Source organism: Rhodobacter aestuarii (assembly GCF_900156655.1).
Lineage (GTDB): Bacteria > Pseudomonadota > Alphaproteobacteria > Rhodobacterales > Rhodobacteraceae > Rhodobacter > Rhodobacter aestuarii.
Genome location: NZ_FTOG01000013.1, coordinates 1 through 56332, shown reverse-complemented (window position 1 = coordinate 56332; position 56332 = coordinate 1). Strand labels below are relative to the sequence as shown.

At 61.4% G+C, this 56332-nt stretch carries 52 protein-coding genes (1 of these 52 cut by a window edge); 17 read left to right on the top strand and 35 right to left on the bottom strand.

Going from position 1 to position 56332, the window contains the following annotated elements:
* Positions 1–1566, bottom strand: partial view of a hypothetical protein gene (locus tag BW967_RS16455; protein WP_076486190.1) — the 5' portion only. Its footprint begins 93 nt before the window's first position; only the first 1566 of its 1659 coding nucleotides appear in the window; it begins with the start codon at positions 1564–1566; its stop codon lies beyond the left edge, outside the window.
* 91 nt (positions 1567–1657) lie between these two features.
* On the opposite strand from BW967_RS16455, the gene BW967_RS16450 reads away from it, so the two are divergent.
* Positions 1658–2968, top strand: a complete 1311-nt coding sequence (locus tag BW967_RS16450; protein ID WP_076486189.1) for an ATPase — start codon at positions 1658–1660, stop codon at positions 2966–2968.
* Positions 2969–2974: 6 nt separating this feature from the next.
* On the opposite strand, the gene BW967_RS16445 is transcribed toward BW967_RS16450, so the two are convergent.
* The 17 genes from BW967_RS16445 to glpD all read right to left on the bottom strand — a co-directional run bounded on the left by BW967_RS16445 (position 2975) and on the right by glpD (position 19784).
* Entirely contained in the window at positions 2975–3802 is an 828-nt protein-coding gene (locus BW967_RS16445) for a LytTR family transcriptional regulator DNA-binding domain-containing protein (protein WP_076486188.1), read from the bottom strand.
* A gap of 122 nt (positions 3803–3924) precedes the next feature.
* The gene (gene folD / locus BW967_RS16440; RefSeq protein ID WP_076486187.1) at positions 3925–4815 is read right to left on the bottom strand and encodes a bifunctional methylenetetrahydrofolate dehydrogenase/methenyltetrahydrofolate cyclohydrolase FolD; all 891 of its coding nucleotides are present in this window, start codon (positions 4813–4815) and stop codon (positions 3925–3927) included.
* An 11-nt stretch (positions 4816–4826) separates the two neighbouring features.
* The gene (locus BW967_RS16435) at positions 4827–5705 is read right to left on the bottom strand and encodes a bifunctional 5,10-methylenetetrahydrofolate dehydrogenase/5,10-methenyltetrahydrofolate cyclohydrolase (protein ID WP_245826590.1); all 879 of its coding nucleotides are present in this window, start codon (positions 5703–5705) and stop codon (positions 4827–4829) included.
* Positions 5702–6007 (bottom strand): chorismate mutase, encoded by a 306-nt coding sequence (locus BW967_RS16430; RefSeq protein WP_076486185.1) that lies wholly within the window; start codon positions 6005–6007, stop codon positions 5702–5704. Before BW967_RS16430 ends, BW967_RS16435 begins: the two co-directional genes overlap by 4 nt.
* A 191-nt stretch (positions 6008–6198) precedes the next feature.
* Positions 6199–6975 (bottom strand): methyltransferase domain-containing protein, encoded by a 777-nt coding sequence (locus BW967_RS16425; protein ID WP_076486218.1) that lies wholly within the window; start codon positions 6973–6975, stop codon positions 6199–6201.
* A gap of 23 nt (positions 6976–6998) precedes the next feature.
* Positions 6999–8894, bottom strand: a complete 1896-nt coding sequence (ftsH, locus tag BW967_RS16420) for an ATP-dependent zinc metalloprotease FtsH (protein ID WP_076486184.1) — start codon at positions 8892–8894, stop codon at positions 6999–7001.
* Between the two features lie 80 nt (positions 8895–8974).
* Positions 8975–10279 (bottom strand): tRNA lysidine(34) synthetase TilS, encoded by a 1305-nt coding sequence (gene tilS / locus BW967_RS16415; RefSeq protein ID WP_245826589.1) that lies wholly within the window; start codon positions 10277–10279, stop codon positions 8975–8977.
* On the bottom strand, positions 10276–11115 hold the full coding sequence (gene ybgF / locus BW967_RS16410; RefSeq protein WP_245826587.1) for a tol-pal system protein YbgF: 840 nt from the start codon (positions 11113–11115) through the stop codon (positions 10276–10278). Before ybgF ends, tilS begins: the two co-directional genes overlap by 4 nt.
* A gap of 4 nt (positions 11116–11119) precedes the next feature.
* Positions 11120–11632 carry a peptidoglycan-associated lipoprotein Pal gene (pal, locus tag BW967_RS16405; RefSeq protein WP_076486183.1) on the bottom strand — a complete coding sequence of 171 codons (513 nt, stop codon included), beginning with the start codon at positions 11630–11632 and terminating at the stop codon, positions 11120–11122.
* 65 nt (positions 11633–11697) lie between these two features.
* Positions 11698–13011: a Tol-Pal system beta propeller repeat protein TolB gene (gene tolB, locus BW967_RS16400; protein WP_076486182.1), complete on the bottom strand. Its 1314-nt coding sequence runs from the start codon at positions 13009–13011 to the stop codon at positions 11698–11700.
* 88 nt (positions 13012–13099) lie between these two features.
* A complete protein-coding gene (locus tag BW967_RS16395; RefSeq protein ID WP_245826586.1) occupies positions 13100–14284 on the bottom strand; it encodes a hypothetical protein in 1185 nt (394 codons plus the stop codon).
* Between the two features lie 8 nt (positions 14285–14292).
* Positions 14293–14778, bottom strand: coding sequence for an ExbD/TolR family protein (locus BW967_RS16390; protein WP_076486181.1), 486 nt, complete (start codon positions 14776–14778; stop codon positions 14293–14295).
* 3 nt (positions 14779–14781) lie between these two features.
* Positions 14782–15477 (bottom strand): protein TolQ, encoded by a 696-nt coding sequence (gene tolQ, locus BW967_RS16385; RefSeq protein WP_076486180.1) that lies wholly within the window; start codon positions 15475–15477, stop codon positions 14782–14784.
* 122 nt (positions 15478–15599) lie between these two features.
* Positions 15600–16001 (bottom strand): tol-pal system-associated acyl-CoA thioesterase, encoded by a 402-nt coding sequence (ybgC, locus tag BW967_RS16380; RefSeq protein ID WP_076486179.1) that lies wholly within the window; start codon positions 15999–16001, stop codon positions 15600–15602.
* A complete protein-coding gene (locus tag BW967_RS16375; RefSeq protein ID WP_076486214.1) occupies positions 15998–16633 on the bottom strand; it encodes a hypothetical protein in 636 nt (211 codons plus the stop codon). The genes ybgC and BW967_RS16375 overlap by 4 nt, the downstream gene beginning before the upstream one ends.
* An 87-nt stretch (positions 16634–16720) precedes the next feature.
* Positions 16721–18205 (bottom strand): glycerol kinase GlpK, encoded by a 1485-nt coding sequence (gene glpK / locus BW967_RS16370; protein ID WP_076486178.1) that lies wholly within the window; start codon positions 18203–18205, stop codon positions 16721–16723.
* Between the two features lie 10 nt (positions 18206–18215).
* Positions 18216–19784: a glycerol-3-phosphate dehydrogenase gene (gene glpD / locus BW967_RS16365; protein ID WP_076486177.1), complete on the bottom strand. Its 1569-nt coding sequence runs from the start codon at positions 19782–19784 to the stop codon at positions 18216–18218.
* Between the two features lie 235 nt (positions 19785–20019).
* Here glpD and ileS point away from each other — a divergent pair, with 235 nt between their 5' ends.
* Positions 20020–22923 carry an isoleucine--tRNA ligase gene (gene ileS / locus BW967_RS16360; protein ID WP_076486213.1) on the top strand — a complete coding sequence of 968 codons (2904 nt, stop codon included), beginning with the start codon at positions 20020–20022 and terminating at the stop codon, positions 22921–22923.
* Positions 22924–22988: 65 nt separating this feature from the next.
* Here the strand turns inward: ileS and BW967_RS16355 are convergent, their stop codons facing one another.
* The 6 genes from BW967_RS16355 to fsa all read right to left on the bottom strand — a co-directional run bounded on the left by BW967_RS16355 (position 22989) and on the right by fsa (position 27717).
* Positions 22989–23687, bottom strand: a complete 699-nt coding sequence (locus BW967_RS16355; RefSeq protein ID WP_076486176.1) for a CDP-alcohol phosphatidyltransferase family protein — start codon at positions 23685–23687, stop codon at positions 22989–22991.
* A gap of 72 nt (positions 23688–23759) precedes the next feature.
* Positions 23760–24119, bottom strand: coding sequence for a hypothetical protein (locus BW967_RS16350; RefSeq protein ID WP_076486175.1), 360 nt, complete (start codon positions 24117–24119; stop codon positions 23760–23762).
* A gap of 151 nt (positions 24120–24270) precedes the next feature.
* Positions 24271–25167: an EF-hand domain-containing protein gene (locus tag BW967_RS16345; RefSeq protein WP_076486174.1), complete on the bottom strand. Its 897-nt coding sequence runs from the start codon at positions 25165–25167 to the stop codon at positions 24271–24273.
* A gap of 127 nt (positions 25168–25294) precedes the next feature.
* Entirely contained in the window at positions 25295–26218 is a 924-nt protein-coding gene (locus tag BW967_RS16340) for a tyrosine recombinase XerC (protein WP_076486173.1), read from the bottom strand.
* Positions 26219–26230: 12 nt separating this feature from the next.
* Positions 26231–26935: a DUF484 family protein gene (locus BW967_RS16335; RefSeq protein ID WP_076486172.1), complete on the bottom strand. Its 705-nt coding sequence runs from the start codon at positions 26933–26935 to the stop codon at positions 26231–26233.
* A 128-nt stretch (positions 26936–27063) separates the two neighbouring features.
* Positions 27064–27717: a fructose-6-phosphate aldolase gene (gene fsa, locus BW967_RS16330; RefSeq protein WP_076486171.1), complete on the bottom strand. Its 654-nt coding sequence runs from the start codon at positions 27715–27717 to the stop codon at positions 27064–27066.
* A 98-nt stretch (positions 27718–27815) separates the two neighbouring features.
* Here fsa and BW967_RS16325 point away from each other — a divergent pair, with 98 nt between their 5' ends.
* The 3 genes from BW967_RS16325 to BW967_RS18580 all read left to right on the top strand — a co-directional run bounded on the left by BW967_RS16325 (position 27816) and on the right by BW967_RS18580 (position 31385).
* Positions 27816–30005 carry a primosomal protein N' gene (locus tag BW967_RS16325; RefSeq protein ID WP_076486170.1) on the top strand — a complete coding sequence of 730 codons (2190 nt, stop codon included), beginning with the start codon at positions 27816–27818 and terminating at the stop codon, positions 30003–30005.
* A gap of 53 nt (positions 30006–30058) precedes the next feature.
* The gene (locus BW967_RS16320; protein WP_076486169.1) at positions 30059–30928 is read left to right on the top strand and encodes a 50S ribosomal protein L11 methyltransferase; all 870 of its coding nucleotides are present in this window, start codon (positions 30059–30061) and stop codon (positions 30926–30928) included.
* Between the two features lie 109 nt (positions 30929–31037).
* Positions 31038–31385 (top strand): hypothetical protein, encoded by a 348-nt coding sequence (locus tag BW967_RS18580; protein ID WP_076486168.1) that lies wholly within the window; start codon positions 31038–31040, stop codon positions 31383–31385.
* A gap of 66 nt (positions 31386–31451) precedes the next feature.
* Here BW967_RS18580 and BW967_RS16310 read toward each other — a convergent pair whose 3' ends face one another.
* Positions 31452–31640 (bottom strand): DUF1127 domain-containing protein, encoded by a 189-nt coding sequence (locus BW967_RS16310; protein WP_076486167.1) that lies wholly within the window; start codon positions 31638–31640, stop codon positions 31452–31454.
* A 118-nt stretch (positions 31641–31758) separates the two neighbouring features.
* Here BW967_RS16310 and BW967_RS16305 point away from each other — a divergent pair, with 118 nt between their 5' ends.
* From BW967_RS16305 to BW967_RS16285, 5 genes are all read left to right on the top strand, one after another.
* A complete protein-coding gene (locus tag BW967_RS16305; protein ID WP_076486166.1) occupies positions 31759–31953 on the top strand; it encodes a hypothetical protein in 195 nt (64 codons plus the stop codon).
* Positions 31954–31977: 24 nt separating this feature from the next.
* Positions 31978–32529 carry a crossover junction endodeoxyribonuclease RuvC gene (gene ruvC, locus BW967_RS16300; RefSeq protein ID WP_076486165.1) on the top strand — a complete coding sequence of 184 codons (552 nt, stop codon included), beginning with the start codon at positions 31978–31980 and terminating at the stop codon, positions 32527–32529.
* Positions 32526–33197: a Holliday junction branch migration protein RuvA gene (gene ruvA / locus BW967_RS16295; RefSeq protein ID WP_076486164.1), complete on the top strand. Its 672-nt coding sequence runs from the start codon at positions 32526–32528 to the stop codon at positions 33195–33197. Before ruvC ends, ruvA begins: the two co-directional genes overlap by 4 nt.
* A gap of 81 nt (positions 33198–33278) precedes the next feature.
* Positions 33279–34328 carry a Holliday junction branch migration DNA helicase RuvB gene (gene ruvB / locus BW967_RS16290; protein ID WP_076486163.1) on the top strand — a complete coding sequence of 350 codons (1050 nt, stop codon included), beginning with the start codon at positions 33279–33281 and terminating at the stop codon, positions 34326–34328.
* Between the two features lie 36 nt (positions 34329–34364).
* Complete coding sequence (locus BW967_RS16285) at positions 34365–34775, top strand: group III truncated hemoglobin (RefSeq protein ID WP_076486162.1); 411 nt, start codon at positions 34365–34367, stop codon at positions 34773–34775.
* A 1-nt stretch (position 34776) separates the two neighbouring features.
* Here the strand turns inward: BW967_RS16285 and BW967_RS16280 are convergent, their stop codons facing one another.
* A complete protein-coding gene (locus tag BW967_RS16280) occupies positions 34777–35778 on the bottom strand; it encodes a YcjF family protein (RefSeq protein WP_076486161.1) in 1002 nt (333 codons plus the stop codon).
* Positions 35775–37178, bottom strand: a complete 1404-nt coding sequence (locus BW967_RS16275) for a YcjX family GTP-binding protein (RefSeq protein ID WP_076486160.1) — start codon at positions 37176–37178, stop codon at positions 35775–35777. Before BW967_RS16275 ends, BW967_RS16280 begins: the two co-directional genes overlap by 4 nt.
* A 129-nt stretch (positions 37179–37307) precedes the next feature.
* Between BW967_RS16275 and truA the strand changes: the two genes are divergently transcribed.
* On the top strand, positions 37308–38075 hold the full coding sequence (truA, locus tag BW967_RS16270; protein ID WP_076486212.1) for a tRNA pseudouridine(38-40) synthase TruA: 768 nt from the start codon (positions 37308–37310) through the stop codon (positions 38073–38075).
* Here truA and BW967_RS16265 read toward each other — a convergent pair whose 3' ends face one another.
* The 3 genes from BW967_RS16265 to BW967_RS16255 all read right to left on the bottom strand — a co-directional run bounded on the left by BW967_RS16265 (position 38076) and on the right by BW967_RS16255 (position 41588).
* Entirely contained in the window at positions 38076–39992 is a 1917-nt protein-coding gene (locus BW967_RS16265) for a polysaccharide biosynthesis protein (protein ID WP_076486159.1), read from the bottom strand.
* Between the two features lie 115 nt (positions 39993–40107).
* On the bottom strand, positions 40108–40713 hold the full coding sequence (locus BW967_RS16260; RefSeq protein WP_076486158.1) for a sugar transferase: 606 nt from the start codon (positions 40711–40713) through the stop codon (positions 40108–40110).
* Entirely contained in the window at positions 40710–41588 is an 879-nt protein-coding gene (locus BW967_RS16255; RefSeq protein ID WP_076486157.1) for an NAD-dependent epimerase/dehydratase family protein, read from the bottom strand. Before BW967_RS16255 ends, BW967_RS16260 begins: the two co-directional genes overlap by 4 nt.
* A 147-nt stretch (positions 41589–41735) precedes the next feature.
* Between BW967_RS16255 and BW967_RS16250 the strand changes: the two genes are divergently transcribed.
* From BW967_RS16250 to BW967_RS16240, 3 genes are all read left to right on the top strand, one after another.
* The gene (locus BW967_RS16250; protein WP_076486156.1) at positions 41736–42602 is read left to right on the top strand and encodes a branched-chain amino acid aminotransferase; all 867 of its coding nucleotides are present in this window, start codon (positions 41736–41738) and stop codon (positions 42600–42602) included.
* A 68-nt stretch (positions 42603–42670) separates the two neighbouring features.
* Entirely contained in the window at positions 42671–43126 is a 456-nt protein-coding gene (locus tag BW967_RS16245; protein WP_076486155.1) for a universal stress protein, read from the top strand.
* A gap of 203 nt (positions 43127–43329) precedes the next feature.
* The gene (locus tag BW967_RS16240) at positions 43330–43752 is read left to right on the top strand and encodes a DoxX family protein (RefSeq protein ID WP_076486154.1); all 423 of its coding nucleotides are present in this window, start codon (positions 43330–43332) and stop codon (positions 43750–43752) included.
* 46 nt (positions 43753–43798) lie between these two features.
* On the opposite strand, the gene BW967_RS16235 is transcribed toward BW967_RS16240, so the two are convergent.
* Together BW967_RS16235 and BW967_RS16230 are read right to left on the bottom strand one after the other, a co-directional pair.
* A complete protein-coding gene (locus tag BW967_RS16235) occupies positions 43799–45421 on the bottom strand; it encodes an FUSC family protein (protein ID WP_076486153.1) in 1623 nt (540 codons plus the stop codon).
* Between the two features lie 57 nt (positions 45422–45478).
* A complete protein-coding gene (locus tag BW967_RS16230; RefSeq protein WP_076486152.1) occupies positions 45479–45928 on the bottom strand; it encodes a MarR family winged helix-turn-helix transcriptional regulator in 450 nt (149 codons plus the stop codon).
* A 267-nt stretch (positions 45929–46195) separates the two neighbouring features.
* On the opposite strand from BW967_RS16230, the gene BW967_RS16225 reads away from it, so the two are divergent.
* Together BW967_RS16225 and BW967_RS16220 are read left to right on the top strand one after the other, a co-directional pair.
* Positions 46196–47818 carry a GMC family oxidoreductase gene (locus BW967_RS16225; RefSeq protein WP_076486151.1) on the top strand — a complete coding sequence of 541 codons (1623 nt, stop codon included), beginning with the start codon at positions 46196–46198 and terminating at the stop codon, positions 47816–47818.
* A 17-nt stretch (positions 47819–47835) separates the two neighbouring features.
* The gene (locus BW967_RS16220; RefSeq protein WP_076486150.1) at positions 47836–49323 is read left to right on the top strand and encodes an aldehyde dehydrogenase family protein; all 1488 of its coding nucleotides are present in this window, start codon (positions 47836–47838) and stop codon (positions 49321–49323) included.
* Positions 49324–49514: 191 nt separating this feature from the next.
* Here the strand turns inward: BW967_RS16220 and BW967_RS16215 are convergent, their stop codons facing one another.
* Genes BW967_RS16215 through BW967_RS16205 form a run of 3 tightly spaced genes read right to left on the bottom strand, consistent with a single transcriptional unit; the run spans position 49515 to position 55241 of the window.
* Positions 49515–52643: an efflux RND transporter permease subunit gene (locus BW967_RS16215; protein ID WP_076486149.1), complete on the bottom strand. Its 3129-nt coding sequence runs from the start codon at positions 52641–52643 to the stop codon at positions 49515–49517.
* Positions 52643–53815: an efflux RND transporter periplasmic adaptor subunit gene (locus tag BW967_RS16210; protein ID WP_076486148.1), complete on the bottom strand. Its 1173-nt coding sequence runs from the start codon at positions 53813–53815 to the stop codon at positions 52643–52645. Before BW967_RS16210 ends, BW967_RS16215 begins: the two co-directional genes overlap by 1 nt.
* A gap of 43 nt (positions 53816–53858) precedes the next feature.
* Complete coding sequence (locus BW967_RS16205; protein WP_076486147.1) at positions 53859–55241, bottom strand: efflux transporter outer membrane subunit; 1383 nt, start codon at positions 55239–55241, stop codon at positions 53859–53861.
* Positions 55242–55386: 145 nt separating this feature from the next.
* Between BW967_RS16205 and BW967_RS16200 the strand changes: the two genes are divergently transcribed.
* Entirely contained in the window at positions 55387–55992 is a 606-nt protein-coding gene (locus BW967_RS16200) for a TetR family transcriptional regulator (protein WP_076486211.1), read from the top strand.
* Positions 55993–56332 lie beyond the last annotated feature (340 nt).

The following is a 56332-nucleotide window of genomic DNA, read 5'->3' as shown; positions in this document are numbered from 1 at the left end:
TGCCCGAGTAACCTTGTTGCTCGGGCACAGCGGCACAAGCAAATGGTCTGCATGGCTTAACCCGGGTGCCCCACCATAATACCAAGGTGCCGCCCCTTTGACGGGAGCGATGGGGCCATAGAGCCAGAGCGCAGTGAACAGATCGGCAGAAAGAATCGACTGCCCCGCATACCCTTCCGCCACAAGCTCCGACACTTCTTGTTCAAAAAGCGCGTTGAAGGATGCCATCTCGCAATCTGGCAAGATCTCTCCGTTCAGCACCGCGTCCTTTTGCGGCTTTTCACCCTCAACCGCCCCTTTGCCGAGTTCGGCAAAACGTTCAAAGGGCTGCCCCGGTCCATCCATCCGCACCGTCTGCTTCGCAGCATAGAGCCGCGGGCTGAGGATCTGCACATCGTCGTCGTGGGGGCGCGCGGAAAGCAAAGGCACCCGCCCCTCGGCTTCGGAAAATACATGCCGAACCGGGCTGATCACCAGATTGATCGCCGAACCCGCACCCAAAATCAGCGCGCCCGCGCCCGCCACCAAAACCGCATCGCGCAGCCGCCAGCCAAGCCCGTTGGTCATCATGCCGTCCGGCCGCAGGGCCAGCGCGACAAGGCCAAGGAACACCAGCCATTGCGGGTCATTGCCAAAGTTTTGGTAGGTGACATAGGCGAAGGCTGGGGTCAAAAGCAGCAATAGCAGCCCCGCCGACATCTCTCCCGCCTGCCGCAAAAAGATCACTGTCGCGAGCAACAGGAGTGTTCCGGCAATATGCGCCGGCGCCCCCAAAATTTCGCCGAAACTATCGCCCGGTGCCGAGCGGATTTCTGACCCCGCGACAAGGATCAAATCCTTCGCATAGGCGAGCCAAAACGGAACCCCAAGGATCAGTGTCAATACGGCGACCACGGCCAGCCCCGCCAGCACTGCCACCCCGAGCGTCTTGAAATCACGCCGCACCAAAAGCGCGACGACAATCACCGGCGCAAAGGCCAAGAAGTAGGTCACTTTGATCAGCGCCATACCGGACAGCATCAACCCGATCAGCCCCCCATCAAGCCAGGGTCGGCGGCGCACATCCAAGGGTTCGAGCATCGCCAAGGGCAGCGCAATGTAAGCCAGCGCCCAAGCCCAACGGTTATAATGCATCGAAAGCGAAGTACCGGTGCGCGCCTCGCCATGCACCAGCGCAAGGCAAAGCCCCAAAACATAGGCCACGAAAAGCCATGCCAGCGCACCGGGAAACCGCGACTGACCTGCCCGCAAGGCGGGGTAGAAGAGCAGCGCGGCCACCAGCGCCTGTCCCGCCATGAAAGCATGACCAAAGCCCAAGCCAGCCTTCACGAAAATCGCAATCGGCCAAAGCCCGCCAATGCCGAGAGGGGTCAAAAAATCCAGATGCGGTAACTGCCCATGCTCGCCCATACGCAGCACCAAATCGGCCAGATGCAGCGCGTCGCCCTCATGCTGGGCCAACCGCAACGCCCCGGCCCCAAACGGCGCCAGCGCCTGCACGAGACCATAGATCAGCGCCACAATCGCCAACGGCCAAAATGCCGTCGCCTGCCCCCTGCCCGTCATCTTTGCCTCTCCGCATCTTTTCCCATTTTTGGCCACAATAGCGGGCCAGTGTAACACTGTGAATCCCGTTGAGGTGCGAAGAGCAATCCCGATGAACATGATCGCCCAAAATGTGCTGGCCCCGCCAACACCCCGCTCGCTTGCCGAGACGGGGCTGTCGACCGTGCTGATGCGCGACATTCTGCTAAAAACCATGTTCCGCACGAATATGGATTCTGTCTCGGGGCTTTCAAAGCTGATCGCGCTACCGCTGACGCTGACCCAAGAACTGATCGACATGGGCCGCAGCCAACGGCTGATCGAGGCGATGGGCACGCTGCACGCCAATTCCGGCGGGGAGATGGGCTATCAACTCACCGATGGCGGCAAAGCGCGCGCCCTCGATGCGCTCAGCCAGTCTGAATATTACGGCGCGATGCCGATCCCGCTGGATGATTACGCCGCGCAAATGAAGCGCCAATCTATCCGCAATATCCAACTGACCCGCCCGCAGTTGACGGGTGCGATGGGGCATCTGGTTCTGCCGCCGGACCTCATCAACCAATTGGGGCCTGCGGTCTCTTCGGGCCGCTCGATCCTGATGTATGGTCCGCCGGGCAACGGGAAATCTTCGATCTCTAACGGGATTCGCGACGCGATTGGCGACCGGATTTATATTCCCCGTGCGGTGGAATATGCGGGCCAAGTGATCACCGTTTTCGACCCGATCGTGCATACCGCCGTGCCCGATACGCAAGATGATCCAAACAGCCTGCGTAAAACCGGCAATAAGTTTGACCAGCGCTATGTCTATTGCGACCGCCCGACGGTGATCACCGGGGGCGAACTGTCGCTGGATATGCTCGACCTCACCTATAACCCCACCGCACGCACCTATACCGCGCCGTTGCAGATGAAATCTTCGGGCGGGGTGTTCATCGTGGACGACCTTGGCCGCCAAGCCGAACCGCCGCAAAAGCTCGTCAACCGCTGGATCGTGCCGCTAGAAGAAAGCCGCGATATTTTGGCCCTGCAATCGGGCGAAAAGTTCGAGGTGCCATTCGACACGCTGGTGATTTTCTCCACCAACTTCCACCCGAACCAAATCTTCGACAAAGCGGCACTGCGGCGGATCTTCTTCAAGATCAAGATCGACGGGCCGAGCCAATCGGACTACCTGAAGATCTTCTCGATCATGGCGAAAAAGCGCGGCATGCCGCTCAATGAAAAGGCGCTCGTGCATCTGCTGAAGGTGAAATATCCCACCATCGACAATGTCTATGCGAACTATCAGCCGATCTTCCTGATCGACCAGATGATCGCGATTTGTGAGTTTGAGGGCATTCCCTACCAGATGACGCCCGAACTGATTGATCGCGCTTGGGCGAACATGTTCGTGCGCGAGGAAGAAATTCAGCACTAAATGGGCTCACGCACCGGAGGTCGCGTCCAAATCGCACTCGGGCAGACCGAGTTCCAGCACCACGGGCATCTGGCTGCGGGACACCGGGACTTGCGTGCCGTCTCGCAACACCAATGTGCATTTACCGCGTTCTCGCCGCACCGCCGTCATGGCTTTGCGGGCGACCCAATGCGAGCGGTGCACCTGCAGCCCTTCTATGCCCTCAGTCTCCGCAATCGCATCCGCAAGGCGCAAAAGAAGGCTGGTCTTTCCGGCCTCGGTCACCACGTCCACATAATGGTCGTTGACCTCCAGCCGCAAAAGCGGGGCCCGCAACTCTGGCTCCAGCCGCTCGAAAATCCGCGCTTTGATGGGGCGTGGCTTTGCGACCAGCACGGGCGCGGGCGGCGGCGTGGGTTTCGTCTCTGTTGATGAAATCACCGGGGTCGGATGAGAGGATAGAATGTGCCGAAAGGTTGAAATCACCAAAGAGACCACGAAGGCGTATCCAAAAAGGGCAAACAGGTTGGGGATCATTTGCGTCGTCTCGGACAAAGCCACCGCCAACCATTTGTAGCCAGGAGCCAGCAAACAGGCGGCAAAAAACGCGATCAGGGGCGCTTCGGGCCAAAAGCTGCGAAAACCCATATATTCGCGCACCAAGACCCGTAAGGCTGCGCCACATAAAATCGACAGACCGATGACCACCGGCCAAAACAAGAAGAGATTGAGCAAGCCCAAATGGCCAGACCCAAAAGGCGCGCCGATCACACCGATGATCGAAAGCATCGCCCAGACGACGGGCACGATGGGCAGAAACACCGCCCGCTTATAGGCCTTTAGAAACTTGATCATGGAAAAACGCTTCGGGAAGCCTCCGCGCCGCTAGAAAAATGCCTCTATAAACTAAACGCTTACGTCCGACAAAACAATGCGGCGGAGAGGCTGCCAAAACGGCAGCCTCCTATGAAAAAGGTTTACGCCGTCAGACCTTCGGGCTCGGGGAGGCCATGTGCGCGGCAGCAAGCGGTCAGCGTATTTGCCAGAAGACAAGCAATCGTCATCGGCCCAACGCCGCCCGGAACCGGGGTGATCGCCCCCGCCACTTCAGCCGCAGAGCCATATTCTACGTCGCCTACGAGCTTTTTCTTGCCGTCACGCTCAATGCGGTTGATGCCCACATCAATCACCGTCGCGCCCGGTTTCACCCAATCGCCGGGGATCATTTCGGGCCGACCAACAGCCGCCACCAGAATGTCTGCCCCCCGGCAAACAGAGGCCAAATCTTTGGTGCGGCTGTGCGCAATGGTCACAGTGCAGCTATCGGCCAAAAGCAGTTGCGCCATCGGCTTGCCGACGATGTTCGAGCGCCCCACGACAACAGCGTTCAGCCCCGAAAGGCTGCCGTGATGGTCGCGCAGCATCATCAAGCAGCCAAGCGGCGTACAGGGCACCATCGACTTTTGCCCGGTGCCCAAAAGCCCGACGTTCGAGATATGGAACCCGTCCACATCCTTCGCTGGGTCGATCGAATTGATCACCAGGTCGCTGTCCAAATGCCCCGGCAGCGGCAATTGCACCAAAATCCCATGCACCGCCGGATCGGCATTGAGCCTGGAAATCAGCGCCAGCAGGTCTTCTTCCGAGGTTTCCGCAGGCAGCTTGTGCTCATAGGAGTTCATGCCGACCTCAACGGTCTGCTTCCCCTTGTTGCGCACATAAACTTCGCTTGCCGGATCTTCGCCCACCAGCACTACAGCAAGGCCCGGCGTCAGCCCGTTGACCTCTTTCAGCCGCGTCACATGCGTGGCCACTTGCGCGCGCACATTGGACGCAAAGGCCTTGCCGTCGATCACTTTCGCCGTCATCGCTTTCTCCCTCAGACTGCGGCCGCAAAGGCGGCTTGGTAATGTTCCATCTGCAAGCGCGTGGCCCGGACCGCGTTCTTCATCAGAATCGAGACCGTCACCGGGCCCACGCCGCCCGGCACTGGGGTGATCCAGCCTGCCACCTCGGCGCAGCTGTCAAAATCGGCGTCGCCTACGGTGCGCCCGTCCACCCGATTGATGCCAATATCAATCAGCGCCGCGCCGGGTTTGAGCATATCGCCATGCACCAGCCCGGGCTTGCCCACCGCCACAAAAACCGCATCCGCCGCGCGCGAATGCACCGCAACTTGGCGCGTCATATGATGGCACACCGTGACCGTGGCCCCGAGCCCCATCATCAAAAACGCGATCGGCTTGCCGACAATCTCGGAATGCCCAATCACGCAGACATTGAGCCCTTCCATTTGCAAAGGCAGGGATTTGAGAATTTCCACCGCCGCCACCGCCGTGCAGGGGCCAAGCTCAAGGTCATTATAGACGATATTGCCGATCGAGGCTGGATGCATCCCTTCCACATCTTTGAGGGGGTGCACCGCCTTTTGCAGCGCCTTGACCGGGATATGCGCGGGCAAGGGGCGCTGTATAATGATGCCATTGATCCGAGGATCGGCATTCAGTCCCGCCAGCACACCTTGCAATTGTTCTAGGCTGATAGAGGCTGGGTAGTTGCGCGCCTCAAAGCCAACGCCCGCCGCTTCGGCGCGCTTTTGCTGGTTGCGCACATAAAGTTCGGCAGCCGCCACATCACCAACGGAAATGGACACAAGCCGGGGCGCCCATCCGGCGGCGCTGAGCGCCTGTGCCTCGGCGCGCGTTTGCGCAAGCGTCTGTTCTGCGAAAGACTTCCCGTCGATGATCGTGGCGTTCAATCCGCCTCTCCCTTGCCTAATACGGCTTCTTCGCGGGCAATGGACCATTCGACCATCATCCGCCAGATCGCCTCGACCAATGCGGGGTCTAACCCGCGCGCCTCGGCCGCTGCTTTCGCATTGGCCACCACTTCCTCCACCCGCGCGGTGATCCGCGCAGGCATGCCCTCGCCGGGCTTGAGTTGGGCAGCACGGTCGATAAACCGCGCACGTTCGGCAAGAAGGGCCACGAGACGGAGGTCGAGCGCGTCAATTTCGGCACGCAGTTCGGCCATCGAAGGAATTTCGGAGGGCTCTCTCATCGGCAATATTTCCGCTGTTGTACCCTGCCCCTATCGCACCTTGACCGCTTCTTCTCAACCCCGGCTCGATTATCCCCTGTCTTGCAGCCACCCCAAACGGCTGATCTGCCCTGAACAGACCCACCGAACTGACCGCAGATTAGCGAAGGCGCGCGGGGCGGGTGGCGTGATTGCGACCCTTTGGCGCTGACTCACGCACTCTCGGGTCGCACCAGAACAAAGAACATCCGCATCAGCGGCATCACCACCGAACCATCGGAGGCGCAGGGGTAGGCATCGGCCAAGGCCGCATCATAGGCCCGCTCGAAGGCTGTGGCCTCAAGCTCGGTCAACTCCTGCAAGAACGGCTGCATCGCCGTGTTTTGGGTGAAGCGGCGCACCGGATGGGCGACCGGTTCGGCCGGCAAGCAGCAATAATAAGAGCTTCGCCACAGGTTCAGTTGCCCTAAGGGGGACAGCATCTTCCAATAATGCTCAGGCGTTAGGATTGTTGCGGTAAGGGTTTCGGGCGCGAAGCGGGTCGGAAACATCCGCGCCGCCAATTCGCGCAACAGCACATGCGAGGACGCATGGCACTGCATCGGCATTTGCACCGCCAAACTGCCCCCCGGCGCGAGCATATTGAAAAGCCGCGGCAAAAGCACCGCGTGATCTGGCACATGATGCAAAGCGGTGCTCGAAAAAATAAGAGCCGGAGGTTTCCCCGGCTCCCATTCAGAAAGATCCACCAAGTCGCAGCGCTTATAAACGCCTGTCGCGGTGGCCTTTTTCAAAAGCGGCTTGGCGCTTTCAATCCCCACCAGCTTACGGGTTTTGAACCTTTCAGAAAGCGCGACGCCCGCCTCTCCGGCCCCGCAGCCAAAATCGACCACAGCGCCTTCGGGCAAGGGCCCAACCTGCGCGAGCAAATCGCATGCTGCGCGCAGGTTCAATTCAGCAAACCTGTCGCAAGGCTTTTGCCCTCGCATGTCTGCCTTCTTGCTGGCCATTTTTACACGTTTGGCTCGGGCGTGGGTTTGGAGGCTGGCTTGGTGCGCGGCATTGCCGTCACCGTGGGCAGGCTGCCCGTGGGCGTGGCATCGTCGTCATCGGCGTCCAGCGCCTCGCCCGCCATCACTTTGCGAATTTCGTCACCGGTCAGAGTTTCGTATTCCAAGAGACCTTGGGCCAAACGCTCCCATTCCTCGCGGTTTTCTTCAATGATCCGCCGCGCATCTTGGTAGCCTTGCTCAATCAGGCCGCGCACCTCGTCTTCGATCAACTCTTTCGTCTTGGTCGAAACCGAGAAGCCGCCGGTGTTGCCCTGATAGCCTTCATGCGCTTCGGAATAGTCAATATTGCCGACCTTGTCCGACATGCCCCAGCGCATCACCATCGCCCGCGCAATCGCAGAGGCTTGCTGAATGTCGCCCGCCGGGCCGTTCGAGACATGCTCCTCGCCCCATTTCAGAATCTCAGCCGCTTTGCCCGCCATGGTCATGGCGATCTTCTGCTTGGCTTCATCCTTGTGGTAGTTGAGCTTGTCCATTTCCGGCAGGCTCACCACCATGCCAAGCGCCTGACCGCGCGGGATGATCGTCGCCTTATAAACCGGGTCGCATTTGGGCAGCTTGAGGCCAACCACAGCGTGACCGGCTTCGTGATAGGCGGTCATTTCCTTTTGCTCGGGCGTCAGCACCATGGAGCGGCGCTCGACCCCCATCATCACCTTGTCTTTGGCGTTTTCGAAATCTTCCATCGTCACAAAACGACGGCCCACCCGCGCCGCCATCAGCGCCGCTTCGTTGACAAGGTTGGCAAGGTCCGCGCCCGAGAAGCCCGGCGTCCCGCGCGCGATCACGCGCAGATCGACATCGGGGCCAGCAGGCACTTTGCGCGCATGCACCGAAAGAATTTTTTCGCGGCCTTTGATATCGGGGTTCGGCACGTGGATCTGACGGTCGAAACGACCGGGGCGCAAAAGCGCAGGGTCCAGCACGTCTTTGCGGTTCGTGGCCGCAATGATGATGATGCCTTCATTGGCCTCGAACCCGTCCATCTCAACCAGCAACTGGTTCAGCGTCTGTTCGCGCTCGTCATTACCACCGCCGATGCCAACCCCACGGGCGCGGCCCACAGCGTCGATCTCGTCGATGAACAGAATGCAGGGCGCGTTTTTCTTGGCTTGGTCGAACATGTCACGCACGCGGCTGGCGCCCACGCCGACGAACATTTCCACAAAGTCAGACCCCGAGATGGTGAAGAAGGGCACGCCCGCCTCGCCCGCGATGGCGCGCGCAAGCAGCGTTTTACCCGTGCCGGGCGGGCCAACCAGCAGCGCGCCTTTCGGGATTTTGCCGCCCAGACGGCTGAACTTCTGCGGGTTACGCAGGAATTCGACGATTTCCTCAAGCTCTTCCTTGGCCTCGTCGATGCCCGCGACATCGTCAAATGTCACACGGCCATGCTTTTCTGTCAAAAGCTTCGCCTTGGACTTGCCAAAGCCCATCGCACCGCCTTTGCCGCCGCCTTGCATGCGGTTCATGAAGAAGATCCAAAGCCCGATCATCACCAAGAAGGGCAGCCAGACGCCCAAGATCGACATCAGACCCGATTGCTCTTGCTTCACCACATCAACCGACACGCCTTTGGCGATCAGATGCTCAGCAATTTCGTCGGATTCCGGCTTCACCGTGGCGAAGTTTTCCCCGTCTGAATCCTGATAGCGCACGTCTTCGCCATCGAGCTGAACCGATTTCACCTCGCCCTTATCGACGGCGGCGATGAACTCGGAATAGGACACTTGCTTCGAATTGAGCGGCCCTTGGCCGTTACCGAGCAGGTTAAACAGCACGAGGATGAGCACGAAAAGCAGGGCCCAGAAAGCGAGGTTACGCGCGTTGCCCAAGAGAGACCTCCAAAGAAAGACAGGGCACCGCCCGGGGGGCGATGCCGTTCCATGAGAAAATAGGGATTGCGCGCGCAGGTTCAACGCCTGATTAGCGCATTCGCGAAACTGCCGCGGACAATATGGGCAGAATATCCGTTTGCGCGCCCCGCCAAGGGGGCGGAGACCAGCGTTTCACCGCGCCAAACGGCTGGGGAAGCCAAAAGTGTCGGCCGAGGCAAACCACTGTCGCGCCAAGTTTTGATCTGCTTCAGACCCTCTGCGCCCAAAGCGGCAATCTCGAACCCGTCTTCCAAGGGCCCATCGAGCCGCCATCGGTCCCAGTCTTGGCCAACCGGCACGCGCAGACCAGTCACCGCCTTCGCCTCGCGGGTAAAGCGGATCGTGTCATCGCTCACAGTGATACGGCAGCCATGTAGCGTGCAATCGCGCCGGGTTCGCCAACTCATCAAGAAATCGAGCACCTTGGCCGCGCGCGGCGGATAGTCTGCGCCCGAAATCCACATCAGAGCGGCATTCACCAAGCGGCGGCTGGTCTCGGCATCGAAGAGGTTACGAAACGCCCAAGCATCGACCAGAACATCGCCCGCCGCTTCTTGCACATGCTCCTCTGCCAAGCGGCGCAGCGAAAAGCCCACCGCCTGCTCGGCCATCGCCAAATGGCCCACAACCGCGTTGAGTTTGGCGACCGAAATGCCCAGCGGGCGCAGCACCCGAAGCGCTTGGCGCGCCTTCACCCGGTCATAGCGGTCGTTTTGATTGCTTGGGTCTTCGACCCAGCCGATGCCTTGCCGTTCCAAATAGCGGCGCAGATCGGCCCGGCTTTGCAGCAAAAACGGACGCAGCCAGAGCATCCCCTCGGCCTCGAAGCTTTCGCGCATTCCCGAAAGCCCCTCAAGCCCCGCTTCCCGCGAAAGCCGCATCAAAAAGGTTTCGGCCTGATCATCGGCCGTATGCCCCAGCGCCACCGCGCCAAGCCCACGCCGCCGCGCCCAATCACCGATCAGCTGCAAGCGCGCCCGGCGCGCAGCATCCATCAGGTTCCCTTGCGCCTGCGTGCCTTCCCATTTGAGCGTGGTGTGGGGAATGCCGTGCGCGGCGCAAAATTGGGCCACGAATTCGGCTTCTGCCTCGGCTTCGGGGCGCAAACCGTGGTTCACCGTGACCGCCTCGACATCGTGCAGTTGCGCCAAAAGCCACAGCGTTGCCATAGAATCAGAACCGCCAGAAACAGCGACACCGACCCAACGCATATGTAGATGTGGCCTCAGCGCCAGGGCCGCATCGGCCGCCCAAAGCAAAACGCCATCTTCCGGAGAGACGTTTCCCGCCTCAAGCGCGGCCCGCATAGCGGTCGGGTCGTGCCGTCCGATTGGCGGTGTCACGGGCACCCAAGCGCGGCCTTCGCCGGGCCCACTTGCGCCGCCGCCCCCGAACTGGGGAACCGCGCGGGCACTTCAACCAGCGTGGCACAGGCTTCGCTCTGCTGCCCCAAAGCGCCAAGCGCCTTGCCAAGTTCAAGCAGGTTATCCGCCGCGCGCGGGCCTTCGGGCGCCGCTGAAAATGCATCAAGCCAAGCGCGGGCGGCATTGGGCACATCGCCCGCCTTGTTCAACGCATCGCCGCGCAGATAAGCCGCATCATCAGTTAAGGGGCCACCCGGATAGGTTTCGGCAAAGGTCTTAAAGAGGTCCGCAGCGGCACGAAAGTCACCTTGATCGAGCACCGCCTTGGCCCGATCAAAGTCTGCTTGTTCGTTCATTGCCAAAGCCCCGGAACCAGAGCCAACCGCACTCGGCGCGGGCGCGGTGATCGCCGCAGCCGAGGCCCCGCCCAAAGGCTGAGCCTGTCCTACGGCGCTGATATCGCAGCCCGGCTCCATCTCACAAATCCGGAATTCCAGATCACCAACCCGGTTCGTCCCGTCTTTCACCACTTGCTCAACCCGGTTGGCGAGCGCCTCGGTGCGGGCGGTGAGGCGGGTCAGCTCCGCCTCCATCGCATCCATCCGTTGCAGCGCCGAAGCGCCGCCCGCAGCTTGCAGACCTTGCGCGCCAGAGGCCACAAGCTCGCCGCGCAGGCTTTGGATTTGCGCCGAAAGCTGGCCAAGCTCCGCGCGGATATCGGCCAGCGTTTCGGCCTTGGCGGGCACGGACAGCGCCAGCGCAAGGGCCGCCCCTATCGCCACCCGCTTTGCCGCTTGTCTCATGCCCAGTGCCATTGCCTTAGCTCCCCGCGCCGATCGAGATCACAGTGACCGCGCGGCGGTTCTTGTAGTAGCATTCCTCGGTCGAGCAGACCGCGAGCGGACGTTCCTTGCCATAGGAAACCGTGCGCAACCGCGTTGCCGCAACCCCTTGCGAGATCAGATATTCTTGCACTGCGCTGGCGCGGCGCGCACCAAGAGCAAGGTTGTATTCCCGGGTGCCTTGTTCGTCGGCATGGCCTTCAATGATCGCGGCATAGTTGGGGTGCGCATTGAGCCATTGCGCTTGGCCCGCAAGCGTGGTGCGGGCGCCATCGCTGAGCGTCGATTGGTCGACAAGGAAGTTGACCGTGTCGCCCACCGTGGCCGAGAAATAAGCGGGCGAGTTCGGGTCATTCAGCGCGCCTTGCGAGATGCCGCCTTCACCGAAAGCCCCACCGGGGTCGTTGACCCCGCCCATGCCTTGAGGATTGTTACACGCGGCCAGCGCGACCAGCGCAAGGCCCAGCGCCGCTTTAGTCAGAAGTTGCATGTTCTACCGCCTTTTGTTGACGTGCCGTTTGCAGGCACAATATCAGCTTTGTTTCGAGTTGTGAATCAGGGCAGAAGCGGGCCCCAAGTCGGGTCAGAGGCGCCGCCAACGCCCTCGATGGCTTTCAGGTTCCGGCCCGAAATATCCACGGTGTAAAGTTTGGCCCCACCCGAAGCGCCGGGGCTTTCGCGGGTGAACATGATCACGCGGCCATTGGGCGACCATGTCGGCCCCTCATCCAAGAAAGACGCCGTAAGCAACCGCTCTTCCGAACCATCGGTGCGCATCACCCCAATGAAGAAGCGCCCGCCCGCTTGTTTGGTGAAAGCGATCAAATCCCCACGCGGCGACCAAACCGGGGTGCCATAGCGCCCCTCGCCAAAAGAAATCCGCACCGGTTCGCCACCGCCCACCGGCATCACGTAGATCTGCTGCGTGCCAGAGCGGTCACTTTCAAACACGATGCGCGCGCCATCGGGGCTAAAGGATGGCGCAGTTTCAATCGCGGGCGAGTTCGTCAGCCGCTGCGCGCCACCGCCATTCACAGACATCTGAAAGAGGTCGGTATTGCCGTTTTGCTCCAGCGAATAGACGATCGAATTGCCATCGGGCGAAAACCGCGGCGCAAAGGTCATGGTGCCGGGCACTTCCGGCAAAAGCTGGCCCGAAGCACTGCCCACATCCATCATCTTGATCCGTGGAAAGCCCGTTTCAAAGGTCGTGTAGAGGATACGATCCCCTTGCGGCGAGAAGCGCGGCGCCAGCACGATGGTCGAGCTGTCGGTCAGGTAGGTCACATTCGCCCCGTCATAATCCATCACGGCCAAGCGCTTTTGCCGTTGGTCTTTCGGACCGGATTCAGAGACAAACACCACCCGGCTATCGAAATAGCCGCTTTCGCCGGTGACCCGTGCATAAATCACATCGGCCACTTTATGCGCGAGCCGCCGCCAGCTTTGAGGGCTTGCCGCCAGTTGCTGGCCATCGCCCAGTTGCGCGCCGGAATAGATGTCAAACAGGCGGAATTTCACCACCACCTTGCCACCCGACATGCCCACAGCGCCAACAATCAGCGCTTGCGCATTGATCGCTTGCCAATCGGCATAGCTCACCGGCGTGTCAAAAACGCCAAAGCGCTGAATATGCGCGGCTTCGGGAATTTCGCGGAAAAGCCCGGTGCCGGAAAGGTCATCGGCAATCACGCGAGTGATGTCATGGGTCAGCCCACCTGCGCCTTCATCTACGAAGCTCGGCAGCGCATAAGGTAGCGGTTCAATCACGCCCTCGTCAATTTCGATATGCAGCGGGCCTTGCTGCGCTGCCGCCAAGCCTGCCGTCATCATCAGCGCCGCCATTGCGGCCAATATCCAACGCACCATCTTCCCCACCTCGTCGTCGGGCTTTGCCCTTATCTAACCTGTTCTTGCTCAGGCTGTGTATCACAAGCGCCTGACCGCGCCCTTAGCCTTACTTCATCCGCATTTTAGACGGATCAAACACAATCTCGATCTGCTGCCACCAGCCGTATTTCTCAGCCGGAAGCGGGAACCCATCCGAACCGCAGCGAATGATCGCGCGCCGCGCCGCTTCATAGGCTTGATTGGCCGCCGCTTCCGAGCCGCCCTCATAGCCGACCATACGAATCGAGCCGATGATCGGGCGCGCATTTTGTTCCATATCCACCCGCACCGTGACCGAGGTGCGCAAAGCTTCGGAAGATAGCGCGCCGACGTTCCAGCATTGCTTCACATCCACCACCAGCGCCTCTTTCTCACCCGCCGTGACAGGCGGCCCATTCGCGGCAATCCCAAGCCCGCCGGGGCTATCTTCGGCCCCGCGGTCATCGCCCATAGCCTCGGCCAGCGCATCGGCGACGGCATCAGCGGGCACCGCAGGCGCAGGCCGAGCCGGTTGCGCGGGCTGCGCCGTTTGCACCGGGGCCGGGCGCGGCACGGGCGGTTTGGCGCGCGGGCGCGGCGACGTGCGCGGAGCAGAGGTCGTGGCGCGGTCTTCGGTTTCCGTCGCCTCGGTCACAATCTCGGTCGTCGCCTCGGGCGGCGCAGCTTCTTCGGTTGGCTCTTCTTGCACCGCTTCGGGTTCGGCCTCCGGGTCAGGCCGGGTTTCCGCGACCGCCGTGGGCGAAACCCGTGCATCCGGCTCCGGCGCTTCCGAAGGTATTGGCGCGACGCGGCTTGCCGGTTTCGGGCGGGGCCGGGGCGAAAACTCCGGTGCTTCGGTATCTTGCGGCTCTTCGACCGGCGGCATCATCGAGGGCGGCACTTCCGTCACCTCGGTCGGCGGCGTGGGGTCTGTGAGGTCCGTCATATCCGGCATCGGCTCGGCCTCGGGGGCCGGCGGCGGCTCGGGCGTGGGCGGCGTTTCGGGCGCAGCCTCCGGGCTTGGCACTTCGGGCGCGGGTTCGGCCACAGCAGGTTCTTCGGGTTGCGCGGGCGCAGCCTCACCGGGCTTCGGCGCTGCAGCTTGCAGCGCGGCAAACTCCGCCTCAGAAATCATTCCGGCAGGTTTAATTTCAACAGGTTCAGTGGGCTTGGGCTTAAACAAAGACGTGCCAATGATCGCCCAGACGATCACCGCGATATGCAGCGCCGCCGAGACCCCCGTGCCGATCCTTTCCGCCCGATCCATGCGCATGATGCGCCTCAGTTCCCCGCCGCAGCGTTGCCCGTCAAACTCGGCCCGCCCGGGTCGGTGACAAGAATGATATCGTTGAAGCCGCCCGCATTGAGCGCCCCCATCACCTGCACGACGCGCGCATAGTCAATGCCACCATCGGCGCGCAGATAGACCTTGGTGCTGTCGCGCTCTGCCGCAATCGCCCGCAACCGATCCACCAATTCCTCTTCCGGCACATCGCTGTTCATCAACGAAACCGTGCCATCGAGTTGCAGCGACACGGCAAGCGGTTCTTCTTGCTCGGTCGGCACGGCTTTGGCGGCGGTTTTCGGCAGTTCCAGCGGCACACCCACCGTCATCATCGGCGCAGCCACCATAAAGATGATCAGCAGCACCAACATCACATCGACCATCGGCGTAACGTTGATCTCGGCCATCACCGAATGCTTGCCACGCCCGCCCCGGCGACGCCGCCCAGCGCCCCCGTGCTTTTTCATGACCCCCGCGCCCATGGCTCAGGCGTCCAACTGGCGCGAAAGGATGGTCGAAAACTCGTCGGCGAAGGCCTCATAGCCCGAGGTGATCTTGTCGGCATCGGACGAAAACTTGTTATAGGCCACCACCGCCGGGATAGCGGCCACAAGGCCGATCGCCGTGGCGACAAGCGCCTCCGAAATCCCCGGCGCGACAACCGCGAGCGAGGTGTTTTGCGAAATCGCGATCTGCTCAAAGGCGACCTTGATCCCCCAAACGGTCCCGAAAAGGCCGATGAACGGCGCGGTGGAGCCAACGGTCGCAAGGAAGGATAGCCCGCCGTTCAGCGCCTCGCCCTCTTTCGCAATCGCCACATCCATCGAGCGTTCAATGCGGGCCTGCGCACCGGTGATCAGCTCGCCATCATGGCGGTGGCTGCGGCGCCATTCCAACATGCCCGCGGCAAAGATGCGCTGGCTCGCCCCTTCGGGCGCGGGGCCGATTTGGTCAAAGAGTTCATCCAAAGGCTCGCCCGACCAAAAGGCGCGGTCAAAAGCCTCCGCCTCGGCGCGCGCGGCACGGAAGGAGATGTATTTGCGGATCATGATCGACCAAGACCAGAAGCTGGCAAAGGTCAGAACGATCATCACAAGTTTAACGGTCAGCGAGGCGCGCAGAAAAAGCGCAAGCAAAGAGAAATCCATCTCTTGCGCCATCGCAAGGGTTTGCTGGTCCATGGGTCACTGCTCTCATACGGGCCACGTTGTCGGGCCTCATTAGCAGTGATTCTACCGGATATTGAGGGCAGACGCTATAACAACTCCGTCATTTTGCGCCGCGAAGCCTCAGTTTCGGAGGCTTAATGCAGTGGCGGAGCGATTTTCCGCCGCACATCGGCAGGAAGCCGCGCAGCCGCGCCCGCCTCGGTGAGGCAAACAAGCGTGACGGTGGCGGCAAAAAGCTTCTCGCCCGCGCGCCAAACCACTTGCTCCACCACGATCCGCGCCCCAGTTTCGGCCACCAATTCGGTGCTGACGGTCAGCTCATCATCGAATTTTGCGGGCTTGAGGTAATCTGCCTCCACCCGACGCACCGCAAACACCAGCCCATGGTCGCGCTTCATCGCCACTTGATCGACGCCCAGCGCGCGGACCCATTCGCTGCGCCCCCGTTCGATGAACTTTAGATAGTTCGCGTAATAGACAATGCCCGCAAGATCGGTGTCTTCGTAATAAACGCGGATTGGAAAACTATGCGTCATGCCTGTGCCCCTCCGGCAGCGACACGCGCGGCCAACCGCAAGGCGTGACTGGCATCATTCGCCACGGCAGGCATTACCGGGTCATAGGCCGCGCGGATCACGGCGGCCACATCTGGGCGCACCACGGCCACGCCTTGCGCTTGGGCCAGCGGCGCATGGCCCGCAAACGCCTTGTCGCCCCATGTCAGGATCATCTGCACCGCCAAATTCAGCGCAATCGTATCGGCGGGAACCTCATCCAGCGCAGCATCCATACGGATGAAACAAAAACAGGCGCGGATCGCCCCGTCTTTATCAAAGCGGAAGGTGCGGTATTGGTTCGCCCCGGCATCATCAAGACGCGCGACCACATCTTGCAACCCGTCGATCATCTGATCGAGATTGGGCACCTCCAGCAATTCCTGCCAATCCCGGAAGAAAAAGATCATCAGGTTCGCGCCGATTTCCATATCGGTCTCGGCCATCCGCGCACCGGCCATTGCCACCACCGCTTCGGTCGCGCCCTTGACCACTGTTAGCGTCGCGGCATCGACGCCAAAGACAATTGGCACGATCGGGCGGCCCCAGCGGGCGAAACGGTAGCTTCCATCCGCCCCAGTGAACAGCGCCGCAATTTCATCCGGCCCCGGCATTTCCATTGCTTCGCGCATCGCATCCCCCTTTTGCTGCGCGGCAGCGTAAGCCATTGCCGCGCCAAGATCAAATCCGGGCCGACGGTGTTAGACCGCCATCGCCGCCTGCACCGCCCGCTGCCAGCGCGCATATTTGGCGTTGCGCTCGCCCCGCGGCATTTGCGGGGTGAAGCGCGTCTCAAGCGCCCAGCTTTCGGCAAATTCTGCGGGTGGCGGGCAAATGCCCGCCTGAAGCCCCGCCAGATAAGCCGCACCCAAAGCTGTGGTTTCGGTCACCACGGGGCGATCCACCGGCGCGCCCAAAATATCGGCCAAAAACTGCATCGTCCAATCGCTGGACACCATGCCCCCATCGACACGTAGCACACCCTCAGCCGCCGTGCCCCAATCGGCCCGCATCGCCTCCAACAAATCGCGGGTTTGCAGGCCCACACTTTCAAGCGCCGCACGGGCAAATTCGGCGGGGCCAGAATTGCGGGTAAGCCCAAAAATCGCGCCCCGGCAATCTGGGTTCCAATAGGGTGCCCCCAGCCCGGTGAAGGCGGGCACCATCACCAAGCCCTGCGCCGCCTCTGCCTGTTCGGCCAAAGGCTGGGTTTCGCTCGCTTGGGCAATGATCTTCAGCCCATCGCGCAGCCATTGCACCACTGCGCCTGCAATGAAGATCGAGCCTTCCAGCGCATAGGTGGTTTCGCCATTTAGCCTGTAAGCAATGGTGGTGAGCAGCCGATTTTGTGAGGCCACCCGCTCGCCCCCGGTGTTCAACAGCGCAAAGCACCCCGTCCCATAGGTGGATTTGAGCATCCCCGGCGTGAAACAGGCCTGCCCCACGGTCGCGGCCTGCTGATCGCCCGCAACGCCAAGGATCGGGATTTCCGCACCAAACAGGGCCGCATCTGTTGCGCCAAAATCATCGGCGCAGTCTTTCACCTCGGGCAAGAGACTCATCGGGATATTGAGGAGCGCACAAATCTCGCTGTCCCAAGCATTCGCGCCAATATCGTAAAGCAGCGTGCGCGCGGCATTGGTGGCATCGGTCACATGGCGCTGGCCACCGGTCAGCCGCCAAATCAGGAAGCTGTCAATCGTGCCAAAGGCCAACTCGCCGCGCAGCGCTTTCTCCCGCGCGCCCGGCACATTGTCCAACAGCCAAGCAACTTTGGTGGCAGAGAAATACGGGTCGAGCAGCAGACCGGTTTTATCGGTGATGCGCGGCTCATGCCCGCTCGCACGCAAACTGGCGCAGGTTTCCGCGGTACGGCGGTCTTGCCAGACGATGGCATTGTGGATGGCCTCGCCCGTGGCGCGATCCCAAACCACCGTGGTTTCGCGCTGGTTGGTGATGCCAAGCGCCGCAATATCGCTTGCGGCGAGCCCCGCTTTGGCCAACGCGCCCCGCACCGTCGACAGAACGGTTTGCCAGATCACCTCCGGGTCATGCTCCACCCAACCGGGGGCGGGGTAGATCTGCGCGAATTCCTCTTGTGCGACGGCCTGAACGCGCAGGCCCTCGTCAAAGATAATCGCGCGGGTCGAGGTCGTGCCTTGGTCAATCGCCAAAATATGCGTCATCGCCGCCCCCTTAAATCTGTTGCTGCATCCATTCATCAAGCGCGGCAATCTCTTCTGCCGTCATCCGAAGCCCCAGCTTGGTGCGCCGCCAAACAACATCTTCTGCGGTTTGCGCCCACTCACGCGCGATCAGCCAGCGCAGCTCCACCTCGGTCAGGCCCGCACCAAAATCGCGGCCAAGGTCGGGGGCACGGTTTGCCTCGCCCAGCACCTCAAACACTTCGGTGCCGTAAGCATGGGCCATCCGCAACGCCCGCGCCTCGCCCAAGAAACGATAGCGGACCCGGATCCGTTCGGTCAGCGCGCGGGCCCCATAGCCAAAATCGCCCCCGGGCAGCGGAGCCCCCGCCGTCCAAGCGGACTGAGCTTTCGGGAAGTAGGTGGCAAGCTTATCCACCGCCGCTTGCGCCAAATGCCGATAGGTGGTGATTTTGCCGCCATAGATAGTGAGGAGCGGCGCGCCTTCGGCCTCTAGCTGCAGCACATAATCGCGCGTGGCAGCGGTGGCCGAAGCCGTGCCATCATCATAAAGCGGGCGCACCCCAGCAAAAGACCACACCACATCCTCAGCCGAGATCGGCGTTTCGAGGTAGTGATTGGCGAAGTTGATCAGATAATCCCGCTCGGCTTCCGTGCAATGCGCCGTTTCCGGCGGGGTCGTCTGCGCGGCCTCCGTGGTGCCGATCAGGGTGAAATCCTGCTCAAACGGCAAAAGGAAGATGATCCGCCCATCCGGCCCTTGCAAAAACAGCGCGCGATCATGGGCGAACAGCTTTTTGGTGACGATATGCGCGCCCCGCACCAAACGCACATGCGCCGCGCCTTGATGGGCAAGCGGGCCGTGCGTGACCGCATCCACCCAAGGGCCAGCGGCATTCACCAGCCCTTTGGCATGGTGGACCACTTGGCCCTTAGGCCCCTCAGTCGTGACCTCCCAATGATCGCCTTGCCGTTTCGCCGCCACCACTTTGGTGCGGGTCAGCACTTTGGCCCCACGCGCCGCCGCATCGCGGGCATTGAGCACGACCAACCGGGCATCATCGACCCAAGCATCGGAATATTCCCAGCCTTTGCGAAACTGCGGCTTCAGCCCCCAACTTTCATGCTTGCGGCTCGCCTTGCCCTTGCGCAGATCCAACCGCTCGGTACGGGGCAGATCATGCTTGCCGCCCATATGGTCATAAAGAAACAACCCCAGCCGGATCAGCCATGCCGGGCGCCGGCCCCGCCACCACGGCGCAACCCGACCCAACCATTTGCTGACAGGCGAGCCCTTTTCAAACCGCATCGCCGGGTCATAGGGCAGCACAAAGCGCATCGGCCAAGCGATATGCGGCATCGCTTTCAAAAGCAGTTCCCGTTCGGCCAAAGCCTCCCGCACCAGTTTGAAATCCAGATATTCCAGATAGCGCAGCCCGCCATGAAACAGCTTGGAGGAGGCAGAAGACGTGCCCTGCGCCAAATCGCCTTGCTCGGCCAGTGTAACGCTCAGCCCCCGCCCCGCCGCATCGCGGGCAATACCGCATCCGTTTACCCCGCCGCCGATCACAAAAAGATCGGTCATTTCCGGCTCACCCATGCCCCTGCTCCTTCTTTGGCTCGGATCATCGTCTTTTTGCCCACAATGGCAAGGCACTGTGGCCCCCTTCGCGCTTGCCCGCCCTGTAGCGCGCGCCTATAACGCGCCCATGACCGGGCTTTGCTTCATACATCGAATTACCGGCCCGGCGCTCTGACGCGTCAGGGTTGCCGGGAGTATGCAAGACCAAGCCCCGGGCGCACAAAGCGCCCCCTCCAGCCTGAATGGATATGAGATGAGCGCCGACACGCCCGAAAATACCGTCGATTACCGCGACACCGTCTTTCTGCCCGAAACCGAATTTCCGATGCGCGCGAACCTGCCTTCGCGCGAGCCGGACTGGCTCGACCGTTGGGCGAAAATCGGCATCTACGACCGCCTGCGCGAAAAAGCGGGCCGTCCCTCTTTCGTGCTGCATGATGGCCCTCCCTATGCTAACGGCCATCTGCACATCGGCCACGCGCTGAACAAAATCCTCAAAGACTTCATCGTGCGCTCGCAGCAGATGATGGGCAAAGACAGCCGCTATGTGCCCGGCTGGGATTGCCACGGCCTGCCGATCGAGTGGAAAATCGAAGAACAATACCGCGCCAAAGGGCTAAACAAAGACGACGTGGATACCGTCGCCTTCCGCCAAGAATGCCGCCGCTTTGCCGAGGGCTGGATCGACATCCAGCGCGAGGAATTCAAACGCCTTGGCATCACCGGCAAATGGGAAAAGCCCTATCTGACGATGGATTACCACTCGGAGGCGGTGATCGCGGAAGAGTTCATGAAACTGCTCATGAACGGCGCGCTCTATCAGGGTTCAAAACCCGTGATGTGGTCGCCGGTTGAAAAGACCGCGCTGGCCGAGGCGGAAGTGGAATATCACGACCACACCAGCCACACGATCTGGGTGCGGTTTAAACCGCGCAACGGGCTGGATGGCGCGAAAGTGGTGATCTGGACCACCACGCCTTGGACGATCCCGCAAAACCGCGCCGTCGCCTATGGCCCGGGCATCGCCTATGGCCTTTACGAGGTCACGGGGCGCCCCGAAAACAGCACCGCGGTGATCGGCGAATACCTTGTGCTGGCCGATGCTTTGGCCACCCAAGTGATGGCTGCCGCGAAGCTGGATGAAACCATGTATCGCCGGTTGCGCGATGTGCCGGTTTCGGAATTTGAAGGCGTGCAACTGGCCCACCCCTATGCCGGCATCGAAGGCGGCAATGGCGAGTGGGACTTCGACGTGCCGATGCTGCCGGGCGATCATGTGACCGATGATGCGGGCACGGGCTTTGTGCATACCGCGCCAAGCCACGGTGATGACGACTATCAGCTTGGCCTGAAATTCGGCCTGCCGATGACCTATAACGTCGAACCCGATGGGTCCTATCGTGCCGATCTGCCCGTTTTTGGCGGGCAAACGATCATCCAGCCCGATGGCAAAGAAGGCCCGGCCAACGTGTCCAACATCAAGGCGCTGCACGCTCAAGGCGCGCTTTTGGCCAAGGGCAAATTGAAGCACTCTTACCCGCATTCGTGGCGCTCCAAAGCGCCGCTGATCTTCCGCAACACGCCGCAGTGGTTTGCCGCCATCGACGTGAAGCTGGAAGACGGGATGGATACCTATGGCGAAACGATCCGCGCCCGCGCGCTCAAATCCATCGACGAACTGGTGCAATGGACCCCGGTCACCGGGCGCAACCGGCTTTATTCGATGATCGAGTCGCGGCCCGACTGGGTGCTGAGCCGTCAACGCGCTTGGGGCGTGCCGCTCACCTGCTTCACCAAAGTCGGCGCGAAACCGACCGATGCAGACTTCCTGCTGCGCAACGCCGAGGTCAACGCCCGCATCTCCGCCGCGTTTGAGGCCGAGGGCGCGGACGTTTGGTACACCGAAGGCTTCAAAGAAAAGATGCTCGACGGCATCGTTGATCCGGCAGACTACACCCAAGTTTTTGACGTGCTCGACGTGTGGTTCGATTCTGGCTCGACCCATGCCTTTGTGCTGCGCGACCGCGAAGATGGCACCGCCGATGGCATTGCGGACCTTTACTTGGAAGGCACCGACCAACACCGCGGCTGGTTCCATTCCTCGATGCTGCAAGCCTGCGCCACCAAGGGCCGCGCGCCCTATCGGGGCGTGCTGACCCACGGTTTCACGCTGGATGAAAAGGGCATGAAAATGTCCAAATCGCTCGGCAACACCGTCGCGCCCGCCGATGTGATCGGCCAATATGGCGCCGACATCTTGCGGCTTTGGGTGGCGCAATCGGATTACACGGTCGATCTGCGGATCGGCAAAGAGATCCTGAAAGGCACCGCCGACAGCTACCGCCGCCTGCGCAACACGCTGCGCTTCATGCTGGGCGCGCTTGCGGGCTACAGCGAGGCGGAAGCGGTCGCCCCGGAAGAAATGCCGGAGTTGGAGCGGTGGGTGCTGCACCGCTTGGCGGAATTGGATGAAGCCGTGCGCAAAGGCTACACGGCTTACGATTTCCAAGGCGTGTTCCAGACGCTCTTCACCTTCTGCACGGTGGAGCTTTCGGCCTTCTATTTCGACATCCGCAAAGACGCGCTTTATTGCGACGGGGCGGACAGCATGCGCCGCCGTGCCGCGCGCACGGTGCTGGATCTGCTGTTCCATCGCCTGACGAAATGGCTCGCGCCAATGCTGCCTTTCACGATGGAAGATGTCTGGCTGAGCCGCTTCCCCGGAGAAACGAACTCGGTCCATCTCGAAGACTTCGCCGAAACGCCCGCCGCATGGCTCGCACCGGAACTGGCCACGAAATGGGACGGCATCCGCCGCGCCCGCCGTGCCGTGACCGCCGCATTGGAAGTGCAGCGCACCGCCAAGGTGATTGGCGCCAGCCTTGAAGCCGCGCCCGTGGTGCATGTGGAAGATGCCGCGCTGGAAGCGGCGCTGAAATCGGTCGATTTTGCCGATATCTGCATCACCTCGGATCTGTCGCTCACCAACGATGCGGCCCCGTCCGAAGCCTTCCGCCTGCCCGAAGTGCCGGGCATTGCAGTGGTCTTTGAAACGGCTGAGGGCGAGAAATGCGAGCGCTGCTGGAAGATCCTGCCCGATGTCGGCAGCCATGCGCATCCGCATACCTGCAAACGCTGCAATGATGTGCTGGGCTAAGTTGCCTACAAGTCCATAAGAAAGGGCGCCTTCGGGCGCCCTTTCTTATGCCTATCGCGATCAGCTTAAGCCGTTTTCCGCTCTGGGATGATCTGCTGCAAGATCCCCACCACCAGCAGATAAACCGAGGTGATGGCCAGCCCCCAATGCGCCCAGTTGCCCTCGTCAAAATCGACCCAAGCGGCGCGGGCGGCAAAGATCGTCCACAAAAGCGCCACCGTCAGCGACAGCGGCCGCCAACGCACCGTGCGCACCGGATGGATGAATTTGAGCGGCAAGAACATCGCCAAGGTCAGTGCCAGCACAACTCCCAACGTCACCCAATAGCCGGGGCTGAGCGCAAAGAGCACCAGCACCACCATGTTCCAGCACCCCGGAAAGCCCGAAAAGGAACAATCCTTCATCTTCATCCGCGTATCGGCGAAATAGACGACGCTAGCATAGGTGATGACGATGATCGCCAGCCACCCCGTCCAGCCCGGCAACAGGCCAGATTTGAAAAGCGCATAGGCCGGAATGAAGACATAGGTCAGGTAGTCGATGATCAGATCCATCAACACCCCGTCATAGGTGGGGCAGTTGGTCTTTACATCGTAGCGACGCGCCAAGGGGCCATCGATGCCGTCAACGACGAGCGCGACCACCAGCCACAAAAACATCAGCGACCATTTCTCTTCCACGGCAGCGAGCATCGCAAGCATGGAGAGCACAGCGCCGGTGGCGGTGAACAAATGAACCGAAAGAGCTTTAAGACGTATATCCATGGGCTTCTCCTGCCGTAAACCTGCCAAGGATGCAACCCGAGCGGCCCGCAAAGCCCATGCGTGCTTTTGCCCCTAGCGCATTTCCCCCAAGAGTGCCTGCAAACGCAGCGCCCCGACTGCATCCGAACCAACTTCTGAAGCGGGTTGAGCCGCGCCATGGAAAGCGGCGAAGAGCGATTCCGCCATAGACGGGGCGCTGACCGGGGCAGATTGCGGGGCCGTCGTGGGCGCCTCTTCAACCGCCGCGACAGCCTCGCCCCCCTCCGACGCGGAAAAGGCCCGAAACAGCGCCTCCATCTCCGCCCCACTCGGTGCCGTGACAAGGTTTTCAAAGGCCTCGGCGCGTGCCGCATTGGCAGGCGCAGGCGCCGAAACCTGCGGCGTGGTGGACAGATTTGGGGGGGTAAGACCCGAAAGATGGGGGAGGTCCATCGGGGGCTCCTTCAGCGGGGTGTTCTGCGCGCAACTTGCACGGCACGCGTGAACAGCCGCTTACCGAAAGACCCCATCACACAGGCGATCTCATTCGGATTTTAATGGTAAAGGCGGCCGGGCCGAGGCAATGCCCCGGCCCGGTCTTGGCTCAGGAAATGTCTTTAAGAAGCGACATGAACTGGTTCGCCAGATCCCGATCAACGGTGACGCTGCCAGTCTCTTCCTGCGAGGACAAAGCCGCAAAGAGCGACTCATAAAGCGATTGCGCCGGACTTTCGGTGCTGCTCGTCCCTTCAGCGCTTTCCCCCGGCGGCGGCCCCGGAGGCGGTCCGGGCGGCATGCCGCCCCGTTCGCCACTGGCCCCGGCCCCGCCAGACCGCGATGCGGCTTCTGCCGTGTCAACTTCGGTCTGGCTCAACAAGCCATCGCCATCGGTGTCGATGCTGGTGAATTGCTCTGAGAGCAGATCAGCGACCGGGCTTGCGGCGATTTCTTCAGCCGACAAAAGCCCATCACCATCGGTATCATCATTCTCGGCCAAAGCTTCAAAGAGCGAGGTGATATCAGACGTGCTCTCTTCTCCCGGAGGCGGGCCAGAGGGCGGCGGACCACCGGGGCCGCCCGGTCCCCCCGGGCCACCGGGACCGCCGCGGTCACTCGACTCGCTGGTGCTTCCCGAGCGGCTTGCGGCTTCTGCCGTATCGACCTCGGTCTGGCTCAGCAGGCCATCCCCGTCGGTATCAATGCTCGAGAATTGGTCCGACAGCAAATCCGCCACCGGGCTTGCGGAGATTTCTTCGGCCGACATGAGCCCGTCTCCATCCGCATCATCATTCGCGGCCAGCGCCTCAAACAAAGACTGCGCATCGACGCCCCCGGAGGAGGAAGCGGGCTGTGGCGGAGGGGGCGGCGGCGGGCGCGACCCCTCTGTTTTTTGCGCCGAAGCGGAGCCGCTTGCGGCGCTGGTCGTCGCACTTTGCTGAAGCGCAGCAAGCGCGGAACTGCCCGAATAGGCGGACAACGAAGTAAGCGAAGAAACGTTCATCACATGATCCTTTCTGGATGACGACGTGCCTGAAGCCTCGTCTCATGTGATGAACGGTTCCTTGCCCGAGGCCTCCAGCCCCCGTAAACCTAGGTTTGTAAAGCGCTGGATTTTATCGGGTTATGGCTCAAGCCCGCGGATGAGCAGCCTCATAGACCTCCATCAGGCGCGCCGCATCGACAGCCGTGTAGACCTGAGTCGTCGCAAGGCTCGCGTGGCCCAAAAGCTCTTGAATCGCGCGCAAATCGCCGCCTGCCGACAACAAATGCGTGGCAAAGCTGTGGCGCAGCGCGTGCGGCGTAGCGGAGGCAGGCAGGCCCAGCGCGGCGCGGGCGCGTTCCATCGACTTCGCCACAATCCGCGCGCTTAAGGGACCGCCGCGCAAACCGCGAAACACCTCTTCCCACGGCGCGGGGACAAAGGGGCACAGCCGCAGATATTCATTCATCGCGTCGCGCGCAGCGGGCAGCACGGGCACAAGGCGCTCTTTGTCACCCTTGCCGCGAATCCGCAGAACGTCGGGCAAAGGCACATCTTCGCCTTTCAGGCTCAGCGCCTCAGAAATCCGCAGCCCACAACCGTAAAGCAAAGTCATCACTGCCGCATCGCGCGCAGCGACCCACGGCTCGGCGGCTTGCAATTCCACCTGTTCGATCACCGCTTGGGCGGCATCTTCGGCCAAGGGGCGCGGCAGCTTGCGCTGATATTTCGGCGCGCGGGTAGCAAGCACGTGAGTCGTGTCAAAGCCCTCACGTTCCCCAAGCCAGCGCATGAAGCTTTTCACCGCCGAAAGCGCACGGGCCAGCGAGCGGCCCGAAAGCCCCCGGTTGCGCTCATAGGCCATCCACGCGCGCATGTCCGAAGGCGTCAGCGCACCAAGCCGTTCCATGCCGAGGCTTTCGCCATAATGCAGATGCAAGAAGCCCAGAAAGCCACTCACATCGTTGCGGTAGGCGGTCAGCGTATGCGGTGAAGCGCCCTTGAGCGCGCGCATGTGATCAAGCCAGCGGCCCAACGCCATGCCAGCGGCGGGAGAAAAACCAAAAGCCATGGGACCAGCGCCTTATGCGAGCCAGCGCCGCATCGCGCGCTCAAACACGCCCGCAAAGAAGGCCAGAAGATCGGTACCTTGCGAGGGTTTGAACTGATGCGGGTCTTCGGCGCCCATCACCAGCATGCCGGGCAAGCGGCCTTCGCCAAGATCAAGGCGCATCAGCGCTTCGGAACGGACCCAAGTCGAGGCTTCGCCATAGATCGTTTCCGATTGCGGCATGGTCTGACGCAGCACCACCGGGCGCACCTGCCCGCTTTTGCCCGCGCGCATATATTCATGCACAAAGCCCGGTTCAGCGACGCAAAGCACATCACCCAAACGGCGCAGCGCGGCATCTTCGCCATCTTGCGTGGTCTCAAGCACCAGCTTGACGCTATCGACGCGCAAAATATCGGCGACTTCGGTGCCGAGGTTTTTCAGGAAGCTTTCAAACTCGGTCGGGTCGAGCATCCGCAGCACGGCGCGGTGGATTTGGTTCGTCCCGGCAAGATTTTCATAGGCGGCGGCAATCACCGAGCGGTGGGTATCTTCCAGCCGATCAAGCCGGCGTTCCAGCCGCTCCATCGCCACGCCACGCAAATCGACGATATTGGCGCCCATCGCGCGCTCGTTCGCCGAGATCAGGGCGCGCATCAGGTCGTGATCTTCCAAGATCACATCGGGGTCGTTGATGATCTTTGTCCGGAGTTCGGATGCAAATGCGGTGTCGCTCATGCTCGCCTCTTGGTCAGCGGGTTACCGGAGAAATTGACACAGATTCTAGTTAATTGCAGGTTAAATTTCTCTCAAAAGTGGTAAAGGCCCGCTGAATCCAGCGGGCCTTGTGCAAAATGCAACGGTTCTCAGACGATTTTCTGGCCGGTTTTCGCCCAGTCTTTCATGAACTGATCCAAGCCCTTGTCCGTCAGCGGGTGGTTCGCCATCGCTTTGATCACGGAGGGCGGGGCGGTGATCACGTCTGCGCCGATCCGCGCCACATCGGTGATGTGGTTGACCGAACGGATCGAGGCGGCAAGGATTTCCGTCTCGAAATTGTAGTTGTCGTAGATGGTGCGGATGTCTTCAATCAGCTGCACGCCATCAAGGTTGATGTCGTCAAGCCGCCCGATGAAGGGGCTGATGAAGGTCGCGCCAGCCTTCGCGGCCAAGATCGCTTGCGCCGCCGAGAAGCACAGAGTGACGTTGACCATATGGCCCTCGGATGCGAAAGCCTTGCACGCGGTCAGACCGTCCCAGGTCAGCGGCACTTTGATGGCGATGTTGGAGGCGATTTTGGCGAGTTTCATCCCCTCGGCGATCATGTCCTTCGCCTCGGTGGCCACAACCTCGGCCGAAACCGGGCCGGAGACCATGTCGCAGATTTCCTTCGTCACTTCGAGAATATCACGGCCCGATTTCAAGATCAGCGACGGGTTGGTGGTGACACCATCGACCATGCCAAGGTCATTGAGTTCCTTGATTGACGGAACATCTGCGGTATCGACGAAGAATTTCATTGGGGGCCTCCTGCACTCTCTCCTGAGCGGATTTAGCGCAAACGGCGCCCAAAGGCGAGAGAGGATCGTCACACCATACCGTGTGAAAAGGGGCGCGCATGGCTGAGATTGGCTATTTTGCGCAAGGCGCGCGGGTTTCGGTGCTGACAACCGAACCCATTGGAAAACCGCTTGATTATTTGGCTCCCGAAGGCGGCTGCTTTCCCGGCGCTTTTGTCGAGGTGCCGCTGGGGCCGCGTCGCGTGGTGGGCGTGGTTTGGGGGCCGGGGGATGGCCGCTTTGAGGCCGCCAAGCTGCGCCCGGTAGCACGCGTGCTCGATGTGCCGCCGATGCGGGAAGAATTGCAGCACTTCCTGATCCGCATGGCGGATTACACGATGACCTCTTTGCCCGGTGTGTTGCGGCTCGCCACCCGTACACCGGGGCTGTTTGAGGCCCCCGGCGCGCGCAAAATCTACCAGCTGGGCAATGCAACCCCCGACCGGATGACAGAGGCACGCGAAAAGGTGCTCGCCGTGTTGCGCGATCATGGCGGGGCGGGGTTTTATCAAACTGAGCTTGCCCAACTTGCCGGCGTGACGCCGCAAGTGGTCAAGGGTTTGGTCGCGCAAGGTGCGGTAGTGGAGGCCGAACAGCCGCGCGATTTGCCCTACCCCAAGCTTGACCCGCATCTGCCGGGCAAGGCGCTTTCCGATGACCAAGCCGCCGCCGCCACGGCCCTGCGGTCTGGCATTGGCCAATTTGGCGTCACGCTTTTGAAGGGCGTGACAGGCTCGGGCAAGACAGAGGTTTATCTGGAAGCGGTGGCCGAATGTTTGGCCAAGGGGCAACAGGCTTTGGTGCTTTTGCCCGAAATCGCGCTGACTTCGGAATTTCTGTCGCGGGTGGAGGCGCGCTTTGGCGCGAAGCCCGGCGAATGGCATTCGGGCGCAACGCAGGCAGAGCGGCGCAGGCTTTGGCATATGGTGGCGCAAGGCGGCGCGCAGATGGTGGTGGGCGCACGCTCGGCATTGTTTTTGCCCTATCAAAACCTTGGGCTGATCGTCGTCGATGAGGAGCATGACACCTCGTACAAGCAAGAAGAGGGTGCGCTTTATAATGCGCGCGATATGGCGGTGCTGCGGGCGTCTTTGGCAGGCAGCCAAGTGGTCTTGGCCTCGGCCACCCCAAGCCTTGAAAGCTGGGCCAATGCAGATGCGGGCAAATACCGCCGCGTTGATCTGCAAAGCCGATTTGGGGCCTCGGACCTGCCCGAGATGCGCACCATCGACATGCGCGAAGAACGCATTGAGCCGGTGCATTGGATTTCGCCCAGCCTCGTCGGCGCGGTGCTTGGCGCGCTTTCGCGTGGTGAACAGGCGATGCTGTTTCTCAATCGGCGCGGCTACGCGCCCGTTACCATTTGCCGGGCCTGCGGCCACCAAATCGGCTGCGATCACTGCGATGCAAGGATGGTCGAGCACCGCTTCCAAAAACGCCTTGTCTGCCACCAATGCGGCGAAACGAAACCCATCCCCACAGCTTGCCCGTCTTGCGGGGTGGAGGGCAAATTGGCCCCCGTCGGCCCCGGCGTCGAGCGGCTCGCCGAAGAGGTGAAAGAGCGCTTTCCGACCGCGCGGCTTGCGGTTCTGTCTTCTGACCTCTTTGGCTCGGCGCGCGCGTTAAAAGAAGCTGTCGAGAATATCGCGGCGGGCGAGGCCGATATCATCATCGGCACGCAGATCGTGGCGAAGGGGCATAACTTCCCCCTGCTTACACTGGTCGGTGTGATTGATGCCGATCTTGGCCTGCAAGGCTCTGACCTGCGCGCGGCGGAGCGCACCTTCCAACTGATGCGCCAAGTCGCGGGCCGGGCGGGCCGAGCAGAAAAGCCGGGCACCGCATTGTTGCAAACCTTCCAGCCAGAGCACCCGGTGATCCGCGCCATTTTGGGCGGCGACGAAGAGGCGTTTTGGCGCGCCGAAGCGGCGGGCCGCAAAGCCGTGGGCGTGCCGCCCTATGGGCGCATGGCCGGGATCATACTCTCGGGCCCGGAGATTGAGCCGCTTTTTGAATTGGGCAACGCGCTCGCGCGCAATGACGCTGCGCTGCGCCGGATCGGCGCACAGGTCTTTGGCCCAGCCCCCGCCCCCATCGCGCGGGTGCGGGGCCGCCACCGCGTGCGGCTCTTGATAAAGGCGGAAAAGACAGCCCCCCTGCAGCAAGCGATCCGCGCCTGGTTGCGTGGCATAAAGATGCCCAACGGGGTGAAGCTTGCCATCGACATTGACCCGCAAAGCTTCCTTTAGGTTGACCCGTCGCCGCATTCGCGCCATTGCAGCCAAAACCTTCGGAGCCAGACATGACCACCTTCACCGCCTTCGCCGTTTTGCCCGAGCGCGCGCCTGCCGAGGATCTGGCAGAGCATCTCGAAAGCCTTGATCCCGGCCCCTATGGCGTGGGCGTGTTCGAAATTGAGGACGGCTCCGGCAATTTTGAGGTGGGTGCCTATTTCTTGGAACGCCCGAATGAGGTGGTGCTGGAGCTTTTGGCGGCCGCCTATGGCAGCACCGGCTTTACCGTTTCCGAACTGCCCGAAACCGATTGGGTCGCCCATGTGCGCCGTGAATTGGCCCCGGTCGTGGCCGGGCGTTTCTTTGTGCATGGCAGCCACGATGCCGACAAAGTTCCCGCAACCTCCATCCCGCTTTTGATTGATGCGGCGATGGCCTTTGGCACCGGCCATCATGGCACCACGCTTGGCTGCCTGAGCGCGCTGGACCGGCTGGAGCGTGATGGGCTGCGCGCCAGGAACGTGGCCGATATTGGCTGCGGCACAGCCGTTTTGGGCATGGCGGCTGCGAAACTTTGGCCCGAAACCGTTCTGGCCTCTGACATTGACCCGATCGCGGTGGAAACCGCGCGCGCCAACGTTGTGGGCAATGGTCTTGAAGGCCGAGTGGTCTGCCTAGAGGCCGCAGGGTTCGCCCACCCCGACCTGCAAGCCGCCGCGCCCTTCGATCTGATCTTCGCCAATATCCTCAAGGCACCGCTGATTTCGCTCGCACCCGATATGGGCCGCTTTTGCGCCGAATCGGGGCATGTGATCTTGTCAGGCATCTTGCATGAACAGGCCGATGAAGTGATCGCCGCTTACAAACCGCAGGGCTTTACCCTCGCTTCGCGCGACGAATTTGGCGACTGGACGACATTGGTTCTCAGGCGGAACTAATCGCCAACAGGATCGCTCGCCAAAAGCCTAAACACGGCCCATAATCATTAAGAGGTTGTTAGTCATATTGTTCGGCTAACGCGCACCTTGTGGATTGTGGAGCATGGTCATGAGTGACGCTGGAAGAAACACCTTCGAGCGCCGTCTGGCGCGTATAGATACTATTCATGCCGAAGGCGGCGCCTTCGAGGCGGAGGGCACCTTGGGGCGGCAATGGTATGACAGCCATCGCCGCAAGCAGCGCAGAGCCTTACCGTTTCGCGCTATTGCGATGCTGTTCATCGGCGCGTTGTTGTTCAAAGGCGCGCTTTTGGCAGAGATCGGCCCTGAGCGGTATAACGGCCGCGTCAGCGCTTTGGCGAATGGTTCGGCATTGGAACAGGTGGGGGCTTGGGCCCTGCAAGCAGATGCACCAACGCAGTGGATCGCCGGGCAATTGCGCGCAGCTCTTTACTAAGCGCATCGCGCCCCCAGGACCCGCAACATGCAAAAGGCCGCGCATTTGCGCGGCCTTTGTTTTGGCTCAGCGCCCGATCCGATCAAGGTCGAACCGGGTCAGCCCGATATCACTCAGTTCGCGATCCGTGAACCGCGCAAGGGTGCGGCGGGTGACACGCGCATCGCGCCACAGCGTCACCGCTTCGACAACCCGGGTAAAAAGACCCGCCCGATCGGCCCGGGCGGAAAGGCGATAGCTGTCGATAACGGACATGTCGCGTTCCCTTCATAAACTGCGAAAACATTGGGCAAAGCGCCCGTTTCTTCGCGTCTAGACTTGGGTTTTTGGAAAGGCAAGAGCCTCCATATCAGCGCCGACATGCAGATTTTGCATGGCTTTTCATGTGGTTAATGCGCAATTTGCATGGCACTACAAAATGCGCGATCCCTTCGTCATTTTGACTTCCCGTTCCGCGCGCGGAATGTCGCTTTTGGATCATTTGCACGGGTGGATCGGCACTGGCGGCAAGGTGTCGCGGGGGGAATTGCGCTTTGCGATGTTCTTCTTTTGTGCTAGCCGTGGATAAAATGCCACACATAAGGGCGAGCAGATGCGGGTGATGGGAATTGATCCGGGGTTACGCAACCTCGGCTGGGGCGTGATTGAGATGGAGGGCCCCCGGCTGCGCCACATCGCCAATGGCACGATTCACTCTGCAGGCGATGATCTCGCAAAACGCTTGGTGGCGCTTTATGATGGGCTGTCCAACGTGATTGCGACCCACACCCCAGAGGCCGCTGCGGTGGAGCAAACCTTCGTCAACAAAGATGCCGTGGCGACGTTGAAACTGGGCCAAGCGCGGGGGATTGCGCTTTTGGTGCCCGCGCAGGCAGGGCTTACCGTGGGCGAATACGCACCCAATGCGGTCAAAAAAACCGTGGTCGGCGTAGGCCATGCCGAAAAGGGGCAGGTGCAGCATATGGTGCGTCATCAACTGCCCGGCGTGGTGTTTGATAGCCCCGATGCGGCGGATGCTTTGGCGATTGCCATTTGCCACGCGCATCACCTGCAATCGGCGCAGCGCACCCATGCCGCGCTTTTGGGCCGCGGCGCGCTGGAAATTACCGCAGGCCAAGCCCGGGTGCGGAGGGCACGGTCTTGATCGGGCGGATTGCGGGCATCATCTTGCATCGCGGGATGGATGAAGTGCTGATTGACGTGCGCGGGGTGGGGTACATCGTGCATGTGTCCTCGCGCACCGCCTCCACCCTGCCCCCGGTGGGCGAGGCATGCGCGCTTTATACCGAGCTTGTGGTGCGCGAAGACCTGTTGCAGCTGTTTGGTTTCCCGACGCTGATCGAGAAGGAATGGCACAAGCTGCTTATCTCGGTGCAAGGGATCGGCGCAAAAGCGGCGCTCGCCATTTTGGGCACGCTTGGCCCCGATGGCGTATCGCGCGCGCTGGCTTTGGGCGATTGGAACGCGATCAAGGCCGCGCCGGGGGTAGGCCCCAAACTCGCCCAACGGGTGGTGATGGAGCTTAAAGACAAGGCCCCCACCGTGATGGCGATGGGCGGCGCGCTGACGGTGGACACCGCGCCCTCAGACGAGGTGATTGAAGCAAAACCGAAAACGCCCAAACGCGCCCCGGCGCCTGCGGCGACACCCAAAACCAACTTCACGGCAGAGGCGCTTTCGGCGCTGACCAACCTTGGCTATTCGCCTTCAGATGCCGCGGCGGCTGTGGCGAAAGCCTCGGAACAGCCCGAAGCGACCGATACCGCGAAGCTGATCCGCACCGCGCTGCGCCTCCTTGCGCCCAAAGACTAGCCTTTTCCTCTTGGCCCCATACCAAGGCGCGCGGGGCAGCACCCCGCTTGCCTCCTCCGCCTCCTCGCGCGACAGTAAAGCATGACAGACCCAGATCCGACCCTCCGCCCCGACCGTCTGCCCGAGGACGCCGACCGCGCCCTGCGCCCACAGGTGCTGGAGGAGTTCATTGGCCAAGCCGAGGCACGGGCGAACCTGCGCGTGTTCATTGAAAGCGCAAAGATGCGCGGCCAAGCGATGGATCACACACTGTTTCACGGCCCGCCCGGCTTGGGCAAAACCACGCTCGCGCAGATCATGGCGCGAGAATTGGGCGTGAACTTCAAAATGACCTCGGGCCCGGTGCTCGCCAAAGCGGGCGATCTGGCGGCGATCCTGACCAACCTTGAATCGCGCGATGTGCTGTTCATTGACGAAATTCACCGGATGAACCCGGCGGTGGAAGAAGTGCTCTACCCCGCGATGGAGGATTTCGAGCTGGATCTGGTGATCGGCGAAGGCCCCGCCGCGCGCACGGTGCGCATTGAGTTGCAGCCCTTCACGCTCGTTGGCGCGACCACGCGCCTTGGCCTGCTGACCACGCCCTTGCGGGACCGGTTTGGCATTCCGACCCGGCTGCAGTTTTACACCGAAGACGAGCTTGATCTGATCGTGAGCCGTGGCGCGCGGATGCTCGGCATTCCCGCCGATGCCGATGGCACGCGCGAAATTGCCAAACGCGCGCGCGGCACCCCGCGCATTGCCGGGCGGCTGTTGCGCCGTGTGGTGGATTTTGCGCTGGTGGAGGGCGATGGGCGCCTCACGCGCGACTTGGCCGATGGCGCACTTACCCGGCTTGGGGTCGACCACCTTGGCCTTGATGGGGCCGACCGGCGCTATATGCGACTGATGGCAGACCATTACGGTGGGGGCCCGGTCGGGGTGGAAACGCTGTCTGCTGCGCTGTCTGAAAGCCGCGACGCGATTGAAGAGGTGATTGAGCCTTATCTTTTGCAACAGGGGCTGGTGCAGCGAACCCCGCGCGGGCGGATGCTCGGCCAACGCGCATGGCGTCATTTAGGGCTTGCCGCCCCACAAGCGCCCGCATCCGTGCAAGCTTCGGTCCAGAATGATCTCTTTGAGGGGGAGTGACTGGACGGCCCGCTGCTTCGGCGTATCATTTAACGCATGAACACCCTGCCGCCCCCCCGCTTTGCCGTGACCGAAGACGAGATTGAGCGTGTTGTCGCGCTCTTTTACAAACGCGTGCGTGCGCACCCAGAACTTGCCCCAATTTTTGCCGCCCATGTGGAAGACTGGCCGCATCATGAAGCCAAGATCGCGCGGTTTTGGAAAGGCTCGATCCTGCATGCCAAAGGCTATGAGGGCAGCCCGATGATCGCGCATCGCCGCGCGGGCGATGTGGAAGGGGGACATTTCCCGCTTTGGCTCGCCACCTTTGATGCGGTGCTGCAAGAAACCCTCACCCCCGAGGCGGCAACGGCGTGGTCTGCCCTCGCGCATCGGATCGGCAAGGGCCTGCGGATGGGGGTGGAAGACGTCGGACAAGCGCCCAACGCCGTGCCAAAGCTGCGCTAAATCAATCGTCTTTCGACTTGGAAAACACGCCCGAAAGCGCGCGGCCCGTCAGGCTGCGCACCTTGGGCCGGGGCAGCGCGGCAAAGGGCATCGGGCGGCAGACCTCCATTGCCGCAATGCCCACGCGGGCCGTGAGCGCACCATTGACCACCCCCTCGCCAAAGCGGCGGGAGAGTTTGGCGGCGACATGCCCACCGGCGACCGTATCAATCAGGTCATCGCCTGCCGCCACAGCGCCCGTGGCAACCAGATGCGTCATCACCGTGCGCGCCAGTCGAATGGCGCCGAGCGCGCCCGCGCGGCCACCATAAATTTCCGCCACACGGCGGATCATGCGAATGTTCGCAATCAGCGCGGTGGCCACATCGGCAAGCGCGAGCGGCACAATCGCGGTGATCGTGCCCACGGTGCGCGCAGCGGCCTCCACCTCCAGCCGGGCGGCGGCATCCAGCGGGCCCATCAACTCGGTTTCCGCCATCAAAATCAACGTGCTCGTATCAAGCTGTTCCGGCCCGCGCTCCTTGAGCTTGGACAGCGCCCATTGCAGGTCTTCGCGCCCGGCATAGAGCTTTTGCAGCCGTTTCACGACGCTACGCGCGCCCTCCAAGCGGTCATTTTGCACCGCCTCGGCCACCTCATGCTGGATCTTGTCGAGCCGTCCCAGACGCGCAAAGGCCGCGACCTCGCGCATCGTGACCAAAAAGGCTGCAAACAGAAAGACCCCCAACAGCACCGTTGCCACCCAACCCAAAATCGGGTTGGCGGCAAACAGGCCATCGACAAATTGCCAAGCGGCAATGGTGATCAAAAAGCCCAAAAGCGCGGTGGTCGCCTGCCAGAAAAAGCGGGTGATTTTTGACCGAGGCCGCGCCGCCAAGCGCGCCGCAATTTGCATCGCGCGGCCCTGCGGCATCTCTTGCGCGGCAGGCACATCCACCACCGGTGGCGCCTCGGCGGGCGAGGCGGGCGGGGCGTCGAGTTCAATCATAATGGGGCGCTTCATAGCTTATCCCCAAGCAAGAAGTCGGCAGCACGATCCAGCCGGATATGCGGCGGCCCTTCACCGGGGCGCAGCACCACCGGCGCGGGGGCAAAGTTCATCAGCCCAAAATCGGCATCGAGCCAGCTTTCAGCACCTTCGCGCGCGGGGGCCAAAAGCTGTGCCGGGTCGGAGGGCAGATCGCCCGGATAAAGCGCAACCGAGCGGCCATCGGCCAAGCGGCCCCGCACGGCGGGCAGTTCCTCCCCCTCATGCGGGATCATATCTTCGGAAGTGGTCCGCAGACTCGCCAAAGACATGGCCGTGGTTTGCGCGCCTGCGAAATCGGCCCGGTCTTTCGCTTCACGCAGCAAAGCCTCGGTGATCGCCGTCAGTTTGGCATGTTGGGCGTGGTGCAAATGGTCAGCCTTGGTCGCAGCAAAGAGGATTTTTTCAACCCGTTTCACCCCCATCAGCGTAAGCAAGAAGCCCGGCACACCGGGGCGGAAAGCGCCAAGGATGTTGGCCATCGACTGGCGCAAATCTTCCAAAGCCGCAGGCCCGGCATGGATTGCGCCGAGCACATCAACCAGCACCACCTGCCGGTCGATCCGGGCGAAATGGTCTTGGAAGAAGGGTTTGATCACCTCGCGCTTATAGGCATCAAAGCGACGGGCAAATTCGCGGCCAATCGAATCGCGCGGATATTTACCGGGCGGCACGGGCGCGAAGGTCAGCACAGGTGAACCCGCCATTTCACCGGGCAGCAAGAACCGCCCCGGCGAACAATCCGAAAAGCCCGCCTCGCGCGACGCATGCAGATGCGCGGTGAACGCCTCGGCAATCACACGGGCACTGGGTTCGGTGAAGGGGGCGTAGAGATCAGCCTCATCCAGCGCAGCGAGAAATTCGTCGGCCCCCGGGCGGCCCGGCAAACGATCCAGCACCCCAGTGGACCATTCGTCGAAACTTTGCTCAATCAGCCCAAGGTCCAAAAGCCATTCACCCGGATAATCGACAATATCCAGATGCACGGTGCGCAGGCCCCGCAAGCCCCCCAGCAACCCGCCAGAGGCGACGCGGAAACTCAGCCGCAGTTCAGAAACCGCGCGCGTACCCTCGGGCCAATGCGGGGTCGGGCCCGTCAGATCAGCCAGATGATCCTCGTAATCAAAGCGCGGCACGGTGTCGTCGGGCTGCGGCTTCAGGTAGGCGGCGCGAATACGGTCTGCCCCGGTCATCGCGGGCATCCGCCCCCGATCGAGCAAGTTTGCCACCAGCGACGTAATGAAAACGGTTTTGCCCGCCCGTGAAAGGCCGGTCACGCCCAGCCGGATCACCGGCTCGAACAGGGCTTCGGAAACCGAAGAGCCAAGCCCTTCGATACTGCGGCCGATGTCATCGGCAATCTCTGTGATACCCACTGCGCTGCCTTTCCTGTTTTGTCACAAGATAGGAGCGGTGCGACACATTTCACAGGTGCGAAAGCGGCGCAGGCGGCAAACAGGGGCTTCACCATTGCGTTGCGGGGCCGTGCGCGCTATCGCGCCTTTATGCCCAGATATGCGCTTAAGATTGAATATGATGGTGGCCCCTTTGCCGGTTGGCAAAGGCAGGCAGATCAACCCTCTGTGCAAGGGGCGATTGAGGCGGCCCTAGCGCGGCTTGAACCCGGCGCGCATACCATTGCGGCTGCGGGCCGCACCGATGCCGGGGTCCATGCCACGGGCCAAGTGGCCCATGCCGATCTGACCAAGAATTGGGACCCGTTTCGGCTTTGTGAGGCGCTGAATTATCACCTCAAGCCGAACCCGGTCGCGATTGTTGCCTGTGCACGCGTCGATGAGGATTTCCACGCCCGTTTTTCTGCAAACGAAAGGCGTTATCTGTTCCGCCTTGTGTCGCGCCGGGCGCCGATGGTGCTGGAACGTGGCACGGTTTGGCAGGTGCAAAATGTGCTTAATGCCGATGCAATGCGCGAGGCTGCCGCGTATCTGATTGGCCATCATGATTTCACCACCTTCCGCGCCACGATGTGCCAAGCGAAATCGCCTGTCAAAACGCTGGATGAGATCACGCTGGAAGAGGTGGAAATCCCGCATGGGACCGAGTTTCGCTTCACCTTGCGCGCGCGCAGCTTTTTGCACAATCAGGTGCGGTCTATCGTCGGCACGCTTGAGCGGGTGGGCGCAGGCAGTTGGGCGCCAGAAGATGTTGCCAAAGCGCTTGCGGCAAAGGATCGCAGCGCTTGTGGCCCGGTATCCCCGCCGCATGGGCTTTACCTCACGGGCGTGGGCTATCCGCAAGATCCGTTTTGCTGATCACTCGGCCGGGATATTGCGCGCCAGCGCGCGCCGCGCTTCGACCACCTGACATTGCAGTGCCTCTTCGGGCAGGCTTTGCGGTGCATATTCCGGCACCGCCCACGCGACAGTCGCAATCACATCCACCTCGGAACCACGGTCGATAGCACTGCGCAAATCACGCAGCGCGGCGGCGGTTTCAAGTTCCGACAGATGATGCTCACGCACCCAGATGATCTTGGGATGCGCGGTCGCGCGCGCCCCTTTGCAAAGCATCAGCTCTTCATGCAGCTTTTCTCCCGGGCGCAAACCGGTGGTGACAATTTCAATATCCCCATCCGGGTTGGCCGCGTCACGCACCGTATACCCCGATGCCTTGATCATCTTGCGCGCCAGATCCCCGATTCGCACCGGCTTACCCATATCGAGCATGAACACCTCGCCACCCTCGGCGAGCGAGCCAGCCAGAAGCACCAGTTTCGATGCTTCCTGAATGGTCATGAAATAGCGGGTCACGCGTTCATCCGTGAGCGTCACCGGGCCACCACGGGCGATTTGCTCCCGAAACAGCGGCACAACAGAGCCGGAAGAGCCAAGCACATTGCCAAAGCGCACAATCGAAAAAACGGTTTTGCTGGGGCGCGCAGCAAGATCTTGCACCACCAATTCCGCAAAGCGCTTGGAGGCCCCCATCAAATTGCCGGGCCGCACCGCTTTGTCGGAAGACACCAGAACAAATCGCATCACCCCCGCGTCACGCGCGGCGCGGGCCAAAACCGCCGTACCCAGCGTGTTATTGGAAAGACCAACGCGGGCATTCATCTCCACCAGCGGCACATGTTTATATGCGGCAGCGTGCAAAACAACATCAATCGCCTGCGTCTCAAGCACTTGTTTTACATGGACCGCATCAGTGATGGACCCGAGCACGGGCACCACCTCGACCCCAAGAGGCTCCGCCAAAACGCGCATTTCAGCCTCGGCCTTGTAAAGAGCCAGTTCAGACAGTTCGAACAGCACCAACATCGCCGGGCGGCAGGCAATCACTTGGCGGCACAGCTCAAGCCCAATCGAACCACCAGCGCCGGAAATCAGCACGTTACGCCCGAAATAGGCGGCAAAACCCTCGGGAAGCTCTTCGGTCAACGGATCGCGGCTCAGGAGCGAGGCATTGCCCACAGGCTTCAGCAAATCGCTCAATTCCGCGCCCCCATGAAGCTGGGCAAAAGCGGGCAAGCTTTGCACCTGCACCCCAAGCTTTTCGAGCCGCTGGGTCATGAAGGTCTGTTTGTCGGGCGAAAGCGAGGGCATCGCCAAAATCACCCGGTCGATTTTGTGACTTGCCACCGCTTTGGGCAATTGCGCGCCCGAGACGACTGGAAGGCTGTTGAGCGTCATACCGCCCAGCGCGGCGTTATCGTCAATGAAAGCGCAGACCACAAAATCGGCGCTTTTGCGAAGTTCCTGCGCCAAGGCCATGCCGGTGCGCCCAGCGCCATAAATCGCCACACGCGTAAACTTCGGCGAACGCAGATAAATTTGCGTCAGCACGCCCGTCAGCACGATCCGGCTGAAATAGACGGAAACGAAGCAAATCAAGGCAAAGACAACAGGCAGCCCCGGCGGCAGAGCAAACTGCCCCAGTTGCGCCTGCACCATGGCCACACCCATCAAAATCGCGGCCAAAGCCGCCGTGCGGGCAACCGCGCCCCCTTCGTATTCACGCAGGCGGATTTTGCTCAGACCGAGGCACATCGACAGCACGCCACCGGCAAGCATCGGCAAGGGCAGTTGCACGAGGCTGTCTTGCAGCAAGACCAGCGGCATCAGCCGCGAATCATGCAACAGCAGCATCGCAGCGAGGTAAGAGACCATGACCAACCAAAGGTCCAACGCCAGCAAGATTAGGGACTTCTGGCCACGGCTCAAAGACATGATGGATTTGACGACCAACGCGGTCCAACTCCTCAGAGGATCATCGCAGCCAAGACTAGGCGAACGACCCTAAGATTCCCTTTCCAGCATTAAGCTAATTTGTCCTATCGGACGCTTAGCGAAACACGTGCCGGATCGTGCGCCCAATCAGCATCAGATCAAATGCGACCGAGGCATGTCGCGCATAGATGCCATCAAGCCGGGCTTTGGCCGGGATGCAGCGGCTGCAATAGACCCGGTCGGTATCTTCGGCGCTTTCACAACGCGACAGCAGCCATTCCTCGTGCCGATGATAATGGATCGAGGCAAGACCGGTCACGCCGGGGCGATTGCGCAGCACATCCGCGTAGATATCGGGAAACCGCTCGACATATTCCCGCAGCGGCGGGCGCGGACCGACAAAGCTGATATCGCCCTTCAGAATATTCCAAATTTGCGGCAATTCATCGAGCCGGAAGCGCCGAAGCACCCGCCCTGCGGGGGTGATCCGGCAGGCCTTATTGCCCCCCGAAACACCCGCATCTTCGGCCACCACCGTCATGGTGCGGAACTTCCACAACCGAAAAGGTGTTTGGGCGCCGCGCATCCGCTCGGCCGCGTAAAAGATCGGGCGGCCCTGTGTCAGCAAAAGGATGACGGCGATCACGAGGCAAAACGAACCCAGCAACGGCAACAAAAGCAACGCGAAGGCGATATCGAACAGGCGTTTTCGCAAAGTCATGCGCCAAGCTCCTCCAGACCCCGAAGGTCATTGATAATGGCATCCGCTGTGGTGGGGTGATCCGGCACGAGGCCCAGCGCCTGCGCACGCTCGAGTGCCAGCTCCACGCGTTCAATTGCCCCGTCGGGGGCGGCGCGGGGCGTCCATTCCAAGCCTGCCGCCTCGGCCAAAGCCTCCATCCCCACCGGCCCCACCAGCGCAAGGTTGAGGCAGGGCGGCACGGGCTGCCCCGTCGCCACAAGCCGTACAAGGTGCCCAAGCGCACCTGCCAAAGCTTGCGGGCCGATATAGCTGCGCAGGGGGCCATGCCCCGCCGGAAAGATATCAATCTGCCGCGGCTCCAAAGTGGGCGCCGCCCCCAAAAGAGCATCCGCCCCGGCGACATTGCCAATGCGCAGAACCGTGACGCCAGACGCACCGAGAAGCGCGCGTTCCATGGCCGCTTTCGCCGCGCCATAGGGGGCGATCGGCATCATTTGGCTTTCTTCCGCGCAAGGTTCGGCCCCTGCGCGGCCATAGACAGCGGCGGAAGATGCCACCAGAACCGGCTTGCCTTTGGCTGCGGCCACCGCCGCCAGCGCCAAATCTGTGTTGCGGGCCAGTTGCGCCGCATCGCCGCGCACAACGCCTGCAAGGTTCAGCACCACATCGGCCTGCGCGATAGCCGACAGATAGGCCTCCGGTTCGGACAGCGGGTCAAAGATCAGGTCGCTTTCCGCAACGGCCCTTCCCGCGCGTGCCTGCCACAGCAGCTGCGGCGCCTCATTCGCGCCCCCAGCCCAAGCGTGGCGCAACAAACGCCCCAAACGGCCAGACCCGCCCACAATTAGTAGGCGCGGCAATGCGGAAGATGCGGAAAGGTTCGGTGACGACATGCGGCGGAGAATCCGCGCAAATGCTGAAATCTAGGTTAAGCAAATCCTTCCAGAAGCCGCTGCGCCCCGTTTGGCACCGATACAATCGGCGCTCTGGACCTTTGCCTGCTGCGGTGCTTAGCATCCGCCGACGCAAAGGAGAGGCAGATGGCATTCGGCACCAATATTCGCACCTATTTCGAAGGCACTTGGCATGAGGGCGACGTGGCCGTTATGCGCGCCGCGGACCACGGGATTTGGCAGGGCTCTTCGGTTTTTGACGGCGCGCGGCTGTTTGACGGGTTGGTGCCCGATCTTGATCTGCATTGCGCGCGGGTGAACCGCTCCGCCGAGGCGCTGATGATCACGCCCACCGTCGACGCTGCCGAAATGGTCGAAATCGCGCGCGAGGGGCTGCGCAAATACGCCCCCGATGCGGCGGTTTACGTGCGCCCGATGTATTGGGCGGTGGATGGCTCTGAATTGGGCGTGGCGCCGCAAAGCAATTCGACCCGCTTTGCGCTCTGCCTTGAAGAAGTTGCGATGCCTGCAGCGGATAAATCGACCACGGTCACCACAACGCAGTTCCGCCGCCCCGTTTTGGCCAATAACGTCTGTAACGCGAAGGCAGGCTGCCTTTACCCGAACAATGCGCGGATGCTTGTCGAGGCGCAGCGCAAGGGCTTTGGCAATGCGCTCGCCTGTGATGCGATGGGCAACTTGGCGGAAAGTGCCACGGCCAACGTGTTCTTGATCCGCGATGGCGTCGCCTTCACGCCGATTGCCAATGGCACCTTCTTGGCCGGTATCACGCGGGCGCGCCACATTGCCAATATGCGCGCCGCCGGGATGGAAGTGCATGAAGCGGTGCTAACGCTGGATGACGTGCGCAAAGCCGATGAGGTGTTCTTGTCGGGGAACTTCGCCAAAGTCACCCCGGTCACCGCCTTTGACGATGTGCAATATGGCGACAACCCGGTGACGAAACGCATCCGCGAACTTTATTGGGATTGGGCTGTGTCTCAGCCGCTCTAGGCGCGCCAACGGAGCCATTGCCAAAACGCAGCGGGGAGGTGAACATGGCGGGACACTCGGAGGAGCGAATGCGCAAGTTTCTCGTCGTACTCGACCAAACCCGCGAATGCCTAAATGCGATGCGCTATGCCGCTATGCGCGCATCGCACACCCATGGCGGGGTGATCATTCTTTCGGTGATCCCGCCAGAAGAGTTCCAGCACTGGATCGGCGTGGCCGATATCATGCGGGCTGAAGCGCGCGAAGCGATTGAGGCGCATTTCGAGGTTTTCGCAAAATGGATGCGCGACAAGCAGGGTGTGAACCCGCATCTTGTGATCCGTGAAGGCGATCCGGTGACCGAGATTTTGGCGCAGGTGCAAGAAGACCCTGAAATTGGCGTCTTGGTGCTAGGGGCTGGCACCGAAAAAGCAGGCCCCGGCCCGCTGGTGACGCAGATGAGCCGCAATTCCGGTAGCCTACCGATTCCAGTGACGATTGTGCCGGGCGATATGTCCAAAGAACGGCTCGAATCCATCACCTAATCCCGGCTTCGGGCGCATATCCCCAATTTATGGAGAGAGTTCCCCTGTCCTTATCGGACGGGGAAGACATGTTTTTCCCTGCGCAAATTTCGCACAAAACGTGGATTGTGTTACGCGATTAAGTCCATTTAAGCGCATTAAGTTCGGCGCTACATCAAGGTCATCAAACACGCCGCTGCGGGCGGCCAGACAGGACAAAGACCATGACCGAACTTCTTAACTCCTTCGGCTTCGGCTCCACCCAAGCCATTGACATTGCTTCTCTTCTACTACGCGTTTCGCTGGGCGGGCTGTTCCTCGCCCACGCGTGGCTGAAAGTGTTCGTCTTCACGCCCAAAGGCGCGGCGGGTTTCTTCCAATCGCTCGGCCTGCCCGGCTTTTTTGCCTATCTGACAATCGCCGCTGAAGTGGTGGGCGGTGTGGCGCTGATCATCGGGCTGTGGACGAGCTTGGCCGCGCTGCTCCTGATCCCGGTCATTGCCGGTGCGGGTTGGTTTGCGCACCGTCAAAACGGCTTTTGGTTCAACAACACGAACGGCGGTTGGGAATACCCCGCGTTTTGGAGCCTCGCGCTTCTGGTTCAAGCCCTTCTGGGCGGTGGCGCCCTGGTGGTAAGCGGGCTGTAAGCAGCCCGCCCCTACAATCCAATTCGACCCACGGCCCCCTGCAGCTTTACCGGCTGCGCGGGGCCGAAATTTTGCGATTGTCGATGGCCGCGTGACCCGCACTTGCCAAACGGAGAACCCGGCGCGGCAAAGCTTCGCCCGCCTTTTCCAACTCGATCGCCAGGGTCACAACGCGGCGCCCCCAGATCGCGGTCCACCGTTGCGCAGAGATCGGCTCGGAACGCTTTGCAATCAACTCCAAATCCGCCGCCAAGCGCGCCTCTGTGCGCCCGATCAGTGCCGGACCGGGGCGCGGCAAGGCCACATAGCAGACCACAATTGCCAGCGTCCCCACCGTCATCGCGATGGCCGATTGAATTACATCCGGCGTCAGCGCAGGTGCCGCGCCCGCCTGACTGGCGAGCATGAAACACATATTATAATCAAGCGCATAGATCGCGGTACGCGGATACGCACGGGCAATTGCGCCAACGGCGATGAACGGCAGAATCGTGATAACAAGATCAAGCCAACCGGTCAGATGCGGCTGCAAGCCAATCCGATAAGCCGCGCCCGTCACCGCGCCAATCACGACACCCACCGCCATTTTCGGCGCAATCAGCTTGGGTTGCGGCAAAGACCCCATCACCAGCGCAAAAATCGCCATCGAAAAGGCGGTCAACTCCATCGCAAAGCCCCCCACCAAGATCTGCATCGCAGAGCCCGCAAAACTCGCCAGCGCCGCGACAACAGCCCCGCGAAGCGCCAAGGTCGGGTTTGCTGGCGGCGCAAGGCGCGGCAGATCACGCCCCGAAGGCGCCGTTGATTGAAGTTCTTCGATGGCCGCCCCAAGAGCCGCCAGTGACCGCGACAAGCGCGGCAAGGGGCCGGTTTCTGGCAAAGGACCGGTGCCGGGTTCATCGGACAAGAGGCGCTGCGCCGCTTCACGAGTGGGGAAGTTGCGCGCGGCTTCCGTTGCGGCTTCCAAAAGGGCCAGACCCGCAGCCAAAATTGCATCCAGCGCCGCCATGCGCCGATACCCTTCGCGCGAACCTGCCGCAACAAGGCGCGCTTTCGTCTCAAGCTCGGCCCCCAAATGAATTACCTCGGCCACGACCTCATCCTTGCGGGTCGTGGGCACGCGGGTATCAAGCAGCAAACGCGCGACTTCGGGGAACCGCTGCGCGAGCGCAGCCCCCTCGGCCCGAAAGCCGGCACTATCTGCCTTGGGCGTGAACAGCCCCACGATGAGCGCAACACTCACCCCGCCAATGAAGGTGCAGGCGAGCCGGTCCATCGCCAGATCAAAACCGCCTGACGGGTCCAGAAGCGCCGGGATCACCACCACACCAATGGTGAGCGCCGTCATCATTGGCAGATAGTTGCGCACGCCTTGCCAAAGGTGCGTCAGCGCCCCGCCCAGCGCCAAAAGCGCCGCCATCACCACCGCCGTCACCCAAGGCGTGGGCGAAAGGGTTAGCAACACCAAGCCAATGCCGCCGCCAATCAGCGTGCCCAAAAGCCGCCAAAGCGCGCGTTCAAACACCACGCCACGCCACGGCTGCGCCACCACCCAAACGGGCATCGACGCCCAAAAGGCGTGTTCAATTCCAAGGGCCGTGGCCACGGCAAAGGCCGTCCAGGCTGCGAGACCAAGACGCAAGGCTTGGCCGAGTTGGGTTCGTGTCATTTGTTCTTGCCTTAATTGACCCGGCAACCCGGTGCCGGGAGTTCGTCCATAGCTGGCTCAGGTCTTATTGCCCTGCGCCTCGATGTTCTTGTCGATCCGCTCCAAAAGCCGCAGCGCGCTGGCAACCTCGGTCTCTGGCACGCCTGCGAAAATGGTGTTGCGCAACGCATCAAGCTGGCCTGCAAGCGCGTGCAGGAATGCATGCCCCGCGACGGTGACGGAAACGAGCTTGGCACGCCGATCCACCGGATCTTCGGCGCGTTCGACAAACCCACGCGCCACAAGCGTATCAAGCACCCGCACCAGCGTCGGCCCTTCGATATCCAGATGCTCGGCGAGTTCTTTTTGCCGATAGGGGCGCGCCTCACGGGCCAAAAAACGCAGCGGCAAAGTCGAGGCCGTGCTAAGCCCATGCGCCGCAAAAACCGTGTCCATCACGCGCCGATACCGCCGCGAGACGGTGATGAGCTGATGCCCAAGGTCTTCACGCTTGCTCATTTTTGGCATTGCGACTCTCCGATTTCGATAGGTTTGCTAGCTAATTCGCACTGTGCATCTTGGCAAGTCAGTGCCTCGACAGCTTTCATAGCACACCGCAAAAGCACCGCTGATGTGGCAATAAAGCCATTGTATTTCGGTTCCACCCCATTGTGTGCAATTGCGCACAACAAGAGGCTAAAAGGACCAAATGGAATTTATTAGCCAAGCTACCTAATTTCGCTTCAACGGTTCGCCGCACGAAACGGTGCCGCAGTTGCACGAAAGGGGTTCAACATGTCCAACGAAAGCTTTGACTATATTATTGTCGGCGCCGGTTCAGCCGGTTGCGTGATCGCCTACAACATCCTGAGCCGTGGCCGCGGTAGCGTCTTGCTGCTCGAAGCGGGCGGCAGCGATTTCAACCTCTTCATTCGTGCGCCCGGCGGCATGTCCCGCGTGATCCCGACGAAATCTTGGCCCTATATGGCCGAGCCGGAAGCCCCCACCAAGAACCGCCCGATGGATGTGCTGCAAGGCCGGGTGCTGGGCGGCGGTTCGTCGATCAATGGCATGGTCTATGTGCGCGGCCACAAAGAAGATTACGACGCTTGGGAGCGGGATTTTGGCGCCACCGGCTGGAACGGCGACGAGATGCTGCGCTATTTCAAAAAAGCCGAAAACAACGAAGCCATGGCGAACGATTACCATGGCAATGCCGGCCCGCTGCATGTCAGTGAAAACCGCTATCGCCACCCGCTGAGCGAAGCTTTTGTCCGCGCGGGTCAACAAGCGGGCTACCCCTACATCGTCGATCACAACGGCGCGCAATCGGAAGGCGTTGGGTTTTACCAAACCACCACGCATAAAGGTATACGCGCCTCGACCGCGCAAACCTATCTGCGCCGCATCCGCAAAGACAAAAACCTGAAGCTGCAACTCAACGCGATGGTGCAGCGGGTCGAGATTGAAGACGGGCGCGCCACCGGTGTCACCTACAAGGTGCACGGCAAAACCGTCACCGCCAACGCCCGCAATGAAGTGATTGTGACGGCGGGCGCGATTGGCTCGGCCAAAGTTCTGCAACTTTCCGGCCTTGGCCCGGCCGAGGTGCTGCGCCGTGCGGGCGTTCCGCAAAAAGCCGAGCTTCCGGTGGGCCGCAACTTCCATGACCACCTGCATATGTCGGTAAACGCCGCGATCAAGGACCCGATTTCGCTTTATGGCCAAGACAAAGGGCTCAAAGCGCTGCGCCACGGGATTGAATGGACCTTCCTGCGCTCGGGCGTGCTGACCTCGCCCATTTTGGAAGCCTTTGCCTTTATTGACAGCACCGGTGCGGGGCGGCCCGATGTGCAGTTCCACTTCCTCCCCGTACTCGACACTTGGGATGACCCGGACCTGAACCAAAAAGGCCGCGACCATGGCATCACGATCAAAACGGGCCACTTGCAACCGAAATCGCGCGGCGAGGTCGAAATTCGCTCCGCCGACCCTGAAGATCTGCCGCGGATCCGTGCCGCCTATCTGGAAGACCCGCGCGACGTGGAAGGCCAGATCCGGGCCACGCAACTGGCACTGAAATTCTTTGAACAGCCCGCGCTGAAAGACCAAGTGACCGAATTGTTCAACCCGGCGGTGTCGTCGGCTGACTTTGAAGGGCTTGAAGCTTGGGTGCGGCGCACGACGCGGACGGTTTACCACCCGGTGGGCACCTGCCGCATTGGCCAAGACCCGGCCACCTCTGTCGTGGACCCCGAACTGCGGGTGCATGGCATCAAAGGGCTGCGCGTCGCGGATAGTTCCACCTTCCCACATATCCCCTCGGGCAACACCAACGCCCCCACCATCGCGCTTGCCGAAAAGGCCAGCGACCTGATTTGCGGCCTGCCCAATACGGCAGCCATCGCCGCTGAATAAGACCGGAGACTAAGACTATGGCACAACAAGACATCCTTCCCGAAGTGCGCGCCTTTTTGGCGCGCCAGCAGGGGCATTTCATCAACGGCAAAGCGGTTGAAGGCAAAGGCGCGCGGATTGAGATCAAAAACCCCGCGAATGGCGAGGTGATTGGCTCCGTGGCGCAAGCCACGCCGCAAGAGGTGGAAGAAGCGATCGCCACCGCCGATGCCGCCTTTCGCGGATCCTGGGCAGAGACGGCCCCTGCCGAGCGCGAGCGGATTCTGTATCGCTTCGCTGATCTGATTGAAGAACATGGCGAGGAAATCGCCCAGTTGGAAACGCTGCAATCGGGTAAACTGCTTGCGCTTTCACGGATGATCGAAGTCGGTTGGGCGGCGCAATTCCTACGCTACTATGCGGGCTGGGCGACGAAAATCTCGGGCGAGACGATCCAACCCTCGGTCCCGGCGGCTGGCAAAGAGCGTTACACCGCAATGACCCTGCGCCAACCCTTGGGCGTGGTCTTTGGCATCATCCCATGGAACTTCCCCGTGATGATCCCGGTCTGGAAGTTCGGCGCGGCGCTTGCCACCGGCAACACGGCGCTGCTCAAATCCGCCTCCCCCACGCCGTTTTCGCTGCTGCGTGTGGCAGAGCTTGGCAAGGAAGCGGGCCTGCCCGATGGCGTTTTGAACGTGATCAACGGCCCCGGTCGTTTGGGCGATATCATCATTCCCGACAAACGGATTGCGAAAGTCTCGCTCACGGGTTCGGTCAACACCGGCAATATCGTGGCGCTGGAATCGATGAAGGCGAACCTCAAACACGTGACGCTTGAACTGGGCGGCAAGAACGCCGCGGGCTTCCTGCCGGATATGAAGGTTGAAGAAATCGTCGATGGGATGATCGAGGCGGGCTTCATGCACACCGGGCAAATCTGTGCTTCGGCGGAGCGTTTCTTGGTGCACCGCAGCCAGATTGATGCCGTGGCCGAGGCAATCCGTGCGCGGCTTGAAACCATGCAGCCGGGCGACCCGTTGGACCTTGAGGCAGGCATCGGCCCCGTGGCCACCGAAGCGCAATTCCAAAAATGTCTCGATGCCTTTGAAACGGCACGGGCCGAAGGCGATGAAATCGTCACCGGGGGCACCGCCTTCGACCGCCCCGGTTTCTACGTGAAGCCGACGATCATCCGCCCGAAAACGCTGCAAAGCACCTCATGGCGCGAAGAGGTCTTTGGCCCGGTGGGCACGCTGGTCGCCTATGACGATGAAGAGGAACTCGTGCGCGAGATGAACGACACGCCCTATGGGCTGACCGCCTCGGTCTGGACCCATGATCTGGCGACCGCGCTGCGGCTGGTGCCGCAAGTCGAAGCGGGCACGGTTTGGGTGAACATGCACACGATTGTGGACCCTTCAGTTCCCTTTGGTGGCGCCAAAGGTTCGGGCATTGGCCGCGAATACGGCTCTGCCTTCATCGAGAACTACACCGAACTGAAATCGGTCATGATCCGGTATTGATCCGGCTCCCCCCCAAGGCTGGGTCGAACGGGCGGCGGTGGTGCAAACCACCGCCGTCTTTTTATCTGCACGAGGCCTCCCATGCGGAAACCACTCCCTTGCACACCCACTGAAAAAGGCGCCCGAACCACTCGGGCGCCTTGATGTTTGGTCGATTGGGTCGCGCCGAAACGCAACCCGATGTCATGGCCTTAGGCGGTTGTCGCTTTCGCTTTACGGCGCCCGAAGAGCGCATCCACCAGCCGGAAGAAGAGCGGCACGAAGAAGATCGCGAGCCCCGTCCCCGACAAAGTCCCGAAGAAGGTGGTGTAGCCAATCGCCTCGCGCGCCCCGGCACCCGCACCGGTCGACAAGATCAGCGGCACGACCCCCAAGCTGAAGGCGAGCGAGGTCATCAAGATCGGACGGAACCGCAGTTTCGCGGCCTCGACCGCCGCTTGCAGCCCGGTTTCGCCAAGGCTCCGCATCCGTTCACGGGCAAATTCCACGATCATGATCCCGTTCTTACCCGTCAGGCCCACCACGGTGAGCAGACCCACTTGGAAGTAGACACCATTCGCCTGCCCGCCAAGCCACGCACCAATCAGGCCCCCGATGATCCCCACCGGCATTGCCACGATCACCGCAATCGGGATCACCCAGCTTTCATAAAGCGCGGCCAAGCACAGGAACACAGTGGCCAGCGACAGCGCATAAAGCAGCATCGCACCATTGCCCGCTTCTTTCTCCTCAAGCGAGAGCCCCGACCATTGCAGCGAGAACCCGGGCGGAAGTTGCGCAGCCAAACGCTCCATTTCCTCAAGCGCAGCACCAGAGGAAACCCCCGCCGCAGGCGAACCTTGGATCTCCATCGCGGGAAGCGCATCGTAGCGCACGATTTGCTGCGGGCCGAAGACCCATTTCTCATCGGCAAAAGTCGAAAGCGAAACGAAATCCCCATTCGCATTCGGCACACGCCAAAGCGCGAAATCGGCGGGGGTCGAGCGTGCCCAGGGTTCCCCCTGCACATAGACCCGTTTCACCCGGCCCTCGTTCAAGAAGTCGTTCACATAGGAAGACGACCAGACCGTATTGAGGAAATCGCCCACATCCGCCGCGGTCAGGCCAACGGCACCGGCTTTCGCCCAGTCGATATCGAGCCGGAACTGGGCCGCATCTTCCACCCCGTTGGGGCGCACGCCTTGCAGCAGATCGCTTTGCGATGCCATGCCCAAAAGCTGGTTGCGCGCGGCGAGCAGTTCTTCATGCGTTTGCCCGGTCCGAGCCTGCAAGAAGGCGGTGAACCCGTTCGAGTTGCCCAGTTCCAAAACCGGCGGCGGCACGATCGGGATCACGATCGCTTCTTTGATGCCACCCATCAACGGCCCAAAGGCACGGCCAGCGATGGCCTCCGCCCCGTTTTGCGGGCCGACACGCTCAGACCAGTCTTTGAGCTTGATGAACATCATCGCCATGTTCTGGCCCTGCCCCGCGAAGGAGAAGCCCACAACCGAGAAGACGGATTCGACGTTTTCCGCTTCTGCGTTTTGGTAATAGGCCTCGACCTGACGCACGACTTTTTTGGTTTCCGCCGCCGTCGTCCCCGAAGGCGTTTGCACCAGCGTCATCAGCACGCCTTGGTCTTCATCAGGCAAAAACGATGTCGGCGTGCGTTCGTAAAGCGCGATCATCCCCGCCACCAGCGCGGCATAGACGATGAGCCCTTTGACCGGGTTCGACACGACCCATTTCACGATCCCGCCGTAACCCCCAGTGATGCGGGTGAAGCGGCGCTCGAACCGGTCGCCAAACCAGTTCGCAAAACCGCCCTTGGCCTCAGAATGGGGCTTCAGCAGCGTCGCGCAAAGCGCAGGCGTGAAAACAAGCGCCACAATGACCGAAAGCGCCATGGCAGAGACGATGGTGACCGAGAACTGCTTATAAATCTCCCCGGTCGAACCGCCAAAGAACGCCATCGGCACGAACACGGCAGAAAGCACCATGGCAATACCAACAAGCGCGCCCGAGATTTCGCCCATAGACTTACGCGTCGCCTCACGCGGAGAAAGATGTTCCTCCCCCATGATCCGCTCGACGTTTTCCACCACAACGATGGCGTCATCGACCAAGAGCCCGATGGCAAGCACCATGGCCAGCATGGTGAGCGTGTTGATCGAGAAGCCAAAGGCCGCCATCACGCCAAAGGTCCCCAAAAGCACCACCGGCACCGCCAAGGTTGGGATCAGCGTCGCCCGCACATTGTGCAAGAAGAGCAGCATCACCAAAACCACCAGCACGATGGCCTCAAAGAGGGTTTTCACCACCTCTTCAATCGAGAGCGTCACGAAAGGCGTGGTGTCATAGGGGATGACGTAATCCATGCCCGAGGGTAAAAACGGCGCCAATTCCGCCATCCGCGCTTTCACCAGCTTGGCGGTATCAAGCGCGTTCGCGCCAGAAGCCAGCTGGATCGCCATACCGGCCGAGGGCGCACCATTGTGGAACGCCTCAATCTCATACATCTCTGCGCCCAATTCGACCCGGGCGACATCGCGCAACAGCACAAGCCCTCCATCGGTATCAGCGCGCAGCACGATCCGCTCGAAATCCGCCGGAGTTTGCAGCAGCGATTGTGCGGTGATGGTGGCGTTGAGCAATTGCCCCTCGGGCGCAGGAAGCGCCCCAAAAGAGCCCGCCGAGATTTGCGCGTTTTGCCCCTGAACAGCGGCAATCACCGTTGCAGGCGCCATGTCATAGGCTTTGAGCTTGCGCGGATCGAGCCAGATACGCATCGCATGTTCAGAGCCAAAGACCCGCACCGAGCCCACGCCTTTAAGCCGCGAGAAGCTCTCGACCATCGACGAGGTCATATAGTCGGCCAGCTCCACACCAGAGCGCGAATGGTCCGGTGAAATCAGCGAGACAACCATCAAGAAGCCGGTGGTGGATTTTGCCACCGTCACCCCTTGGCGCGTCACCGATTGCGGCAGGCTGGCCTCGGCTTGAGCCAGTTTGTTTTGCACCTGCACCTGCGCAATGTCTGGGTCGGTGCCCAGTTCAAAGGTCAGCGTGATCGTGGCGCGACCGGTTGAGGTGGTGTCCGAGCGGATGTAGCGCAGCCCATCAAGGCCGGTCATCTGCTTTTCGATCACCTGCACCACTGTGTCGGTGACAGTTTCCGCCGAAGCGCCGGGATAGGTGGCCGAGATCACAACCGCCGGGGAGGCGATGGAAGGATATTGCGACACAGGCAGCCGCAAGATCGACAAGGCGCCGATGCCCATGATGACAAGGGCAATAACCCAAGCGAAAATGGGCCGATCAATAAAGAACCGAGACATCAATGCGCCTCCGCTTCCGGGGCGGCCCCTTCAGGCGCGCCTTGCGGGGCACCGCCCGGCGCACCTGCGGGCACTACTTGCACCGGAGCGCCAACACCGGTTTTTTGGAAACCCGAGGTGATCACTTGCGCGCCGCTCTCAAGCCCGCCGGTGATGATCCATTTATTGCCCGAAGGTGCGGCCACTTCGACACTGTGCTGGGCAACGTGACCATCCTCTACCGTCCAAACATAAGCATCGCCCGAGCGGTCGCGCATCACCGCGTTTTGCGGCAGCTTAAACGCGCCTTTGGCCTGCGCTTGCGGCAGGTCCACCTCCACATACATGCCGGGCAGCAGCACATGATCCGGGTTCGGGAAGGTCATGCGCAGGGTCACCATGCCCGTGGTCGGCTCCACCCGCGGCTCTGCCGCCTCAAGACGGCCTTTTTGCGGGAAGATCGACCCATCGGCCAAGATCAGCGTGGCCTCACCCGTGGCACGCATCTCCCGACCTTCGGGGGTCGATGTCATGCGCAGAATGTCGGTCGCGGATTGCGTCACATCGACATAAACCGGGTCCAGCGCACGGATCGTGGTGAGAGCGGTCGATTGCTGGGCCGCAACCAACGCACCGGTGGTGGCTTGCGTCAGACCGATCACACCCGAAATCGGCGCGCGGATCGTCGTGCGATCCAGCTCGATATTCGCACTCATCAATTGCGCCTGCGCCGCTTGCAACGCGGCATCGGCCGATTGGCGGCTGGCTACGGCGCTATCGCGGTTTTGTTCAGACCCGGCACGGTTGGTGAAAAGTTCAACCGCGCGTTTTTCTTCCAGCACCGCCAAGTCGCGGGCCGCTTCGGCCTGCGCCACGGCGGCTTCGGCGGCGGCTACGGCGGCGCGATAGCTGTCATCTTCGATTTTATAGAGCGGTTGGCCACGGGTGACCGAGGCGCCCTCGTCAAACAACCGATCGCGCAAAATGCCCGACACCTGCGGCCGCACCTCTGCCTCGGTAGAGGCTTTGATACGCCCCGGCAAGCGGGCATCAAGGGTCAAATCTTGGGCCTCGGCGGTGATCACCGTGACGGGCGCAGGGCCACGGCCCTGTTGTTGCGCCAAAAGGGCGTTGGGCAAAAGCGCAAGCGCAAACCCAAGGGGAAGGATCAAGGAGGATCTGTGGAAGGACATGGGGAACCTGAAACGCTGTGGGAGGGTCGGTTGAGGAAGAGGGTCAGTTCGGCGCGCCTGCGGCGGCGACACTGAGGGTGATATAATGGGCGGCGCGCTGCGCCTGTGCTTGGGCAAGGCCCTGCTGTGCAGAGAGATAGGTCCGCTCGGCATCAAGGACAGTCATGAAATCGCCTTGCCCCAGAGAATAGTTGGTGCGCGACAATTCCAGCGTCTCTGAACTGGTATCGACCAGATGGCGTTGCGCGGCGATATTGCGGCCATCGCGGGTATAGGCGGCAAGCGCCGTTTCGACCTCATCAATGGCGTTGAGCACGGCGGCTTCCCACGCGAGTTTGGCTTCAAGCGCCCGCGCCTCAGCCCCGCGCAAATTGGCGCGGTTGGCACCGCCGGTGAAGATCGGCAGATCAAGCGCAGGGCCCAGCGTCCACGGCGTGATTGAGGTGGTATCATGCACGCGGGTCGGCGTGATTGACCCCGTCAATGTAACCGAGGGGAAGAAGGCCGCTTTCGCCACGCCAATATCATAGACCGAGGCGGCATAGAGCCGCTCGGCCATCTGCACATCGGGGCGCACGCGCAACACGTCGGCGGGCACGCCGACAGAGGCGCGATAATGCGGCACCGGTTGCGGCGCGCCACGTTGGAGCGACGGCCGCAAACTTGAAACAGTTTGCGCGGTCAGGCTCGCCAATTGCACCAAGGCTTGGTCGAAGCCGGTCTCAAAGGCGGGCAATTGCGCCTCCCCTTCAGCCACCAATTGCTCGGCTTGCAAAAGCTCCAACCGGCCAGCCGCGCCGCTGTCCACCTGCGCGCGAGTCAATTCAAGGCTACGCTTGCGGCTTTCAATCGAGCGGCGCGTCAGGGCAATGGAGGCTTGCTGGAACCGAAGTTCCGCATAAGCCTGCGCAATCGCCTGCTGCATGGTAAGGCGCGCGACATCGGCGCTGAGATAAGCCGCATCCAGCCGCGCCGCTGCGGCTTTGCGGTTGGCACGGTTCGCCCCAAACAGATCCAACATCCAACTGCTGCCCAGCCCAACCGTGCTGGTGTTGGACATGCCCGCACCTTGCGGATTGCCATGCGTGGCACTCGCAGAGCCCGCCAATTGCGGCAAGTCAGAGGCGCGCGCCAAACCCGCATTAGCGCGGGCTTCGTCAATTGCGGCGACCGCTTGCAGCACATCCAGGTTGCGCGCGGCCCCCGCTGCAATCAGCGCATCAAGTTGGCTATCGCGGAACGCGCGCCACCAGCCCTCGGCCCGGTCGGCCCGCGCGGGCGCATTGGCATCAAACCGTCCCGGCGCAACGGCCAAAGGCGCATCATATTGCACCTGCGCACAGCCCGCGAGCGCCGCACTGGCGCCCGCCAGAAACACCCGCCGCGACACGACCGCACCGCGCTTTTCCCATACCACCCGCTGCATGCCGATTCCTTTGCCTGCTATTTTAGCCCCCTTTACATACATACGCGTTTGTTTGTAAAGGGGGCTCACGCCAGCAAGGCCATCGTCAGACTTGACCCATGCCAAAACTGACGAAACAACAGGCAAATTAGGCACCGGAGGTGATGTGAGACGCAGCAAAGCAGACGCGGAACAAACGCGCTTGGGGATTCTCGACGCTGCCGAACGGTTGTTCTGTGCGCGTGGCATCGCCCAAACGACGCTTGAGCAAGTGGCCCGCGAAGCCGGCGCCACACGTGGGGCGATCTATTGGCATTTCAAGGATAAAACCGATGTGCTCAAAGCGATTTATGAGCGCTACAAACCCCCGCAACTGCTGCGCCTAGAAACGGCTGCAAACGAACCGACCTCGGGTGACCCGCTCGATATTATCGAAGCGACGGGCTCTGAATTTCTGCAAATGATCGAGACCAACGAGCGCCAGCAAAGGCTGCATCTGATCTTGCAATCCGGCACACCGGGGGACGACACAGCCCCATGGCGTGAAACGATCAACGGAAATATCTACGAGATGCTGCGCACCTTGATGCAACGCGCCAGCGACGCAGGCCAGCTTTCCCCAGATATCAGCGCCGAAGAAGCCGCCATTTCGCAAATGGTGATGGTCAATGGCTTGATCGGTGAATGGCAACGCTCGGGCCGGGCATTTTCCCTCACACAAGTCGGCAACAAATTGCTGCGCCACCTGACATCCTCACTGCGCGCAAACTGAGGGGTAAGGTGGTGTGAGGCTGCGCGTATTTGCCAATCCGCTTCAGGAGGTCGGTGTTTTCCCTGAGCAATACGTTGAGCCTCTGATTGCTGCGCTTTAATTCACTCTCTCTTCGTCCTGTTGCCCCCCTGTCGCAAAGAACATTTCTCTGCCGACGATATCGATAAGCTTCACGCACTCTGTCGCCTCCGCGGTCTCGGTTTCGTCCAAGCGAGGTGCTGCCATATGCCCGGTGAGCCGGACGTTCAACCGGGGCATTGACCCGCGAGGAGGGGACGAGCGCTGGCCGCGGCTCGCGGAAGGTGACGACCTTGACAGAGCGGCGCGCGGGCGGTTTCAG

What these genes read in the sequence shown, in the direction of transcription:
- BW967_RS16450 (WP_076486189.1), top strand. Translation starts at nt 1,658, where the DNA reads ATGAACATGATCGCCCAAAATGTGCTGGCCCCGCCAACACCCCGCTCG.
- BW967_RS16445 (WP_076486188.1), bottom strand. Translation starts at nt 3,802, where the DNA reads ATGATCAAGTTTCTAAAGGCCTATAAGCGGGCGGTGTTTCTGCCCATC.
- folD (WP_076486187.1), bottom strand. Translation starts at nt 4,815, where the DNA reads ATGACGGCGAAAGTGATCGACGGCAAGGCCTTTGCGTCCAATGTGCGC.
- BW967_RS16430 (WP_076486185.1), bottom strand. Translation starts at nt 6,007, where the DNA reads ATGAGAGAGCCCTCCGAAATTCCTTCGATGGCCGAACTGCGTGCCGAA.
- BW967_RS16425 (WP_076486218.1), bottom strand. Translation starts at nt 6,975, where the DNA reads ATGCGAGGGCAAAAGCCTTGCGACAGGTTTGCTGAATTGAACCTGCGC.
- ybgF (WP_245826587.1), bottom strand. Translation starts at nt 11,115, where the DNA reads ATGGCACTGGGCATGAGACAAGCGGCAAAGCGGGTGGCGATAGGGGCG.
- pal (WP_076486183.1), bottom strand. Translation starts at nt 11,632, where the DNA reads ATGCAACTTCTGACTAAAGCGGCGCTGGGCCTTGCGCTGGTCGCGCTG.
- tolB (WP_076486182.1), bottom strand. Translation starts at nt 13,011, where the DNA reads ATGGTGCGTTGGATATTGGCCGCAATGGCGGCGCTGATGATGACGGCA.
- BW967_RS16395 (WP_245826586.1), bottom strand. Translation starts at nt 14,284, where the DNA reads ATGCGCATGGATCGGGCGGAAAGGATCGGCACGGGGGTCTCGGCGGCG.
- BW967_RS16390 (WP_076486181.1), bottom strand. Translation starts at nt 14,778, where the DNA reads ATGGGCGCGGGGGTCATGAAAAAGCACGGGGGCGCTGGGCGGCGTCGC.
- tolQ (WP_076486180.1), bottom strand. Translation starts at nt 15,477, where the DNA reads ATGGACCAGCAAACCCTTGCGATGGCGCAAGAGATGGATTTCTCTTTG.
- ybgC (WP_076486179.1), bottom strand. Translation starts at nt 16,001, where the DNA reads ATGACGCATAGTTTTCCAATCCGCGTTTATTACGAAGACACCGATCTT.
- BW967_RS16375 (WP_076486214.1), bottom strand. Translation starts at nt 16,633, where the DNA reads ATGCCGGGGCCGGATGAAATTGCGGCGCTGTTCACTGGGGCGGATGGA.
- glpK (WP_076486178.1), bottom strand. Translation starts at nt 18,205, where the DNA reads ATGACGCATATTTTGGCGATTGACCAAGGCACGACCTCGACCCGCGCG.
- glpD (WP_076486177.1), bottom strand. Translation starts at nt 19,784, where the DNA reads ATGGGTGAGCCGGAAATGACCGATCTTTTTGTGATCGGCGGCGGGGTA.
- ileS (WP_076486213.1), top strand. Translation starts at nt 20,020, where the DNA reads ATGAGCGCCGACACGCCCGAAAATACCGTCGATTACCGCGACACCGTC.
- BW967_RS16355 (WP_076486176.1), bottom strand. Translation starts at nt 23,687, where the DNA reads ATGGATATACGTCTTAAAGCTCTTTCGGTTCATTTGTTCACCGCCACC.
- BW967_RS16350 (WP_076486175.1), bottom strand. Translation starts at nt 24,119, where the DNA reads ATGGACCTCCCCCATCTTTCGGGTCTTACCCCCCCAAATCTGTCCACC.
- BW967_RS16345 (WP_076486174.1), bottom strand. Translation starts at nt 25,167, where the DNA reads ATGAACGTTTCTTCGCTTACTTCGTTGTCCGCCTATTCGGGCAGTTCC.
- BW967_RS16340 (WP_076486173.1), bottom strand. Translation starts at nt 26,218, where the DNA reads ATGGCTTTTGGTTTTTCTCCCGCCGCTGGCATGGCGTTGGGCCGCTGG.
- BW967_RS16335 (WP_076486172.1), bottom strand. Translation starts at nt 26,935, where the DNA reads ATGAGCGACACCGCATTTGCATCCGAACTCCGGACAAAGATCATCAAC.
- fsa (WP_076486171.1), bottom strand. Translation starts at nt 27,717, where the DNA reads ATGAAATTCTTCGTCGATACCGCAGATGTTCCGTCAATCAAGGAACTC.
- BW967_RS16325 (WP_076486170.1), top strand. Translation starts at nt 27,816, where the DNA reads ATGGCTGAGATTGGCTATTTTGCGCAAGGCGCGCGGGTTTCGGTGCTG.
- BW967_RS16320 (WP_076486169.1), top strand. Translation starts at nt 30,059, where the DNA reads ATGACCACCTTCACCGCCTTCGCCGTTTTGCCCGAGCGCGCGCCTGCC.
- BW967_RS18580 (WP_076486168.1), top strand. Translation starts at nt 31,038, where the DNA reads ATGAGTGACGCTGGAAGAAACACCTTCGAGCGCCGTCTGGCGCGTATA.
- BW967_RS16310 (WP_076486167.1), bottom strand. Translation starts at nt 31,640, where the DNA reads ATGTCCGTTATCGACAGCTATCGCCTTTCCGCCCGGGCCGATCGGGCG.
- BW967_RS16305 (WP_076486166.1), top strand. Translation starts at nt 31,759, where the DNA reads ATGGCTTTTCATGTGGTTAATGCGCAATTTGCATGGCACTACAAAATG.
- ruvC (WP_076486165.1), top strand. Translation starts at nt 31,978, where the DNA reads ATGCGGGTGATGGGAATTGATCCGGGGTTACGCAACCTCGGCTGGGGC.
- ruvB (WP_076486163.1), top strand. Translation starts at nt 33,279, where the DNA reads ATGACAGACCCAGATCCGACCCTCCGCCCCGACCGTCTGCCCGAGGAC.
- BW967_RS16285 (WP_076486162.1), top strand. Translation starts at nt 34,365, where the DNA reads ATGAACACCCTGCCGCCCCCCCGCTTTGCCGTGACCGAAGACGAGATT.
- BW967_RS16280 (WP_076486161.1), bottom strand. Translation starts at nt 35,778, where the DNA reads ATGAAGCGCCCCATTATGATTGAACTCGACGCCCCGCCCGCCTCGCCC.
- truA (WP_076486212.1), top strand. Translation starts at nt 37,308, where the DNA reads ATGCCCAGATATGCGCTTAAGATTGAATATGATGGTGGCCCCTTTGCC.
- BW967_RS16265 (WP_076486159.1), bottom strand. Translation starts at nt 39,992, where the DNA reads ATGTCTTTGAGCCGTGGCCAGAAGTCCCTAATCTTGCTGGCGTTGGAC.
- BW967_RS16260 (WP_076486158.1), bottom strand. Translation starts at nt 40,713, where the DNA reads ATGACTTTGCGAAAACGCCTGTTCGATATCGCCTTCGCGTTGCTTTTG.
- BW967_RS16255 (WP_076486157.1), bottom strand. Translation starts at nt 41,588, where the DNA reads ATGTCGTCACCGAACCTTTCCGCATCTTCCGCATTGCCGCGCCTACTA.
- BW967_RS16250 (WP_076486156.1), top strand. Translation starts at nt 41,736, where the DNA reads ATGGCATTCGGCACCAATATTCGCACCTATTTCGAAGGCACTTGGCAT.
- BW967_RS16245 (WP_076486155.1), top strand. Translation starts at nt 42,671, where the DNA reads ATGCGCAAGTTTCTCGTCGTACTCGACCAAACCCGCGAATGCCTAAAT.
- BW967_RS16240 (WP_076486154.1), top strand. Translation starts at nt 43,330, where the DNA reads ATGACCGAACTTCTTAACTCCTTCGGCTTCGGCTCCACCCAAGCCATT.
- BW967_RS16235 (WP_076486153.1), bottom strand. Translation starts at nt 45,421, where the DNA reads ATGACACGAACCCAACTCGGCCAAGCCTTGCGTCTTGGTCTCGCAGCC.
- BW967_RS16230 (WP_076486152.1), bottom strand. Translation starts at nt 45,928, where the DNA reads ATGCCAAAAATGAGCAAGCGTGAAGACCTTGGGCATCAGCTCATCACC.
- BW967_RS16225 (WP_076486151.1), top strand. Translation starts at nt 46,196, where the DNA reads ATGTCCAACGAAAGCTTTGACTATATTATTGTCGGCGCCGGTTCAGCC.
- BW967_RS16220 (WP_076486150.1), top strand. Translation starts at nt 47,836, where the DNA reads ATGGCACAACAAGACATCCTTCCCGAAGTGCGCGCCTTTTTGGCGCGC.
- BW967_RS16215 (WP_076486149.1), bottom strand. Translation starts at nt 52,643, where the DNA reads ATGTCTCGGTTCTTTATTGATCGGCCCATTTTCGCTTGGGTTATTGCC.
- BW967_RS16210 (WP_076486148.1), bottom strand. Translation starts at nt 53,815, where the DNA reads ATGTCCTTCCACAGATCCTCCTTGATCCTTCCCCTTGGGTTTGCGCTT.
- BW967_RS16205 (WP_076486147.1), bottom strand. Translation starts at nt 55,241, where the DNA reads ATGCAGCGGGTGGTATGGGAAAAGCGCGGTGCGGTCGTGTCGCGGCGG.